The sequence below is a fragment of the uncultured Mobiluncus sp. genome, from assembly GCF_963511525.1.
In the GTDB taxonomy this organism is placed as follows: Bacteria; Actinomycetota; Actinomycetes; order Actinomycetales; family Actinomycetaceae; genus Mobiluncus.
Genome location: NZ_CAUPIY010000012.1, coordinates 1 through 54829, shown reverse-complemented (window position 1 = coordinate 54829; position 54829 = coordinate 1). Strand labels below are relative to the sequence as shown.

Genomic DNA, 54829 nt, shown 5'->3' with positions numbered 1-54829 from the left:
CTACCTGACCCCGCTGGAGAACCTGCGCCTGGTCAACTCGAAAGCCAGCACGGAGATGTTGGAAAAGCTGGGGTTGGACGCGAAAGAAGCGAAACGCAACGTCCTGCTGCTTTCCGGCGGCCAGCAACAGCGGGTCGCCATCGGGCGCGCCCTCGTGTCACAAGCGCCGGTCATTTTGGCTGATGAACCGACCGGCAACCTGGACGAGACGACCGCCGCGGGAGTGACGGAAATCCTCCAGAAGGCCGCTCACGAGGAAGGTAAGTGCGTCATCGTGGTGACTCACTCGAAAGAGCTGGCCCGCAACGCCGACGTGACCCTGCGGCTGCAGCGGCGCAAACTGGTGGAGCTGTAAAAGTTTTTGCCTCCGGTGAGCGACTCGCCGGAGGCAAAACTATATTTTAAAAGCTGATCACGCCAAACGTTTTCAACACGCTGGTGATAAAGATTGCCACCAGCAGGATGGGAGCGATGTATTTAATCATCACGATCCACAGTCCGGCGCTTTTGAACTCCCCGGACAGACGCACCTCGTCGATGAGGACTTTGGGCTGGCGTATCCAGCCAAAGAACAGGCACATCAGCAATCCGCCCAGAGGCATCATCACCGAGCTGGTCAGGAAGTCCAGGAGGTCCAGAATGGTCGACCCGGCACCGAGCGGTTGGATGAACGACAGGGAGCTGTAACCCAAGGTCACGATGATTCCCGTGGCGCTCAGCACGATGACGGTGACCAACAGCGCCTGGCGCCGTTTCCATTCCAAGGTGTCTTGCAAGATGGACACGCAGGCCTCGACCAGGGAAATCATGCTGGTCAGGGCCGCGAACATGACCAGCAGGAAAAACACGAAACCGATGACGGTAGCGATGCCACCAAACTTTTCAAACACCTTCGGAATAACCAGGAACATCAGGGACGGCCCCGAATTCTTGGCCACCTCGTCAGCGGAACCCAAGGTCGCGAACGTGGCGGGGATAATCATCAGCCCCGCCAACAGGCTAATCCCCAGCGTGGTGGCGGTCGTTTGGAAGGCCGAGGACGTAATCGAGACGTCCTTTTTCATGTAAGACCCGTAAGTGACCATCGTCGCCGCGGCCAGCGACAGACCAAAGAACGTCTGACCCAGGGCGGCGATGAGAAGCTCTAGTGAAAACTTGGAAAAATCGGGGACCACAAAGTATTTCAGGCCCTCCAGCGCGCCGGGCTGGGTCAAAGTAAAGATGCCAATCAACAGCGAAACCAGGATCAACGCCGGCATCATAATCAGGTTGGCCCGTTCCACCCCGCCGTTGACTCCCAGCGCCACGATGATGAACGTAATGGCCCCGAACAGCAACATGAACGCCACGGACTGCGGAGCGTCAGAGATGAACGCCCCGAAGTTTTCGCCCCCGTCAGCCAGCTCTTTCGTCATACCGGCTGCGTAAGCGAACATATAGCGGGTCACCCAGCCGCCGACCACGCCGTAAAACGAGGCGATGACGAAAGGAACCGCGGCAATAAACACGCCGATGAAACGATACTTTTTGCCGAAAGACGTGAACGCCACGATGATGGATTCACCCGTTTTCCGCCCTAGTGAAATCTCTAAGACCAGCAGCGATACGCCCAGGGTCAGCATAAAGATAAAGAACACAAAGATAAACGTGCCCCCGCCGTAGTGCGCCGCCAGGTACGGGAAACGCCAGATAGTGCCCAGTCCAACCGCCGAACCGGCTGCCGCGAGGACGAAACCTAGTTTTCCTGACCACGAAGCTCTTTGCTCGGGGACCACACTGACATCAACCAAAATAATCTTCCTTTTTGTTCTCTCGGTTTTTCGACGGGGACAGTCGGCGCCGTTTCGGGTCACGAAACCGGCCCGGAGCTATCTCCGCAGAAAATCTTACATTCCAAACCCGCAAAGACCGTATTTTGGGTTTCGCCAAGGTGTGGAGGGGGTTTAGTCGGGGGACGTGGGGTTTAGTCAGGGGGGGGCGGCACTATGGTCGCGGCGCGACTGGGCGCACCAGCCCGGTGGGTGGCGTGTCACGTATTGATACGCCAACTTGCAGGGAATATGCCCGATTTGTAGGATAATCGAAAAATTGTTATCTGAAAGTTAGGTAAATCAATGCAGCGCGTAGCAATTAACGGTTATGGAAATTTGGGACGCGGCGTCGAAAAGGCCTTGGAGCTGGCTCCGGACCTGGAGCTGGCGGTGGTGTTTACCCGCCGCGATCCCCAGTCGGTGAAAACTCTCGGCGCGCCGGTGGCCAGTGTGGATGAGATGCCCGATTACGTCGATGACATCGACGTTTGCATCAACTGCGGCGGTTCGGCTACGGACTTGATGGAACAGGGAGTCGCGACCAGCCAGTGGTTTCACACCGTGGATTCCTTTGACACCCACGCGCGCATTCCCGAATACTTTTCTCGCGTCGAGGCGGCGGCCCAGGCTGCGGGACACTGCGCCATCATCAGCTGCGGCTGGGATCCGGGGCTGTTTTCCATGTTGCGCGTGCTGGGGGATGCCGTTTTGCCACAAGGGCGCACCACTACGTTTTGGGGGCGTGGGGTGTCACAAGGGCACTCCGACGCGATTCGCCGACTGGATGGGGTAGTGGACGCTCGCCAATACACGGTTCCGGTTTCCGATACCGTGGCGGCGGTGCAGGCCGGGCATGACGGGGAACTCAGCGCTCGCCAGATGCACACCCGCGAGTGTTTTGTGGTGGCGGCGCCTGGGGCGGATACGGCCCGGATTGAAGCGGAAATCAAAGCCATGCCTAACTATTTCGCGGACTATGACACGACCGTGACTTTCATCACTGCGGCGGAAATGGCGCAAAATCACAGCGGAATGCCCCACGCCGGCCAGGTTATTCGCACCGGCACGACCTCGCCGCAGGTGCGCCAGTCCCTGACGTTCAACCTGGAACTTGACTCCAACCCCGAGTTCACCGGCTCCGTGCTGGTGGCGGCGGCGCGGGCGTGCGCCCGGAAAGCCGCGCGGGGTGAAACCGGGGCGTTCACCATGTTGGACGTGACCCTCAGCGACTTGTCCCCGCGTGACCCCGAGCAGTTGCGCCGCGAGATGCTGTAGGGGAAGTGCGCGGCGCCGACCCGCCCTTGTGCAGTGTGGTCGAGGCAAAAAACGTGGTACTTTTGTGACCGGTGTGAAATAAGTGAATTTGAAGCGGAAAAAACCGCGGAAAATTCGCGAATTGTTTGCTAACTCGCTGACAAATGCGCTAAATTTGCGTAGTCTCTAATGGAGGATTTCACCAAAGTGAAATCGACGATCTATCCGAAAGGAATCACATGTCTGTGAATCGTACTGAACTTGTTGCTGAGATTGCTAAGAAGGCCGGCCTGTCCAAGACCGAAGCTGACGGTGCTCTGTCCGCCTTCCAGGAAATCCTGATTGACTCCCTTAAGAAGGGCGAAACTGTCAAGGTAACCGGTCTGATGAACGTGGAGCGCGTGTCTCGTGCTGCCCGCACCGGTCGCAACCCCCGCACCGGCGAAGAAATCAAGATCCCCGCTGGCTACGGCGTTAAGATTTCTGCTGGCTCCACCCTTAAGAAGGCTGTGTCCAACAAGTAATCGACTCATCTCGTACAAAGCGGCCGCCCCAGTGGCGGCCGGCTTTGTTTTTTTAGCGCGGTGACTCGGGCCGGTCCGCTCCCCGCAACAGCTCAGGCTTGCCAGGGCGGTTACAATGGTCGTATGAGCGAAACAACTGCGGGCCAACCCCTGACTCAAGGTGGCACGGCGGTGCTGGAACGCACCGAAACCGAGCTGAAACGCAACCCTGGTGACAACGAACGTTACGCCCACTACGTGCGCAAAGACCGGATTACCGCCTCAGCGGTGACCGGCCAGGCCGTCATCGCCCTGTGCGGCAAAGTCTGGGTGCCGATGCGCGACCCCAAGAATTTCCCGATTTGCCCGGCGTGCAAAGAAATCATGAAATCCATGAACGGGGACCACAACGGTCAACCCGGCTGGCCTTTCTTTGGCGGCTCTGACAGTTAGAGATCTACGTATTCCGTGGGGATAGCCACTTCGCCCTCGCTCAGGCGCCACGCCTGATAAGGCAGCTCGTTACGGCTTTCGAGGTGGCGCTGCTGGGCGCGCTGCAGGGCCTCGGGACCCATCCAAGTTTTGTCAATAGTCCCGCCGACCACGAAGTCCTGTTGCAGCGGGCGGGCCTCGCGGCTCGCGAAGTATTCCGCGGCGGCTTCCCGGTTCGGGGCCGTGACCAGCAGTTCAGCCGTGGCGGTGTGATCCTCGATGACGCGTCCCGCCCACTTCAGTCCGCCCCGAGTCGATTTTTCAACCGAGCGTTTCGCCACCGGTTCCAAGTTTCCGTTCGCGTCCTCGCGGGCGACCAGCTTGTAAACCAGGGAGGCGGTCGGAATCCCCGAACCGGTCACCAGTCGCGTGCCCACCCCGTAGGAATCAACCGGCGCCGCCCCCAAACCGGCAATAGCGTATTCGTCAAGGTCGTTGGTCACCGTAATCTTGGTGGAAGTTGCTCCCAAGTCGTCCAGCTGCTGGCGCACCTTGAAAGCGCCTGCCACCAGGTCGCCTGAATCCAAACGGACCGCGCCCAGTTCCCCGCCAGCGGCTCGGGCAATCCGCACCGCTTTTTCAACCGCTGCGGACACGTCGTACGTGTCTACCAGCAGCGTTGTGTCCGGCCCCATCGATTCAATCTGAGCGGTGAAAGCGGCTTCTTCGTCCTCGAACAGCAGGGTAAAGGCGTGGGCGGCGGTGCCGATAGCGCGAATCCCGTAACGCTTGCCGGCCTCCAAAACAGAAGTACCTTGAAAACCACCGATTTGCGCGGCACGAGCCGCGGAAACAGCTGCCCGCTCATGCACCCGGCGCGCCCCCATATCCATACAGGGTCGGCCGTGAGCGGCGATGGTCATCCGGGACGCTGCTGACGCCACCGCGCAGTCGAAGTTCAAAATCGACAGCAGGTAGGTTTCCAACAGGCAGGCTTCGGCAAAAGTCCCGCGCACCGTCAAAATCGGCGAGTTCACCATGAAAACTTCGCCCTCGGGATAGCCGAAAATGTCGCCGGAAAACTCGTAATTCTCCAGGAACTTGATTGTATTCGGCCCGACGATTTTGTGATCCAACAGGTACTTTAGCTGGGATTCGTCGAAACGAAACCGCTTGAGCCCCTCCAAAATCCGCGCGACTCCGGCCATCACCAGGAACCGCCGGGAGGCGGGAAAACGCCGGGTGAAAATCTCGAACACGCATTGGCGCTGCCCCATCCCGTGTTCCAAAGCGGAGTCAACCATGGTCAGCTCATACATATCGGTCAGCAAGGAAGTCGTTTCGCGCGTATTCATAGGTATAACTATAGTCGCGCCCGCCGGCTTTTCCGTTTTCGCTCGAAGGCTCCCCGTCCCGCGCGCGTTTGCCTGCCGCACGAGCGGGGTTCAGCCAGATCTGGTTCATCTCGGCGCGGCGGCGCGGCGAGAGCCGGTAACATAAAGCTATGAGCAACGCTTCTCGTAAAAACGTAGTTCCCCGCGTGTCTAATGCGCACAAGCTCGGCAGCGGCCGGGTGACCAGGGTCGTCGTCGCCCTCCTGGTGGTGCTGCTCCTGGCCGGTCTGGTCGGTCTGCTGGTGCTCTAGGATAGACCCCGGCTTTTTGCTTCGAGGCGCGGTAATCCTGCGCGCCAGGTGGAAAACCTTTAACCTTAAAAGGTGAGTTTTGTCGAACCCGGTACCGAGTATGCTCCGTCTCCGGTCGCCCAGCTGGACCGGGTACTTCCCGGCCAGTGGAACACGGTGGTGTGGAACGACGCCGTGAACCTGATGAGCTATGTGACGTGGGTGTTTAAGACCTATTTCGGGTACTCTCACGAGCGTGCTGAGCGGCTGATGAAAGAAGTTCACTTTAATGGTCGGGCGGTAGTTAGCGCCGGAACTCGTGAACAGATGGAGGCCGACGTGTTGGCGATGAGCGAATACGGACTGTGGGCGACGCTCGAACAGGAAGCCGATTGAGGGGAGCCGGAAACGATGCATGCATTTGCAGCGCTGAGCGCGCCTTCAGAAGGGTGGTTCAGCAGGGTTGAACCGCATGAGGCGGTCTTGCTGGCGGGGATTTTTGAGGAACTGGCTGACGCCTTGGAGGCCGAAGAAAAACGAGACGTCCTGGACATGATGGGGGTGGACCTCGATCCGAACTCCCCGAAAGAACACACCCTCATGTTTGAGAAGCTGTTGGGGGTGGACACGGTTTCTTCCATCACTGCCCACCGTGAGATGCACAGCGAGGGCGAGGACTCGGAGGCGGAAACCGACCCTGAACAGCCCCGCGAACACACTTCTGAATCCGTCCAGCGGGGAAACACCGGCTCTGAGCCGAATTCGCGGGGCATGACCGACGATCAAACCTTGGCGGCGCTGGATTTTGACCCCCTGGGGCCACGTCCTAGCCCGGCGAACCCTTTCATCGCGGCTATCTTGCGACCGATGAGCCAAGACCCGGAAGAAGCGGCGGAACTGCGCGCCTTGACCACCCCGGACTTGGCGGCAAAGAAGGCCGCCTCGATGCGAGTGGTCGCCGAAAGCCTGCGGTGGGCCGCGAACGGTAACGGTGCCGTGGTGGTGAAACCGCAGACGTTGAAAGTGTGGGTCACTGCCATCAACGATGCGCGACTGGCGCTGGGGTGGTCCTTGGATATCGATAACGACACCAGGGCCGAAGAAGTCGAGATGATGGCTGAGTCCGACCCAGAGGCCGGGGTTTACACGGCTTACGAAATCACCATCGCCAGCATCTATAATGCTTTGTCATGGTGGCTAGAAACGCTGATGCTGGCTGTGGATGACTGAAACGCGAAGGATTTGAGAGTGAATAACGCACCCATTGGGATTTTTGATTCCGGGTTGGGCGGGCTGACCGTGGCTCGTTCCATCATCGACCAGTTACCCGGAGAATCTGTGATTTATATCGGGGATACCGCCAACAGCCCCTACGGCACCAAACCTGTCGAGAAAGTCAAGGAACTGTCCTTGAACGTAATGGACAAACTGGTGGAGCGCGGAGTAAAGATGCTGGTCATCGCCTGTAACACGGCGTCGGCGACGGCGGTGTTTGCGGCGCGTTCAAAGTATGACGCCCTGGGGATTCCCGTCCTGGAGGTTATCTCGCCCGCCGTGCATCGCGCCGTGTCCGCCACGCGAAACGGACACATCGGGGTCATCGCCACCCACACCACTATTGAAACCGAAACCTATCAGCGCGCCCTACATGCTTACCAACAAGTGCAGGTCAGCGCGAAAGCTTGTCCGGCATTCGTGGACTTTGTGGAAAGCGGTATCACCTCGGGGCCGGAGCTGTTGGCGGTGGCGCGGGAATACCTGGAACCGGTGCGTGCCGACGGGGTGGACACTCTGGTGTTGGGCTGCACCCACTATCCGCTTCTCTCCGGTGTCATCAGCTACGTTATGGGTCCGGAGGTGACCCTGGTTTCCTCGGCGGAAGAAACCGCCCACGATGTCTATCGTCAGTTGTTGGACAAAGACTGGTTACACACTGAGGACGGCGCGGGCACGCCGAACCCCCGCTACCAGTTCCTGGCAACGGGGGACACGCAAACCTTCACGCGGCTGGCTCGCAGATTCTTGGGACCGGAGGTCACTGCGGTCGAGCGCGTGTGAGAATCAAATTACTGGCCCTTTAGGCGTAAACGTCGAGACCGCCTTGCGGGTTCATGACCTTTAGCGCCGCGGCTGCCGTAGCAGCTTTCGTCGCGGTGGCTGTCTGTGCGGCGACCGCGTTTACCATCAGGGCTTTCATCGTTTCTGCGTCCATAATCGGCGCAGCACCTGAAATCGGGTTCATGGCTCCATCCTTTCCTTAGTAACTCGGATTAACCGTCACAGCATGACATCGAGGTGTGAATTCGATGACTTGTAGGTGTGGGGCAAATCCGCGTGGGTCGGTTGCGAGGGGCCAACAACGGGCTTGAACTCGGCAACATTGCCGTTCAACGCACCGTGAGTGCCAGTAGCCGCGGCCTCGGTTTTCGAGGTGTTCGAGATGGGCTCCGGCTTGTCTGCTTTCGCGCTCGGCTCCTGGGCAGGACGCGTGAAAGCCTCATTAGTCAATGCGGGGTTTAGAGCCCCGATTACATCAGTCGAAAGCATAATTTCCTCCTGAAACTCTGGCGAAGTTAAACGACTTCGCGAGGGCAATCCTTTGCCCTCACTATTTATTGTGCCATCTCGCCCTGCCAAAGACCAGACTTCGGGGGAAAATCAAAGGAAAATTCGTCATCCTTACAGGCGATTTACAGACTTTGTCAGGACAATTGGTGTGCTTTTCGATTATGACTTTCGTGCCGGGCGCCCATTCGAGCGGCGCTGTTACCGGGTGAGCCGGGTGCGAATCCCCAGTATGGCTTCAAGCTGCGGAGCTATCTGCATGAAAGCTTTGGCGCGGTGCGAAATCGCGTTCTTGGCGTCATTGCTGAGTTCACCATTGGTGACCTTTTGGCCGTCCGCGATAAAAATCGGGTCGTATCCGAAGCCGTTTTTACCCTTCGGCTTGCGCACCAGGCGTCCGCCCATAACCCCGTTTCCCAGGTATGTTCCGCCTCCCGGGACCAGCAGCACCGCGGCACAGATGAAAGCCGCCGTGCGGTAGGAATCGTCCATGTCCTGCAGCTGGTTCAACAAAAGTTCCAGGTTGGCCCGGTCATCCCCGTGATGTCCGCACCACCGAGCCGAGAAAATTCCGGGGGCGCCGCCCAAAATGTCTACGCTCAAACCGGAATCGTCAGCCAGAATCGGCACGTCCACCAAATTGGCCAGGGCACGCGCCTTAATCAGGGCGTTAGCGGAAAACGAGGTACCGTCTTCGCGCGGCTCGGGAGCCCCCAACGTGCCCGCGGCGATTATCCCTCCCGGGCGCAGGCTCGGCACCAAGGGACGCAAAATCTCTTCAACTTCCTGAATCTTGTGGGCATTGCCCGTCGCCATCACCACCTGAGCCTCCGGCGGCAGTTCCAGTTTCTGAGCGTCCTTATCACGCAAATCCGGTACAGAAGTCAAAATACTCACGCAATTACTCCATCTGTTAGTGTCAACACCGCTCCGGGCGCACTGTCTACCGCCGCACGTTGCAGCCGGGTCAAATCACGGCACCCGGCCTGGGCCAAGTCCAGCAAAGCGTCCAGCTCGGCGCGGCTAAACGGCGCGCCTTCCGCGGTTCCCTGCACCTCCACCAGACTTCCTGAGCCGGTCATCACCACGTTCATATCGGTTTCGGCACGAGAATCTTCCTCGTAGGGCAAATCCAGGCGGGGAGTGGAATCAATGATGCCTACCGAAATGGCACAAACCGAGTCGCGCGTGGGATTGCCAGGAATGAAACCGCTGTCCTTACCCACGGCGATAGCACGCTGTAGCGCAATCCAAGCCCCGGTAATCGAGGCGGTGCGAGTGCCCCCATCGGCCTGCAAAACGTCGCAGTCTATCGCGATCGTGTTTTCACCCAGCGCGGCGTAATCCACTGAGGCGCGCAGTGCCCGTCCAATGAGCCGGGAAATCTCTGAGGTACGCCCGCTGATTTTCCCTTTCACGGACTCGCGGGTATTGCGGGTATCGGTCGCACGGGGCAACATGGCGTACTCAGCCGTGACCCATCCCAAGCCGGAGTCCTTGCGCCACCGGGGAACCCCTTCCGTCAAGCTGGCCGAACACAGTACTCGGGTGTTCCCGCAAGACACCAACACGCAGCCTTCTGGGGCGCTGACCCAATCCATGTGCAAAGTCACTTCGCGGAGCTGGTCCGCCCGACGGCCGTCCGCTCGCTCAATCTTTTCTGTCATATCCTCAGTCTATTATTTCTGGGTCGGGAGGGCGCATTGGGGCAGGTCAGAGGTCTTTCCGTCGCGAATCTTTTGCACTGTGTCCAGCGCCTCGGAAAACGTCGCGATTTTCGCGACCCGCAACCCTTTCGGGATGTTGCCCACAACTTCGTTGCAGTTTTCTGACGGAGCTAGGAAAAACTTGGCTCCGTCAGCTTTCGCCCCCGCCATCTTTTGCTCAATTCCGCTGATGGGGCCGACTTTACCGGCCAGGTCAATAGTCCCGGTTCCGGCAATGACCGATTTGCCGGTCAAGTGTTCGGGCGTGAGCTGCTCCACTATCCCCAGGGCGAACATGGTGCCCGCGGAGGGTCCGCCCACGTCTTTAAGGTGAAAAGTGATGTCGAGGGGGACGTCCACGTCAGAAGCCAAATAGATGCTGAGTTGCGAGCCTTTCCCGATTTTGCCTTTCGCTAACCGTACCGGAGCCGTTTTCATACTCGCCGTCTGGGCTTCGCCGTTGCGGATGATACCGAGTTCAACAGTGTCGCCGCCCGGCACCTCCTTCAAGAATTTGCGCAAGTCCTCAACAGTGTGGATGCGCACCGGGGTTTGCCCGGGTCGGGCAATGGTTTGCACCACGTCTTTCTTGCGCAAAATGCCGGCAGCGGGCGAGCCTTTGGCGATTTCGGCGACAGACCAGGTGATGTTGACGTCATATCCCAAGGTTTCTAATGCCACCGCCTCAGCGGAGAGCTGGGATTGGTCCATCTGTTGTACGCCGAGTTTCTTAATGTCTTTGCTGGAGACGTTGCGAGGATAGACCATGTCCTCGGGCAAGATGGTGGTATTTGGGCTAAACGCCGCCACAATCAGGTCCCAACCGCTGACCATTGAGCCCGGTCCGCCCAGGGAAGACACCGTAGTCATGCGCAGCTGCCCGTTGTTGTCCGGATAGGTTTTCGCGCCTTTCACTTCGATGAGGGGGGTTTGCTTAGAGTCTTTACCCAGCACGTCAAAGGTCGGTCCCGGATAGTTGATGACCACGGGATAGGAATAGATGAACAGGAAATACACCCCCAGGATGATGAGGGCAAAGCTCAGAACCCAACGGCTCAAAGACCATCGGGAGCGGGTACGAGTGGGGGCATCAGCAGGGGTTTCTGGCGGTGTATCAGTTCCAGATTCGGGCGTCAGCGAAATTTCGGGTACAGGCGTATCCGTTCCCTTATCCAGCGCATCGGTGTTCATCACGGTTACTATAGTCTCATGGATGAAAGTGAGATGCCTGACTGGGCTGAGATGCTGCGCCAGGTCTTTGGCGAGGAAAAAGCCCGCGAGATGGAGGAAAAGCTCCGTTCTGGCACCCCGTTCTCGGCGTTTTCCGGCGGGGAGGGGGTTTTTGCTTTCCCGCTACAATCCCTGCTGTCCAGTTCCGACGAGCCTGTGAACTGGGACTTGGCCCGCATGACCGCTTTGGGGCGTCTGGGCGGGGCAACCCGGGTGGTGACCGCCGCGGATGCCGACCGGGTGCGTCAAGTTTTGTCTGAAGCAAACTTGCGCCTCGACCCGGTCACCTCGCTCACCCCGCCGCCAGCCAGCTATACCGCCCTATCTGCGTCAAAGTGGCTAGACGCCTCGTCTGAAGTCTGGAAAATCTTGGTTACCCCGGTGGCTGCCAAAACGTCTGAGTCAATGAAACAGGCGCTGTCTGAGCATATAGCGGACGGCGACCTGCATGTCGAGATTTCTTCCGGCCCTCCCGAACTGCAAAATCTGATGGGGTTGTTTTCCAAGGACGGCGACCCGGCGTCGCTGAACCTGGATTCCTTGCTGGGGGTTTTGAGTTCCAACCTGTTCGGGCTGCAGTTTGGCCAGGCTTGGGGGACCTTGGCAGCCGAGAGTTTCGGCTCGACCGACATCGGACTGCCGATTGGAGAGGTGAACCAAGCGGCGATAGTGCTGGAAAACGTGGAAAAGTTCGCTGCCGACATCAGCCTGGATGTCGAGCCGGTGCTGGCCTTCCTGGCGACTCGTGAGGCCGCCTACGTGCGGCTTTATCACGCCGTGCCGTGGCTGCGGATGCATGTCACCAAGGCGATTGAGGACTACGCTCGGGACATCAGCTTCGATTTGCAGGCGATGGAGTCGGCGCTGCAGGGCCTGAACCCGATGGATCAAGATGCCCTGCATAAACTCATCGCGCAAGGCGTGCTGACTCCCAGCCAGACCAATAACCAAACCGCCGCGAAACAAAGCCTGGAAACCCTGCTGGCGATTATGGAGGGCTGGGTCGACATGGTGACTACGCGCTGCTTGGCAGGGACATTACCCCAGATGGGAGCCTTGCGAGAGATGATGAATCGGCGCCGCGCCACCGGAGGGCCGGCCGAAAAAGCGTTCGCCGCCCTCATCGGCTTGGAACTGCGACCCAAGCGGTTGCGCGAAGCCAGCGCCTTGTGGTCCAAACTGGTGGCCAAGCTCGGGGAAGCCGGGGCGGAAGGCTTGTGGGATCACCCGGACTTGCTGCCGGAGGAAAGCGACTTCGACGCCCCCAACGAGTTCGTGGCCCGCCTAGCCGGAGAAGGTCCGAAAGACCAGCTGGAGGCCGATTTGGAGGCCATGCTGCAAGGGACTTTGGGATACGCCAAAGGGCTGGAGCCCGGTATCGATTCGGAGGGGGACGCGGAAGTGTCACAAGACCGTCCCGACACCGATTCGCCCGACGGTTCCGGGCACGGGACGGATCCGGACAGCCCAGAGAATCCCGCTCCTGAAGCCTAGTCAGGCGGCTGCCGCCGCGCGCGCCCGCTTCGCAAACGCCGGTTCTGGGGGTACGTCGAGATCGAACGGAAGATAGCTGCAGTCACATTCCGGGTGAGACTCAAAGTGCCTGGTCGTGATTGTTCCATCCACCGAGATACGCGTGACATCTCCGGGGTGTAGGGCGCGGCAATCCAGGAACGCCAAGGCTTGCGTCGCCGCCAGCGCCGCCCCCGCTCCTGCCAATGCCGTTTCCACTCGCGGGAACGCCGCCCAGTGCAGGTTTGCGGCGCGTTCTGCCAGGTGCGCCACTTCTGTGGCCTGGTGCAGGGCGATACAGGACGTGCACGGCGTCAGACCGGGCACGACCAGCGGCCCGACCTCGACAAAATCATGACCCGCCACCACCGCCAGGAACGGCTGAGTGGACTGCATCGCTTTTTGCGCCGCTACCGGGTCGGGAATACCCCAGCTGAACAGCACCGCCAAGTCCACCGAGATTCGCCGGGTCGTCACCGCGGCGTGTCGCAGACGTCGTTCCACCAGTTCTTTCATGGTGCGTCGGGGGTCAAGAGTGGTTTCCAAGTCCGGTTCGGTACTGCGGGTGGTGGCGGGGACTTGAATCTTGCCGATACCGGCGGCGCCCAGTTCCACGGCCAGCAGTTGAGCCATACGGTCGGCGCGATTGAGAGAAACGCACTTTTCCTGGCGATGTCGGTAGGCGCGGCGCATCTTGGCGCCCCCCACTCGTGACCAAAAACCGTCGTCGGGCCCGCCGTGCAGACGGGGACTGCGCAGCTGCAGCAACTCGGCGTCGACCAAGGTTCGCAGGATTTCCGAAACCTTGGTCAGGGGAATGCGGCAGGCTTTGGCGAAGTCAGACAAATCCGGGCGGGTACAGCCCACCACCAGGCGTTGCAGTAGCTGGAACTCCTTTTCGGAACATCGCGGAAAACAAAACATGGTTTCCAGCCCGGCGCACAGCTCGACTGAACCATCAGGCAGCCTAACCAAGTGAATACCCTCATTAAGTTTCATAACCTCTCACCTCTATTCAAAGCATCTCAAAAGATATATAATAAACTCAAATGACAATCCGGCACTTGTGGATAACTTCGTATCTGCGCTGGACAGACCTCCGGTTTCGTGCGGTGTCGCCCGGCGTGGGAAACTTGGGGAAGCAATGAAACGCGGAATCGAGAGGAGGTAAACGTGAACACCAAACCCCACGCTGCGCCGTCCGTCGCGGAACTCAGCGCCGCCGAACTGCTCGATGAACTGGACGAACAGCAGCGCGAAGTCGCCCAGCACCAGCGCGGGGCGCTGTGCGTGCTGGCGGGGGCGGGCACCGGGAAAACCCGCGCGATTACCTATCGCATCGCCTACGGCGTGCGCAGCGGACAGGTCAATCCCGAAAACGTGTTGGCGTTGACGTTTACCCAAAAAGCCGCGGCAGAGATGAAAACCCGGTTGGAAGGCTTGGGAGTGGGACAGGTCCGGGCGAGCACCTTCCATTCCGCAGCGTTGGCCCAGGTCAGGTACTTTTGGCCGCAGGTTATGGGGGGAACTATGCCCGACCTAACCGGTCTGAAAGCGACCCTGGTGACGGCGGCGGGGGTGCGCTTGGGGCTGGAACTCGGAAAAGTGCAGGTGCGGGCGTTGGCCGGGGAAATCGAGTGGGCAAAAGTCTCGCTGGTAGACCCGTCGCACTACGCCGCGGCTGCGCGGGCGGCAGGACGCGAAGCCGTAGCCGATGTGAGTACCGAGCGGGTTGCGCAGCTGCTGGACGCCTATGAGGACGTGAAAATAGAGGCCGGACAGCTGGATTTTGAAGATATTTTGCTGCTGTGCGCGGGCATGATGGATGAGCGCGAGGACGTGGCGCGGGCGATCCGCAACCAGTACCGCTACTTCGTGGTGGACGAATATCAGGACGTTTCGCCGCTACAAAATTACCTGTTAATGAGCTGGCTGGGACGCCGTCGCGACCTGGCGGTAGTGGGGGACGCGGCGCAAACCATTTACTCTTTTGCCGGCGCCACCCCGGAATATTTGACCGAGTTCACCCAAACCTATCCCGAAGCCAAAGTCGTGGAACTCATCCGGGACTATCGCTCCACCCCTCAGATTGTGGACTTGGCGAATCAGGTGTTGGCCCAGGCCAAAGGGGCGGAGGGAAAGCCCCTGGGGGGTACCGTCCGGCTGGTGTCCCAACGCGAAGCTGGCCCGGCGGTGTCTTGGTTCGCGGCGCCAGACGACGAAACTGAGGCCAAGGAAATTGCGCGTCGCATTCAAGGCCTGCTGACGGAGGGCCTGAAACCCAGCCAGATTGCGGTGCTGTTCCGCACCAACGCTCAAGCCGCGCTGTTCGGGGTGGCTCTGGGGGCGAAACGAATTCCTTTCGTAATCAAGGACCGGGTCACGAACCTCGCGGGAGGAACCGCGGAGGGCGGGACAGACACGGGGGAGGACGAACCAGGCGGAGTGACGTTAGCGTCTCTGCACTCGGCAAAAGGGCTCGAGTGGGAAGCCGTGTTTCTGGCGGGAGCCAGCGAAGGGCTGCTGCCTATTAGCCTGGCCAAAACCACCGCGGCCATCGAGGAAGAACGCCGCTTGTGCTACGTCGGGGTGACGCGGGCGCGCAGCCGCCTCATCGTATCTTTTGCCAAATCCCGTCGCGACGGAGCCGCCCAAGAGCGCGAGGCGTGCCGCTTCCTGGCACCGTTTTGGCCCCGTCGCAGTGCCACGCTGCGACGTTCCAGCAGGCACTAGACCGGGATTGGTCAGCGCTAGGGAAGGTCAAGAGGCAGGGCTGGGCTCGCCGTTGATGCCGTTGGTGATGAGTTGCAACAAATCCGCGACCAAGGCCGGGCCCTGCTCAATGTGCTCCGGGTCGGTGTCGAAGTGCGGGTGAACAATCGACCAAGCTTCGGTGCGGGTAGCGGCCACGACAAAACGGGACCGTTCCTGACCGGCAGTCTTTTTCTCCAGGTAGGCTTGCCGTTCCTGGGGGTCAGCGGGGGCATCAGCCAAGTCTGCGGCGGTCACCATCGCGTTTGTTTCATAGAGCACCGCCACGCCTTCGATTTCGTCGCTCCACACCACGCGTCCTAACTGGGCTAAGAAATCCAAACCATCATCGGGCAGCTGGAAAGGCAGTGCCGTCAACGATTCCGGGTAGGATTCGGCGGTGTGGCGCATCTCTGCGACCAGCTCATCCGGAGCCCGGCCCGTCAACATTTCGGCAGCCTCCCCGGTCTTGTGCAGAGTAAAGAGTTGACCGGTTTGCGGGCCTGTCAGTGGCTCGGCGTGGGCGTCAATCTCCCACACCACCCGCACAATCGCGGGAATCTCAGCCGGGACGGGAACCTGTTCAGAAGCCGACGGAGTGGGTTCATCCCCGGCAGGGCTCGGGTGGGCGTCCCCATCGGGGGTAAAGGACATGCCCATTACGGTCCCGGCGGGAAAGTTCGTCAAAGGGTTGCTTGGTTCACTCATGATTTCCATTATCCCATCGAAAGTTGAAACTTCGGGGAACTGGCTAGGCGAGCGGGAAGTGGGGGCGAAAAAACCTCCCGAATGGAAGAACACCGGGGTTTTGTGGAAAGATGGCACTTGAGTAACCGATTCGAAACTGAGGTGTTAAGTGAGTACAGGGCATCCCTCCAACGGTTCGTTCTTTGGCAATATTTTCGCCGGTCCTCCGGGGGGCGCCTCGCGCGGTCCGGGCGGAATGCAGCCGCCCCGTATGCCGCGTCCCGCCGCTGGTGGGGCGAATTCCGGTCCCCAGGGCGGAAACAAGACTTTGGGGATAGTCATCGCGATTATCGTGGTGCTTATCGCCGTGGTGGGCGTCATGTCGCGGATTTGGGCAGAACTGGCTTGGTATCAGCAGCTGGGGCGGATTTCCGTGGTGTTGACAGCCTGGGGTTGGCGCATTGGCCTGGTGGTTGTGGCGATGCTGCTGGCGGCCGTGGTGACCTGGGTGAACTTGATGATTGCGGGGCAGGCAAGCCCTGATGCTTTGCAGCGGGGCAAAGCTAAGAAACGCCGCAACGCGGAACGCAAGATGGACGCGGCGAAACGCAAGGCTCAGCGTGAGAGCGAAAAAACTTCCCCAGACGCCGGTAAACAGGAAAAACCGGATCAGCCGAGTGACGAAACGCTCTATCCCGGGGAAAAATCGGCGGACAGTAAAGGCGCCGATAAAGCCGATGGTTCGGAAAAAATCATCGACCTGGACGCCGAGTTCGACACCGTCTTTGACACCGCGGACTTGGAAGAAGAATTCCGGCGTGCCACCCGCCGCTCCGAGCGTCCCGCGGTGGCTGCCCTGCACGATACTTTGCAGCCGTGGCGCAGGTTTTTGATTGTGGTTTTGCCGCTGGTGGTGGGTCTGATGGTGGCCACCCCGTTGATTTCGCAGTGGGAGCTGTTCGCGGCGTGGTTCCACCGGAGTAACTTCGGGGTCAAAGATCCCATTTTCGCAAGGGATTCTTCATTCTTTGTGTTCTCGTTGCCGGTGTTTTCCGAGCTGACCACCCTGCTGTTCTATGTGGTGGTGGCCGCCGGGCTGTTTACCCTGGCCCGCTACTACCTGCAGGGCAACCTGTCCACAAGGATTGCTGAGATTCCCAACCGCACCCGGATTCATATCTCGGTTTTGCTGGCTATCCTGGCTGCTATCATCGGTCTGCGCTACTATCTGGATCGGTTCGTGTTGCTGCTGGGGGTGCACGATAAGTTTTCGGGAGCGTCCTACACCGATATTCATGCCGTCCTGCCCGCCAAGAACATTTTGGTGGGGATTTCCCTGGTCATCGCCGTGTTGTTCATCATCGGGGCATTTCGGAAGTCTTGGGTCATTCCCGCTACCGGGGTCGGCGTCATGGTGCTGTCCTCGCTGCTGGTGGGCGGGCTTTACCCGTGGCTGGTGCAGCGGTTCCAAGTCGATCCGTCCGCCCAGGAACTCGAAGCGCCCTACATCGCTCACAACATCAAAGCGACTCGAGACGCCTTCGGAATCGCTGACGTAAAGGAAGAGACCTACAAAGCGACCACGGAGGCGACCGCCGGCCAGCTCCGCTCGGACAGCGAGTCTACCGCCTCGATACGTCTGCTGGACCCCTCGGTCGTGTCCCGCACTTTTGGCCAGATGGAACAAAACCGGCAATACTACCGTTTCGCCTCCAACCTGGCGGTGGACCGCTACACCATTGACGGTAAGGCTCAAGACACCGTGATTGCGGTGCGAGAGCTCGATACGAACCAGTTGGGCGATTCTCAAAAGTCTTGGGTCAACCAGCACACCGTGTTCACCCACGGCTTCGGGGTCGTCACCGCTTACGGTTCCAAGGTCGAAGGGGACGGCTCCCCGGCCTTCTGGGAAAAAGGTATTCCCTCCCAGGGTGAGCTGGGCGAGTACGAGCCGCGGATTTACTTCGGCCAGTTCTCGCCGGATTATTCCATCGTGGGGGCGCCGAAGGGTGCGCCGAAACGGGAGTTTGATTACCCCTCTGATGTTACTCAGGACAAGGGCGTTAACAACACTTTCACGGGTAAAGGCGGACCGAGCGTGGGCAACTTGTGGGAGAGGCTGATGTATGCCCTCAAGTTCCGTTCTTCTGAGATTTTCTTTTCTCAACAGGTCAATAGCTCCTCACAAATCCTGTTCTACCGTTCCCCCGAACAGCGCGTGGCGAAAGTCGCTCCGTACCTGACCCTGGATTCGCGGGCTTATCCTGCGGTGGTGGACATGGACGGCGACCCGAAAACTCCGAAACGGGTGGTGTGGATCGTTGACGGTTACACGACCTCGAACTCTTACCCGTATTCAAACCACATGGATTTGAACACTTCCATCTCCGATTCGCGCAACATCGGCTACGGCTACCAAGTCATGAATAACGTGAACTACATGCGCAACTCCGTGAAAGCCGTGGTTGACGCCTATGACGGTTCGGTTCACCTGTACCAGTGGGACGCGAAAGACCCCATCGTCAACGCTTGGGGCAAAGTGTTCCCCGGCCAGATTGAGCCGCTGAGTTCGGTTTCCGGCGATTTGATGGCGCACTTTAAGTACCCTGAAGACCTGTTCAAGGTACAGCGAAACCTCATCGCGCGCTACCACACGACCGATCCGCGTTCGTTCTATTCCGGTTCGGATTTCTGGAAGCTGCCCGACGACCCGACTCACGAGGGTTCGCAAACCGTCCTGTCGGCGTTGCAGCCTCCCTACTACTTGACCATGAAAGCTCCCGGTCAGGAATCGACCGAGTTCTCGCTGTACTCTACCTACATTCCCTACGGCCAGTCAGACCGAAACGTGTTGACCGGGTATTTGACGGTGGATTCGGAAACGGGGTCAAAGCCCGGCAAGGTGCGTGACGGGTACGGAAAGCTGCGGCTGCTGTCCCTGCCTTCGGACCTGGCGGTTCCCGGTCCGGGCCAGGTGTCCAACAAGTTCAAGACCACCGATACGGTTTCGCAAACCCTGAACCTGCTGTCTCAGCAGTCCACCGAGGTCGTTCGTGGCAATCTGTTGACTTTGCCGGTCGGCGGCGGCCTGCTGTATGTCCAGCCGGTCTATGTCCAGGCCCAATCCGGTACCACGTATCCGTTGCTGCGCTTCGTGCTGACGTCTTTCGGGGACAAGATTGGATTCGCCCCGACTCTGCAGGCTTCCCTCGATCAGCTCTTTGGCGGAGACGCCGGGGTGCAGACTTCCGAAAATGAAGTGCCAGGAGCCGGTGCCCAGGGCAATGGCGAGAACCCCGCCGAACCGAGTTTGACGCCTCAGCAGCAGCTCCAGGCGGCTCTGCAGGGCGCACGCAAGGCGATGGATGACGCGGACGCGGCTATGAAAGCGGGCGATTGGGAAGCCTACGGCAAGGCGCAAACCGAGCTGAAGCAACAGCTGCAGCAGGCTTTGACCGTAGGCGGTGGGCTGCCCGGGGCTTCGGGTGCGACCCAGCCGGCGAATCCCGCCGACACGTCAGGTGCTCAGCCGAGTGTCCAGCCAACTACCCAGCCCAGCGGCGCAGCGACCCCGGCGGCCAGCCCCAAGGTGAAGGCTTACGCGGCTAGTCCCAAGGTGAAAGTCTTCGCGGCCGCCAGCGCCCGTCCATAACCCCGGAAATCCGTTAGCTGACGCGGTAAGGGCCGGCCGCGGAAAACCGCCAGCGGACCCGGGAAGTGCCGTAACGGGCTTGTGACCCCGACCCGTGTCGCCCTCCAAGTTGAGGTAAAACCTCAGAACTGGTAAAGTGTACGGGTCGCTTGACGCGGGGTGGAGCAGCTCGGTAGCTCGCCGGGCTCATAACCCGGAGGTCGTCGGTTCAAATCCGGCCCCCGCTACTGCTCCGAAGGGCTCCGGTGCTTTTGCACCGGGGCCCTTTTCATACCCTAAACCGCCTCTAGGTGGGGTTATTAGGTCGGTGACCGTCAGACCCAGGAGCGCGGCAACGTCATCAAGCTCATCGAGTTGCCAGTTAATTACGCCTTTCCAGCGCCGGGTTATCTGGTTTTGGCTTATGCCTAGTGCACGACCGAACTCAACTTGCGTGTAACCGAGGCGCGCCGCCTCAGCTCGGATGTTGGAAGCAACGATGTCGGCTGTGCTGTGCGTGGTAGGTGGAACTAAGGTCATTGTCATACGTTGATTCTAATCAATAATTGATTAGCTTTCAAGACTTTATGATTCAGGTCGTCGGAGTGTCGCTTGACTTACCTAATCTTAAAATGATTACGTAAGGGCATGAACTTAAATGCGATGGTCATAGATGCAGTGCAAGCCCACCTTGATAATCAAGGCATTTCGCAGGCTAACTTTGCACGTCAGCAGCACTTTAGACAATCTTGGCTAAACCGTCGGATGTTGGGAATTACGCCGTGGAAGCTGAACGAAATTGAGCGTTTGCAGGACGCTGGTGTGGAAATTCCTGGAATCGCGGTAGGGCATCATGCAGACAGCGTGGTCATTGATGACCCCGCTCTGCTTTGTGAGGAAGGCTAGACCGTGCTAAACCCAGTATTTGGCTACCCAGGTGCCCTCTTTTGGCCAAAAGGCGTACGTGGCTTTGGCAGTCCAGTTGTTTCCCTTGGGTGCTCGTGCTCGAATCGCGGCTTGACCTTCCTTCGGAATGTACCCGAATTGGATTCCCGAGGATATGCACGCAATCGCGCCGGAATCCTTGGGGTTCGTAGGCTCTGGCTTGATAATCCCTTGAAGGAAAAATGCTTGCCCGCGCTGTGGATCGCCCCTCATGCCCTCACTGGCAAGCAGGAGCTTAATTTGCTTTTGCCTGAAGGTAACGCCCGCGACATAGCGACCTTTGTCCCACGTATCCCAGTTAATCGGTTGCGCGCCGCGCTGGCGAGCTTTCGCTTTCGCGTCCTGTTCTACCTTTTCGCCCGCCTCAGCCCAGGCTTGGCGAAGTCCATCAAAAATTCCCATGAATTAAATCTACAAGGAGATTGCTATGAATAGTTTGGTAAAACGGAAAAATCTTGCCCTATCGAATTTGGAATCGGCACATATTGAGATAGAAGCAGCCCTATTTCAGCTGGTCCAAATACCCGGCGCTGGCCGTGCTCACGAACTAGCGGTGGGTGCCCTGGATGCGGTTCTGGATACGATTCTGGAGCTGAACAGCGGCGGAGATCCTCAAGCTGTGCTGGACGATGAGGTGGAATCATGCAATCAGTAACGCAAGATACCTTGGATCAGCTGGCAGTTACGTTGGCTGAAGTTCGCGAAAAAGTCGAGGCAATGACCGCTCTTGTTGAGCAGATGCCTACTACTGATTCAACTGCTTACCTTCACCGTCAGTTTAAAACTATGCTTCGGTTCATTTGGGCTTCACAGGCATACATGAAAGCGGTGGTTTGAATGTCGAAAATACCGTGGAGACAGCGCCCTTATGAACTCGATGCCCTTGCCGGGGTCGCTGTTTCGCTTGAAGGGCTCACTAAAACTAAGAAATCTCTGCATACAGTTATTACCGCTTTGGAAAAGCTCATACCTGATGAAACAGAAATTTTAGAAAGTCTGCATTTGGCTGAGTCTGACTTAGCAAATTACAACGGTCTGACCGAGCTTTGCCTAAAGAAGACGCAATGGAAGGGAGGCCGCAAATGAGCCTAACAGCTGAAACCCCTATACCCGTGCTATATCGTTCCCTTGCTCGTGGTGGCTGGGGTGCTCTGGCAGGTGCCGAATGGCAGGGAGTGCGCTCCACGCTCGGGGCGCTAGTAGCCCGGCATACCCGCAAAGGGCTGGATGTCACGGTCTGGCAGGTAGCGCAATCGGCGGGGCTATCGGAGAAATGGACAGCACGCTGCCTATACATCCTGGAAGAACTGGGGCTAATCCATTGGCAGCGTGGTCTCATCGAGCAAGGCAAGCCGAAACCTGGACACGTGCAGATAATGCGCCATGTCCTACTCGACCTAGTGCGCCAAGCATGGAAGCAAGGACAGGCGGCATGGGCCGCGCGCCGGGAGGCTACAGCCCGGCGGCTGGCTCTGCTGAAAAAGCAAGACGCTAATATCCGCAGGTCACGCCATACGGAACTGAGTGCTGACCTTTGTAGTGTCTCTCTCTCAGCGCCCAGCGCTGTGAGAGAGAGACACACCACGACACCCCCGCCCGCCTGGGCTGTAGGAAAGGAAGAACCAATGGAAGATGCTGACGCTCTGCTCTGTGACCATGGCTATCTAAAAGATGGGAATACATGCCCGCATTGCCATCAAATACAGGACAGTCGCAATGATGAACAAGCTCGTAAGCCTTGGAATAAGGAGCGGCGCAAAGCCTGGCGCAATGCTAGAGCAAGGCGTAACCAGCAAGAACTAGACAGGATCACCGCCGAGGAGCACCGCCGTACCAGTGAACTTTGGCAGTATGAACATCCTGGTATCAGCAGTCTCGACTGGCTGAAACAGCAGTGTGAGAAAGATAGAGCTGGAGTACGGTCATGAGCTGGGGAGGCAGAAAGGTTCGTGACCTGGCTAGATTGGCAGTCTCTGTGTACGGCCTACGCTGTACCTACTGTAAAGAGCCGATTGATTTGGCCTATTCCAATGAGCAGCTCTATGGGCACAACCACCCAAAACGGCTTACTGTCGAGCATCTCTTACCCCGCAGCCAGGGCGGTAGCGATGCTATTGAAAATCTCCGACCCTGCCACCTAGGCTGCAACTCTGCACGGGGCGCAAAGCGCCGACCGCGCCGACCCACCGTCTACGACCCGCAGCTGTTCCCAGCCGGTTTTTTCTGATTTACCCCTCCAGGCAGACCAGCCCCCCACTTTTATTTATCTTCGGAACTCTCCAAAAAAACGGCTAAATACCAACGAAACGATGGAAAAGGAAAAAGATATGAGCGAAAAGCAAGAGAATGAATGTTGGCAGCCAGAGTTACCTGGCCTAGGGGATCCTTTCATGGCCTCCAATGCCATGGTCAAGGCGGTAAAAGCCAAGATTGAAGCACTAAACCTTACAGATGAGCAAGAGCTGGGTATGGCTGCCGAGATTCAACTGCTGTATTCACTTGCTCATGAGCTAGATGTGGCTTTCGCGGCTCGGAAAAAGACCATTGCCCACGTCACCATGATTGGCCAATTCAAAGAGCTGCTGACGTGCTTACCGGAAACCTCCACCAGAGATGTAATCGATCCTTATGAGATTTTCTTGGAGCAGCTAAATGCGGAATCGGGTCAAAATGTCGAAGCCTAAATACGCTACTGCCAGGAATACGGCTAATCCCACCACCGGCGCACAGGTGGAACTGGTAGCGCAATTTCTCAATACGCCATTGATGCCTTGGCAAAAGCTCGTGGCTGAGGTTGCTGGAGAAAGGCAAGCAGAGCACCCTGAACGCGCCCGCTATCAGACAGTGGTCGTCACAGTGCCACGCCAATCTGGAAAGACCACGCTTATCAAGGCGCTTATGGCAGCCGTTGCGCAAGCTAACCCGGGTTGCCAGGTGTATTACACGGCTCAGACCCGCAAAGATGCGGTTGAAAAATGGGGTGAGCTCGCTAAGCAGCTCAGAAAAGAAATGGGCATGGCACCTGATGGTAAACCTCGCGTGAAAGTACTTGAAGGTACTGGAAACGAGCGTATTGTTTTCCGAGGAACGGAATCAATGATTATGCCTTTCGCCCCTACCGTGGAGGGGATTCACGGAAAAACCAGCCCTCTGGTAGTGGTAGATGAAGCCTGGGCTTTCGACCAGGCTCGCGGTGATGATCTCATGGCCGCGTTCAACCCGGTAGGGCTGACAATCCCGCATTCACAAGTATGGATTATCTCAACGGCCGGTGATACTCGCTCAGAATGGCTGCGTTCCCTGATCGATAAAGGCCGCAAAGCGGTAAATGATCCCGGAACCACCACCGCATTTTTCGAGTGGAGCGCGGATGAACAGTTAGCGGCTACCAATCTTCGCAGCGATGAGGCTCTAGCTTTCCATCCCGCCATCGGGTACACGCAAGAGCTTTGGAAGATTCGAGCCTTGGCTCAAAATGAGCCTGACCATCTTTATCGCCGCTCATATCTGAACCTTTGGCCGACAGCAGCCGAAACTTCGATCGTGGATTTGGAAGCCTGGGAAAAGCTGGCAGAGACAGCGCCCGAATCCATCCCGGCAGATATATCTATTGGCTTCGATATAGCTGCTGGACGTACCGGGGCAACCATTTATGCAGCCTGGCAAGAAGGCGAAAATGTGCGTGTTCATCGCCTAGTGTCAAAGGCAGGGGCGGCCTGGGTAGAAAAAGCCATAACCCATTTGCAAGAAACTCTCGCCCCTATGGCGGTAGTCGTGGATGATTCCGGCGATAACCGCCCCATTATCGAAGCGCTGAGCCGTTCAGGAAGGGAGATCTATGCCCTGCGCCCGCGTGAATACGCCTCCGCTAATAGTGAGTTTTTCGCCCGCATCAGCGATGGAAAAATTCATCATGACGGTACTAGCGAAATCGTTGATGCCTTTGCTAATGCTGTAATGAAACCGATCTCAGGTGGTCAGGCAATATCACCGAGGCACTGCGCCGGTCCCGTGGACGCGGCCAGGGCTGCCATAGCTGCTGCCTATGGTGCTCTCAATTTTGATTCCAGACCTCAAATCTTCCTATAAAAGCAGGTGAACTCGTGAGAAAAATTGTTTGGGTAGATTCCTCCTCTTGCAGTCATGTTGCAAAATGCCCTTGCGGCTGGGCGCAAATATTTCCCACGGCTGAGCAAGCCTATGAGGCCATAATGAGACATGAGGCCGCTTGGCATCCAGCCCGGAAAACCGCGCGCATCGCTGCCTACAAATACACATCACGCCGGAAAGACCAAAGACATCCCCGTGACACGCGGCCTGGCCAGCCGAAACGCAAATAGTCATTGCGAGACCAGGTCTCTCGCGTGACACGCGGCCTGGCCAGCCGAAACGCAAATAGTCATTAACTTTCGGAACATGGAAATATGAGATGGTTTCCATTCCGACGCGAAAATGTGATTACGAATCCGGCGGTGTTACCCCCGCCGCGTGAAGCGTTCCTTACCGTGTCTCCGCGCCAAGCTATGGGTTTGGAAGCCGTCTACCGGGCGTTATCTATTTTGGAAACAGCAGCCAAACAGCTCACTATCGATGCCTGGCGTGGAGATAAACTTATTGAGCCCCCGCCCGCTCTAGTGCGCCGCCCTAATATAGGCTCCACCCAGTCCCGGTTCATCGTGGAAACTGTAGCCTCGCTAGCGCAGCGCGGCAATGCTTATTGGCTGATTACGCGCGACCAAGTTGGTCAAGTACTCACCCTCGATGTTTTGCCGCCCTTGGAAGTGACACCGAAGCAAGACCCGCAAACCAAAATCATTGATTTCACTTATAGCGGGCGTATTTATTCATCACGCGAAATCTGCCATCTGAAACTGCTAACGGTCGCTGGTCAAGTGGAGGGACTTGGTCCTATTCAAGCAGCACGGCAAAGCCTAGCCGGTGCGCTCGATCTAGCTAAGTATTCTTCATCTTTGGTGAAAGGCGGGGGAATCCCGACCGGTATTCTGACCTCAGAGCAGCAGATTACCCAGGCGCAAGCAAAAGAAACCCGCGATGAATGGAACACCACCCAGGGCATCGGCAAGGGCATCGCGGTACTAGGTAAGGGCACCAAGTTTCAGGTGCTCTCGCTGAAGCCCGAAGAGATCCAATTTCTTGAAACCCAAAATTTCAATGTGACCCAAATCGCGCGCCTGTTCGGTATTCCCGCGCGGCTCATGCTCGCACCCTTAGATGGCAGCTCTACAACGTACGCTAACGCCCAGCAAGAGGATTTGCAGATGGTCAAATGGACGCTAATGGCCTATCTGCGAGAAATCGAGGTTGCGATTACTGACGTTCTACCGCGCGGAGTTACCGCCCGCTTCAATCTCGATGCGCTATTGCGTACCGATACGCTGAGCCGCTATCAAGCCCACCAAATCGGTATAAATGCAGGATTCCTCACCATTGATGAGGTCCGTGGAATCGAGGGTTTACCACCTTTAAATCAGCAAGAAAGCGAGAATCAAGATGAACAATGACCTGGAATACCGTGCAGCCACGCTGGGAGCGACCAATCTCGAAGCCCGTGAACTAACAGGCCTCGCCGTTCCATTCAATGAAGAAACCGAGATATGGGAAGGATTCTTTGAACGCGTAGCACCCGGCGCTATCACTGTTCCAAAAGCGGGGTGCAAGCTCCTTGCCGAACACCGCAAACCTATCGGAACACTAACCGGGCGCGACACAGAAAAAGGGTGGGAAATCACCGGGAAAATCGCAAAAACTACTGCCGGGGATGAAGCCCTAGAACTCGCCCGCGCCGGGGTGTACACCGGCCTATCAATCGGATTTAACGCCCTCGAATACGACGAAGTCGAAAAAGAAGATGGCTACCACAGAACCATCACAAAAGCCCTAGTCATGGAAGTATCCCTAACCCCATTCCCTGCTTACGAAAACGCCACTGTAGAAAAAGTCCGACAAAAACAAGAGAAAGAGATAATAATGCACAACGAAACCAAAGAATCCCAGGCCGCGCCCGTGGAAACCGATAACCTGCGCGAGCTGCGCGCTAGCGTCGAAGACCTCACGCGCAGCGTGGAAATCCTGAAAACTACGCCGCCCTGGCAAGAACCCACCAAGGCCGCGCCCGATACCCGTAGCGCTGCCGCATTCATCAAATCCGCGCTAGGCGGCAACGAGGATGATCAAGCCGCGCTGCGCTCCATCCAAGAACGCGCCTACAGCGGTGGCACCAGTGCCGATACCGTGCTGACCCCGCAATGGGTAGGAGACCTGACCCGCCTGGTAGACCAAGGCGCGGGAATCCGCACCCTATTCACCACCGGAAACCTACCGGCTGAGGGCTTTACCCTGGAATATGCCCAGCTCAAGAGCAATACCATCAAGGTTGCTAAGCAAGCCAAGGAAGGCGACAACTTAGTAATGGGCAATGTCAGCGTGGAGACGAAAACCACGGATATTTCTACCTTTGGCGGCGCTACCACGCTTTCCCGGCAAGAAATCGAGCGCGGCCACGTGCGCATTCTTGACCACCACCTGCGTGCTATGGCTATCGCAGCAGGTAAGACCGCCCGGCAAGAATTCCATTCTACCTATGACGGCGTTGTCGCGGCAGCACCGCAAAAGCTCACAGGCAAGGCTTTAGCCACTATGACTTGGAGCGATTGGGTCGATCAAGTAGTTGATGCAGCCTCTATCTTTGAAGAGCAAGGCCTGACCATCGATAACCTGATTGTGGATAAAACCGTTTTCAAGGCCTTAGCGAAACTGGAAGGTAAAGATGGCCGCCCGATGATGACCGAGAATGAAGGCGGCCAAAACACTATCGGTACTCTGACCGCTGCGGGTCTCAAGGGTGCGTTGCTAAATATTCCGGTAGTGCTTGATACTGATGCCACCAAGGCTTCGGCGGTATTCCAGAATAAACTGGCTATCCGCTCCTATATGAGCTCGCTGGTACGGCTACAAGATGAGAATATTCTCAACTTGTCTAAGGATTTCAGCGTGTATTTCTATGCAGCGTTCGCTGCTGAAATGCCCGGTTGCCTAGTACCAGTGAATGGACTGGTGGGTGCCTAAAGATGATTCCGAAGGTAGAGCCGGGGGAGCTTTCCGAGTATCTCGGTGGAACCAGCTCCAGCAGTCAAGCGCTGGAAGCGTGCATTAGCGAGGCTGAAAGCCTGGTTGGTGTGCTCTTGCAGGATTCCCGTGAGAGCACACCACCGCCCGAAGCTATCGTGAAACGCGCGGTTCTTGATACAGCTGCTGACCTGTATGCGCGGAAATCTGCGCCTAACGGGGTGAAGGCTTTTGCTGATTTGGATGGAACCAGCCCCATCCGGCTACGGCTTGATCCGCTTGCTCAAGCCCGCGCTACCCTGGCTCCATTCTTGAAGATGGTGGTCGCATGATTGCCCAAGCCCGCGCTGACCTGACAGAAGTCCTCGAATCCCAAGGCCTCAAAGTATACCCATACGTTCCTGAACGTCTTGAAGCACCGTGCGTAATCATCGACACAGCGCCCCGCATCGAATCCGGGGAAGTCTTCGGTGAATACGCCATCAGCTTCAAAGTGACCGCCGTTGTCGCCCCCGCCGGGGATTTCGGCATTCAGGTCGAGAGCCTTGACGCGCTCATGGATGAAGTACTGGAAGCCGTGGAAAACCTGGACGTGACCGCGCAAGGCCATTACGTGCTTCAAGCCCCTGATGGTCAGCAAATGCTGGCCTATGAAATCAATATTGAATCCGATTATCGAAAGGAAAACTAAAATGACCTACAAATCCAGCCCCCGTATTAAGGGAAACCAATTACTTCTCACAGTTGATGGTAAAGACTATTGGGCTGACTGCTCCGAGTGCTTTATCGAGACCGGCAAAGCCGATAAAGACACCGTGACTTTCGCGGACGCTGCTAATGGCTCCGGTGATGTGTCGTACACCTTGAAGTTCAAGGCAGTCCAGTCCACTGATCCGACGTCATTCTGGAGCTACATCTGGGATCATGCCGGGGAGACCGTGCCTTTCGTCTATGCGCCGCATGGCAACGCTACCCCAGCAGCGGACAAACCGCATTTTACCGGCAAGGTCACCATTGCCAGCAAGCCCAAGATTGGCGGCGCGGCTGGTGCCAACACCTATGATTTTGAGGGCGAATGGCAGATTGAAGGCACTCCTGAAAAGGTAACCACTGGCGCCAAAGTAGCGGGGGCCGGATGGGATACTGGAACCGGCGCATCCAGCTCAGGCAGTACTGGAACCGGCAAATAATGGCGAAATCGACCATTACCGAATCTGGGGTAAAAATCGAGGGTCTTTCTAAGGCCATGACCCAGATGAAGAAAACTGTAGGGTCCCTTGATGCCCTCAAGGGACCCCTACAGAGAATCGCAAACGAAGGCGCGCGAAACCTTCGGGAAGTCACACCAGTGTCCACAGGAGCGCTCAAAGGCACCATCAAGACCGCTAATACCGCGCGCAAAGCACGGGTAAAAATCGGTGGCCGCCGCCCGCTTCACTACGCCCCATTCGTGGAATATGGCACGAAAAAGCAAAAGCCACAACGATTTGTGCGGAAGGCGAAACTGGCTACTGAGTGGAACGCAAAGAGCATTTATGAGACAGAAATAAAAAAGATTCTGAGAAAGGAATTAGGAGCATGAGTACCGTTGAAAGCCTAACCATTGGAGAAATTGCTGCTATTGAGAAATATTCCGGCAAGAAAATGACCGATTTTCAAGATGAAACGGCTATGGACACTCGCACCCTGTGCGCGTTTGGGTATGTCATCGCCAAGCGTCTAGGTCTGCAAGTAGAGATTAGCGATATTGAGCAGTTGAGTATCGATGAGGTGACGCAGCTCATAAATCAAGACCTTCCTGGCTGGACTAATCGAGGGGAAAACGCCGAAAAAATTGCCGCATATCTCGAAGCTCACCCGACAGATATCGAGGCGGCGGGGGAATAGCCAGGGGATATAGCGATGACTGGGCGCAAATCGCCCTTTTCGTGCATATATCCCCACGCGAATACTACACCCTCACCATGATGGAGCGTACCGCGCTAATCGAAGCCATCCGAAGAGCCAATGATTGGAGGTGAAGGCCATGGGTCGCCCTACGATTACTATTGAAATTCTTGCTTCGGCTCGGAAAGCTAAAGCAGATATTGATTCCCTACAAAACCATATCGGTTCTCGCTTCGGAAGCATCAAAGCCAAGGCCGCCGTAGCTACCGCCGCTATTGCTGGTGTCGCGGTCGGCGCGGTAAGAGTAGGGAAATCCCTTATCGAGGCCGGTGAGACTGCTGGCACCTCAAATGCGCGTATTGGTCAAGTTGCTAAATCTATGGGCTTATTTGGCGGTGAAACCCAGCGCGTGACTGACCGCCTAGTGAAACTTGCCAACGTCACAGCAAGGCAAACGGGCGTAGATCAAAACCAAATCAAGCTCACGCAAGCAAAGCTTATGAGTTTTAAGGAGCTGGCCGTCACTGCTGGAAACGTTGGTGATCACTTTGACCGTGCCACCCGCGCCGCTGTTGATATGGGGGCTGCCGGTTTTGGCACCGCGGAACAAAATGCGGTGCAGTTAGGCAAAGCTCTTAATGATCCAATCAAAGGCATTACCGCTTTAGCTCGCTCAGGGGTCACGTTTACCGAAGCGGAAAAGGAAAAGATTAAAACCCTCGTGGAATCTAACAAAATGCACGAGGCACAAGCCCTAGTACTATCTGCTATTGAAAAGCAGGTTGGAGGCGTAGCAAAAGCCACCGCCAACGGTACGGACAAAATTAAGGTGGCATGGTCGCAGGTCAAAGAGAAACTAGGCACCTCTCTAGTTCCGATGGTCGATAAACTTGCGGATTTTATCAATGAAAAAGCCATGCCGGCGTTCGATCGATGGGCAGAAACCTCTGGCAAGAAGCTCGGTCCCGCTCTGGAAAAACTTGGCAACTTCATTACTACTGTGATTTTCCCCACCCTGGTCGCGGCAATCCCAGTTATTGGTCAAATCGGTAGAGCAACACTGCCTATTATCCAGCAAATCGCATCTATGCTCATTCCAGCCTTACAGCACCTCAGCGCGCTAATAGCCGCACACCCGGCATTATTCGGAGCCCTAGCGGCCGCGATTGCCGGTGTAGCTGGAGGATTCAAGCTATTCGCGGCGGGTGTGACCATTGCAAAAGTAGCAGCCAATGGGATGAAAATAGTCCAACTTGCTCTAAACGCAGCCTTCGCAGCTAACCCCATCGGCCTAGTAATAACCATCATTGCCGCCCTTGTAGCTGCACTGATTACTGCTTGGCAGACTAATGAAGGATTCCGCAACGCGGTCATTGGGGTATGGAATGCAATCAAGAGCGCGGTAACAAATATCTGGGGAGCTATTGTTAGCTTTTTCCAAGGAGCCTGGGGCGGTATCACCTCCGCTTTCCAAAATGGACTAGCATTCATAACCAATATCTGGAATACGTGCTGGAACGGAATAAAGAGTTTCTTTCAAAGCGTCTGGAACGGTATCAAGGCTTTCGCTACCGCCGTGTGGAACTTTATAAAAGCTTTCTTCACTGCGTGGATTAAGGGGTACATAGCCATTTGGACAACGGTCTGGAATGGTATCAAGGCCATCTTTCAAAGTGTTTGGAACGGTATCAAGGCTTTCGCCACTACCGTTTGGAACGCAATCAAGGCTTTCTTCACCGCATGGCTCACCGGGGCGAAAATAATGTGGAATGCTGTATGGACAGGCGCTAGAACCATTTTCGTAGCCGTTTTCAAAACGATTAAAACGGTAGCGACTAACGTGCTGAACGGTATAAAGATACTATTCAAAACCGTGTTTGTGACAATCCCGAAACTTATCAGAAATGCTTTCATGGCGATAGTGAACACGATTAGCAAGGCCTTTAAAAACCTGGTGACCGCCGTCAAGAACGGGATCGCCGGGGTCATGAAGTGGGTGCAGGGTCTGGGAAAGAAAATCCTCGCAGCAATCGGTAACCTCGCTGGGATTCTGACAGCACCGGGGCGCGCCATCATGGACGGCTTCCTAAACGGCATCAAAGCGGGATTCGGGGCTATCAAAGATTTTGTTGGCGGTATCGCGTCATGGATCGCGGAACACAAAGGGCCCAAGTCTAAAGACCTCAAACTGCTAGTCCCCGCGGGGAAATGGATTATGACCGGCCTCTTGGAAGGTCTTGATTCCCAGCGTGGCAAGCTGGGCAGTCTGCTGGATGACATCGCTGCTGATGTGACCGGCGCGAAATTTGGTGCTCCTATCATCCCGCAAGCTCAGCTGGCAGGAGCCGGAACTGGTGGCGGCCAAACAATCACCATCAATGTGTCCGCGCTCACACCCACCATGGAAGTTGGCCGGGTTGTTGCTGATGCCCTGCAACGCTTCACCGAGGCTAACGGGAGGGGCTACTGATGCGTCACACGATTTGGAAAAACGTTGATTTGCCGCCCCTTTCAGCTTGGAAAGGCATCGCACACCACAGCTATAGCCCTAGCGGTGAAATCTTGATTGACGTGGACGAAACCGGCACCCTAAGCGTGGACTTTTCACCAATGCGACCCGGTGTTTCCAACCTCCTGGTGGCAGTACTGGACGTGACACCCACGGCGGGGCAAACCGCTGGAATGGTATTTGCGGATAAAACCGCCGTGCTGAATACTGGCACGAATCAAGTAGAGCTGGAAAGCCTTTTGCCGCTTGACCCTGTATTGACTATTACCGGCGTGAAGCAAGTGAAAATCATCAGCCTTCAGGTCCAAATCCGGTTTCCTGACAAATCGAAGCCGGTTCCCTATGACCTCATTGGGTTCGACATGATGACATCGAACATGGTGCCATCATTCATTATTGGCAGATCGCGAATCGGCAAGGCTCCATTGGGTGGCATCCCGCCCATTTCCGGGGGATTCCGCATTGGTGCTTCCCACCTGGACCTGGACACGCTGCAACTCACCGTGCCTGAATACACCTGGAAAGACATTCTCGGCCAAGGTCTCTCCTTATCCTTCAGGATGGGAGCAAATCACGGCTCGACACTGTTGCCAGTGGCTCAGGTAGGCACCGCCACTATCGAAATCAAAGACTTTGACCCGCGCAAAGCACAATTGCGTGTAGGCCTGCAATGCCGAATCTATCACCGCATCACCCGCCGCATCCTTTACACCGGCACCCTGGCATCTTTCAGCCTGACCCCGGCGAAAGACCCAAAGGGTCACGATGTCGCCACCCTGGAATTCGTAGACACTGTGGGAAAACTCGCTGGCATTAAACGCTATGGTGTACGCAGTGCCACCCCTGAAACCCTTTCGCAACGTATCGAAAGGCTCTTGGACAACACCGGCCTGAAATGGAAAATCTTGGAAGGCACGCCGCCCGTAGAAAACGCCCTGGGCTCAACCGTTGCCGAAGCCAACCTGGCATCCTACATGGACGATACGTTGGCAACCGTTGCCGGTGCCTGGTGGGTAAACCCAGACGGCACCATAATCATTAACCCAAACAACGAAATTACGGTATTCAAAAAAGTACCCTGGTTCATCGTTGGAGAAACACCACTAGACGGCGGGAAATTGCCACCAGCCGGGGTTACCTGGCTACGCGATGCGACTAAAGAACCGCGGCAAGTCGAAAATCCGTTTGTCATCGGGGAATCCCGCCTGGACGAAGCAAATGTGGCATCAGCCATGATCCGCACCGGGTTTATTATTGGCCAATCCCAGCTAGACCACGCAACCCTACAAAACTACCAGGCAAACATGGCATGGGCTGAAGAAGGCGTGAGCCCAGTCCCATTGTTTACCGACCGGTACAACAGTGAACGTGAAAGCTACTACTACACGGACATAAACCCCGGATTCAACTCTGCTGAAACATTGACCGAGGTAGCAATAGAAAACCACACGGCAAAACAAGAAAACGGGTCCTGGCAGGACGCAACCAAAACTTTTACCGCAACTAACCCTGACTATGCAAACCTTTACGGTCAATCCAGGAAAACCGCCCGCGCCTACTGCGCCACAGAAGCCCAAGCGCAAACCCTCGCGGATTACTACTTGGCGCGCCCGCCCGGTCAAGAATCAGCCCTTAAGGTCAGTTCCATTCAGATGAACGCCCTTACCGATTCCGACCGGCTAACTCGCTTAAATCTATTCGACTATTGCCAGCTGGAATACCGAGGCAATCAGATAGAAAACCTGATTTATGCGTTTGAAAACCGGCTGACACCATACACGTGGAAACAAAGGCTATACCTAACAGACGCTAAAGAAAGGACTGTGATGACATGACCAAACCAATTGTGTTCCAACCTGGCGATGTGCTGACCGCCGAACAAATCAATAACTACCTATTGGAAAACGATGAAGCCAAACTAGCCGCGCTAAACTCGCAACTCTCACCGATTTGGGGCGAAATAAAAACCAGCCTCTCAAAACTCGATAAAGCGTTGAAAGCCTACGAAATCTACACAACCGGAGGAAGGCCAATCTATGACTACGAAAATCTTTAAAGAGGGTGAAGTTCTCACCGCCGCCGATGTAAATCAGTTCCTGGTAAATGATGACGAAGCAGACACTCAGACACAAGCCATCATTGACGAAGCAAACCGAATGAAAGAGCAACTGCAAACTCTGACGGCTTCCGCGCCCCCAACGCAACCCACTGGGCGGCTTTACCGGTTCGATTTCACCGACTACGACGAGACGAAACACGCATCTTCATCAAAGCGCGATTGGACGGCCATATTCCCCGATTCCGTCGAGATTGTTTACTTGGCTGTTCAACACAGCGCGATTGATTCGACCAACACGCGCATTGAAGGGAACAAGGTCATGTTGCCGCGCATCAGTGGGAAGATTGCACGCACATCGGTGTATTTCAGGATTAAGGAGCAAAACAATGCAGTTTAGAGACGGCCAACTACTCACAGCCGAAGATATCAATAAGTACTTGGTGAACCGGGAAGGCTCACTCGACACCAGCGCACAAACCGCAAAAAACACCGAATACGCCAACGAAATTCAAACCGCACAAACACGGCTTAATAACATTAGTGGAACAGTGATTAACTTTCCCGGCTATTCCACCAACATTATTGAGATTCCCCTGACTTACTACCAGTCACCAACTCACGCCGGTAACGCTACTGGAACAGAAGGATGGAAAGAAATTCATGACGCTATAAAAGCAAGCACACAATATTTCTGGCACGAGAATGACGATTTGGACATAGTTAAGTTTCGCATTGATAAATCAACCACCAAACGCTTAGAAAGTTTGGCGGTTGGCGCCTCAAAGGTCTGCCAAAGTAAACTTATGCAGCTTGATTCAATTACCCCCCCAGGAAACAGTTCAGGATGGAAAGTTTACGAATCACCTAATTATGTTTACTACAAATATAAAGATTATTCATATGAGTTCCCTATAGGTGCGAAAAATGTTTTTTACACGCCAATCCCCTTGTCTACTAACGCAACTGTCTTCGATTTTTACGCGTTTGGAACCTATGCCCAAGACAATTTGCCATTACTCCTTGCGGAGGTAAACGCATGAAACCCCAAGACATTCTTACCATTGCCGCCCGCGAAATCGGCTACAGCCGTTGGAACGACCCTAAGCCTGGAACCAAGTACGGGCGGGATTACGCTTCCCGTCACGGTAAATACTACGGAAAGAGTGGCGTGCCATTCTGTGCAATGTTCGTGACCTGGGTATTTCGGCAAGCCGGGATAATCCCGCCCGGCGGCGACTTCGCCTATTGCCCTACCGGTATAAAGGCCATGAAAAAGCTCGGCCTGGAAGTCGATAAGTACAACGCCCAACCGGGGGATATCGTGTTTTTCGACTGGGATGGCGGCGAATCCGACCATGTGGGCATCGTGGAAGCAAACAACGGCTCGCATCTCATCACGATTGAGGGAAATACCACTTACGCCTACAGACGCGGCGGGGTAGGCCGTCGTACCCGCTCTTTCAATGTCGTTTGTAATGTGTTTCGCCCCCGCTACGACAGCGCCCCACCCGCCACGCCCAAGCGAGCCAGCAAAACTATAGCCGTAGACGGATATTTCGGAACCGAATCAATCCGCGCCCTGCAAACCAAGCTAGGAACCCCTGCTGATGGGGTGATTTCCTCACAACCAGCCGTGAACAAACAGTACTTGCCTAATGCGGGATCTGGTTGGGAATGGGTCGCCCGCGGGGCGAAAGGCTCAACCTGTATCAAGGCTTGGCAGCGCAAGACCGGCGCGACTGTAGACGGGCTCTTTGGCCAAGCATCTGTGAAATCCACCCAAAAGTTTCTAGGCGTACCAGTAGATGGCTATATGGGCGCTGTAACCGTAAAAGCCTGGCAGACCTGGCTAACCAACCACTAGAAAGGAAAAAATCATGGGAGAACATGAAAATGACTACAACCCCGTAACCGACCTGATACCCCCCGCCATCAGAACGTGGCTTTACGGTATCGCTACCGCCGTTATCCCGCTTTTGAGCGCCTACGGAATCATCAGCGAGCAAAATGCCCCGCTATGGATCGCTTTGGCCGGAGCATTGCTGGCAACATCTACAGCCCTCGCTTACAGACCCACGCGCACACCTAAGGAGAACGTGTAATGCCCGCCTGGATACCTGACTTGCAGGGCATCGGCGCTATTTTGAGCGGTATCGCCGCCATCATCGCCGCGATATACGCTCGCTCTGCCTCAAAAGAAATGAAACCAGACCATGGAACTTCCTTGCGTGACATCGTGAACATGATGGACGATCGAGTGAAGAGTTTGGGGCATAGGCAGGGCGAACTGCACGATGACATTCAGAGCCTTATGACAGACGCGCGCGACACCCACGCCCGCCTATGGAAAGAACTGGAAAAAATCCAACGCTAACTTATTTCAGGTCAGTACGCGCCCGCGCCTTGCCTTTCATGATGCGGATTCCATGACCCGCCGCATTTCAGCAGCATCCACCTGGACATACCGTTGTGTCGTAGCGAGATCCTCGTGACCGAGCAGCATTTGTACAGCGCGAATATCTCCAGTTCGCTGGTAGCATACCGTGGCAAAGCGATGCCTGAGCGAGTGGAGTGTAAACCCTTTTGGCAGGTATGGTTTCACGATTTTCGCTAGCCATTCTGAATTAATGTGGCTTCCAGTTTGCTGGCTGGTGAACGCCCACCCCGCTCGACCTGCATTGATCTGGATTTTCACTGCAAGCCTATCAGTCAGGGGAACAAGCCTCTCCTTGTTCCCCTTGCCGTGTACAACCAGCGAAAGCCCTAGGAGATCTTCCACTAAATCGCAAGTGCTTACTAGGGGGATTTCGGAGCGGCGTAGCCCAGCAAATCCTGCCAACTCTAGTGCAAGACGGGGTTTTGGCGGGGCGGAATCAAGCGCTTTGGCGTACAGGCTTTCAGGGATTGGCCGGGGCGCGGGTGGATTGCGTTTGATGGTTGGCAGGATTCCCCCCGGATTATCATTGCGCCGCCCGGTCATGAATAGGTAACGGAAAAAGCCCCTTAGCGTTGCATAGCAAGAATGGCGGGTTTCGGCTTTCCAATCGAATGTGGCCGCCCATTCCAGCAGGGCTTCACCGCTGATTTCGCCGGGGCTTCCAAGGTGTGTGATCCGGTTTAGGTAGTTCAGTCGGGTTTCAATGGTGCGTTTCGTGCATCCCTTCGGGTTTAAAGGACATTAAGTGTTGATTTAGTCGGGGTTTTTGTTGCCATTTTGCGGGAAAGTCGGGTTGAAACTCGTTTAGATTCGACTTTTTGGTTGGACAGAAAGTGTTGATTTAATCCGAGGTTTTCCGCGTTGCCGCAAGGACTTTTCGGCATTAAAGTCGGTTTCATACTGGGGTGTATGAAAAGGAACCAGAAATCTTGCCCGCGATGCGGCACTCCAATGTTGAAAAACGGTCACGACAGCAACGGTAAACAGCGTTGGCGTTGCCGGGAGTGTGGGAAGACCGGGCGTTGGATCAATGACACTACTGCCCGTGATTTAGGGTTTTTCCTGGACTATCTGCTGGGGAAAACCTCGCAACGAGACCTTCCCGGCAAGGGTCGTACTTTCCGCCGCAAGGCCGAGAAACTCTGGGAGTTATGGCCGATATGGTTCCCAGACGGGACAGTGCACCGTGTCGTGCATATTGATGGCATCTATCTGCGGCGTATCGCGGTCGTGCTGATTGCCTACGCGGACGGGCATGTCGTGGGCTGGCACGTGGCGCGTAGCGAGTCCAGGCAGGCATATAAAGCCCTGATGGGCAAGATACCAGCCCCGGAAATGGTGGTGTGTGACGGCGGCACCGGATTCGCTTCCGCACGCAGAGAATGCTGGCTCGAAACACGAGTACAACGCTGCGTGTTCCACGTGTTCAACCAGGCCAAACGCTACACTTCCATGCATCCGAAAACCCTGGCCGGGATGGAACTGTATCAGCTCGCGAAACAGCTTTTCGCCGTGAAAACCCCGGACCAACGCGACAAATGGGTCACAGATTTCTTCATATGGACCAAACGCTACGAAGGATTCCTGGCAGAGAAAACCTTGAACGAGCGAGGGCGCTGGGTCAACGCTCACGACCGGCTCGTGAAAGCCAGAAACACCCTGAAAACACTAACGAAAAGCGGGGAAATGTTCACGTTCCTGGAAGCGGACATGTACCGTGACGGAGAAGTCATCGGAAGTCTCCCATCCACGAACAATGCCATAGAAGGCGGGGTAAACCGCCAGCTCAGAACCATGCTCGGCGAGCACAGAGGCTGGAGAATAAACCGGCAACTCCGAGCTATCGGCTGGTGGTGCCACCACCACACAGAGACCCCGCTCCCACCAGCACAACTGCTACGAATCATACCGAGAGACCCTGAAATAACCGCAGCCTACGAAGCAATCTCCGCCCTATACGCAAACCCCAACGGAACACCCGTCTGGGGCACCACCATCCAATGGCAAGACCTCCACCACCAAACCCCATACCGACAGGACTACTAGAAATCAAAAATCAACAATTTTTGTCCTATAACCCTCCCTTCGCGATTAGAAACGCCGTGTAATCAGTAAGGGCATCTTGCCAAGTTAGAGTTTTCATGATTGCAACTATGCACCTAAAACCCATAACCCGGAGGTCGTCGGTTCAAATCCGGCCCCCGCTACTAAATAAATACCCCCTGAACTGCCTCTATGCTCGGTTCAGGGGGTTTCTTTTTTGCTGAAAATACGGGGGATTTCTTGTGCCCGCTGTCGGGCGTGTCGGGCGTTACGGGTGGCGGTGTGAGAAATTGGGGATTAAATCGGGGTAGGTGATTATATAGGCCAGCAACCCCGATTTAATCGCGAATTACGATCACCTGCCCGGTGAGTCGAGCCTCGCTGTACAAATCCTCGTCCGCTCTGGTCGGCGGGAAAGGACAGTTGTATACTTGTTTACATGAGTGAAGTGTTGAGCCTGCGTTTGCCACAGGAAACCAAGCAACGCCTGGATGCTTTGAGCGAACAGACGCGCCGGCCAGCATCTTTTTATATCCGTCAGGCCCTGGAAGAGTATCTGGATGACCTGGAGGATTATTATCTTGCGGTTGACCTGGTGGACAAAGTGGAATCAGGCGATTTGGGTTTGGTCAGCGCGGAACAGGTGAAGCGTGAGCTTGGATTCTGACTCTGGCTGGTCGCTATATTTCACCATCGTTGCTCAAAAACAGCTTGAGAAACTTGATAAGTCGGTCGGACGGCGGATATGGAACTTCTTGGATGACGTGGTGAGCAAAGGCGACCCGCGTGCGAGTGGGAAGAGCCTGACCGGAAATATGCGAGGACTGTGGAGGTATCGCGTCGGCCAGTACCGAGTCATCTGCAAAATCTATGATGAAAAGCTCGTAGTGGTAGCCCTAACCATTGAGAACCGTGCAAAAGTCTACAAACGTCCCCCCAACATTCCGCAGGACGAAATCGGAAACCTCTTTCACTGAGCGGATACGGCAGTTTTGTACAGAAACCTCAACGTAACCGCTAATTTCGTTAGGTACTCTTTTTAGAGCCTGTCAAGAGATTCTTTCGGGTCGGGTGCACAAGGTCGGTCGGGGTCGTTAGGCGGGGGCGTGAGAAATCGGGGATTAAATCGGGGTAGGTGGTTATATAGGCCACCAACCCCGATTTAATCGCGAATTTCATTCACTGGCTCGGTGGGCTTGCGTACCGCCAGTGTGGCGATAGCGGTGGTGATGGGGACGCTGGCGATGAGGGCGGAGCCGGAAGCCAATATTTGCAAGGCTTGGGCGGCGAGGGCCTCCGTCGTGAAGAGGTCGCTGAGTGAGCGTTCAAAGAACAAAACGATGAGCATCACCGTAGAGAGCGCCGCACCAGTGTAGGCAAAAACAATGGTGTAAATCGTCGAAGCGATGTGGTCTCGGCCGATACGCATGGCACTTTGATAGATTTCGCGGCGGGTGTAGGTCGGGGCGGCCAGTCTCAGTTCCCACACCGCCGAGGCTTGGGTGATGGTCACGTCGTTGAGCACCCCCAGCCCCGCCAGGATAGTGGCAGCGACGAACAGCTGGCTCATGTTGAGGTGCGGAATGGCGGCGGCCAGGTCAAAGGAGGTTTCGTCGATGTAACCCGAAATGTGCGCGCTTTTCACCGCGATGGCGCCCAGCAAGGCCGAAAGTACCAAACCACACACGGTGCCCAGCAGTGCGGATGCGGTCCGCATGGATATGCCGTGGGCGACGTGAATGACGATGAGCATGATGGCACATGATCCGACCACTCCGACCCAGATGCCGGGCCGTCCGCTGGCCAGGGAAGGCAGCATGAAGTACACAATCACCACGGTCGCGAAAGCCAGTCCCACCAGCGAAAGTGCTCCTTTTGTGCGGGCGACCGCCAGAACTACCACGGCGAACAGGATGGCAAAGAGGATAATCGGCAGGTCGTGGGGGACGCCGGTGAAAGTATAGGTGGAAGTGCCGGGTTTTTCCCCTGGTGAGCGCATGACTTGGATGGTGTCGCCGGGCGCTAGGTTCGAATGTGCGCCGGGTCCGACCGTTTCCAGGGTGGTGACTTGGTTGGAATCCGGTCCGCTGGTCAGGCGCACCGTCAGGCGAACGCAGTCGTCTAGGTGGCTTTGTACGTCAGAAGGGGCGATGTCGGTGTCTCGACACTTCGGTTCGAGTTTCACGATGTTGGCCCGTTCGTAGGAAACTCCCGGAGTAGTCGCAAAACTGAAGTTCATCTGGCGGACTTCCTGTAGATGGTGCCAATCGGGCCAGAGCCAAACCACTCCTGCCAAGGTCAAGACCGTAATCAAGCCTAGGGCAACCATCATCGCCAGGCGCGAGGCGGGCGAAGTCGTCGAAGCCTCTTGAGTCCGAGAAATCCGAGAAATCGAGTGAGAATGAGACACAAACAGCAAGTATATCCGTGCCAGTCACAGCCGCGCTGAGTGAAATGACCTGCCTTTTACGATGATTCACGGCTGTTGAAGGCTCGGTCCTGGTGAAAACGGTGGCCTAGTGCGGGTCGGACTCTAAGACTGCGGAAAATCGTCTGCCAGACTGTAACAGAGGGCGTTTTGGCTATGCTAATCTAAACATACCGTCATGCAGAAAGCAGGAAGTTATGTCTGACCCGATGCCACCCGCACCGGTTCCGTCTGAATCCAACCCCACGCCGCCCCCACGTCCAGAGGCGTATCCGGTCGCAAAGAACCCCAATGTGCCGTTGATTGGCATCATAGTTGCGTTGGCACTGTTAGTGGTTGCCGGGATGATTTTGTTGGTGGCGTTGCTCGGGAAGGGATCCGCCGGCGGTGAGGGGGCTGCCGGGACGTCCTCGGCCGCAGGAAATACCGCGACAGTCCAGAAGGGAGCCCCGCAGGATCCACAGGCTCAGAAACTGCAAACGGCCTTTGACCAGTACACCGAAATACTGGATGCCCCTGCCAAGTATCTGACTGCGTTAGATCTGAATAATTCAAGTGGAGCGTATAAATATGCCCTGACTGAGATGAATGGGGACGGTGTTCCTGAACTGTTATTCGGTGCAGACGATGGCTATGGCCTGCTCAATGTGCAAGTTTTCTCCGCGGACGGGTCGGGAAATCCGTTTGTAGCGCCGTCGAAGGTCCTCCTGGATGGGGTTGCCTCGGGTGGAGGCACGCGGGCCTTCATTATGGGGAGTAAAGCTGGGAATGGGATTATCCAAGTTCTTGGCAGCGCCTTGAATCCCCAGTGGTACTGCAATCGTATGGTGTTGCAAGGCTCCGAACTGGTAGAGAGCGAAAATTGTGACTTCACGTTTGGTGAGTCCACTCCAATTTTGAACACAGATAGAGCCGAACTGCAGTGGTTGGATGTCTCGGACCGTTCCGCCTTGCAGAAGCTGGCGGGGCCGGCCGGTGCTGCGGGGGCTAAGCAGCCCTCGGGTGGTAAGGCTGCGGATCAGAAAGCCAAGGCTATTGCAGCGGCCAAAGCCCAAGGCAAGCAGGTGTTTGAAGGTACCATCCGGATTATGAGCCACGCGGAGTTGCTCGGTTTTCAAGGTGCCCCAGAGCCAAATCCCGACTATAGCGGGACTTTTAAGTATGAAAAGTACGCGATTCTGGTCTTTGATAGGACACAAACAGTGACTGGCACGAGCGGGGATGGAACCGGTATGCAAACCGATTCCGCGAAGCTGCTCTGTGTGGGCGCATATTATGCGGGCGTAGATAGCGTTGATACCACCCCAGAGTGGGTCCCTTACAACGGTAAAAGAGTCGTTGTCGCGGGAACTGCAGAAGAAGTGGGGTGGCCTTCGGATACAAGCCTGCCGCTGGGGGAGCCCAGAGGTGGTGGAGACGTGATTTTTTCGGAGTGATTCGGGGCGGTCGGTTCGCAACTTGCCGTGGCAAATGTTATTCTCAATAGTCTTGTGTTGGCGTTTCGCGCCAACCGTTAGGACCTATAGCTCAGTTGGCTAGAGCGCCACGTTTACACCGTGGATGTCGGGGGTTCGAGTCCCTCTGGGTCCACAAATATTTTCGGGCGGGTTTATCCCGTCCGAAAATGTTTAAGGGGGTTGGGGACTCGAACCCGTGAGGGGCAGCGCCGGGGAAAATGCTGTTTTGCTCAATATACGTCAGGGGTACCGCACCAGCGACAAAGCCAGAGGGGGCTGGTAAAATGTCAGTAAAAGGAAGGGGACGTGGCGATGGTAAGCAATGAATATGAGGACTATTCCGATTCGGTTCTCTATGACGTGTTCTATGAAGCCGGGACCATGCTGGGAGGTTGGCTTTCGTCCCGGCAGGTTGCGGCTCTCAAAGAAGGTAACCATGCTTTAGCTGACCGCTACGAGCAAGAACGATTTGAGTTAGATGAGGAACGCTCGCGGGTCGGCGCTCATGACCGCGCCGCCCAAATTGCCATGATTAAAAAATGGCACGCACGCCGTGAGGAACTTGATTCTTCCGAATTGTTAGTAGCTATGTGATGACGCCAGATGAATTGCAAGCGTTATGGGAACTGTTAGTTAAACCCGATGTATTCAGGAAAATTGAATCTGTTGAAAACCCGGTGACGATTTTTCTGGGTGGTCAGCCGGGTGCTGGGAAAACCCAAGGTAAGAATTATGCCCTGGCGCAGTATCCCCCTGACACTGTTGCTGAAATCATCGGTGATGACTTTCGCCGCCACCACCCAGATTACGAGTATCTCATTACCCACGAGCCTTTGAAGATGCCCCACGCCACCGCCCCAGTGTCCGGCGCGTGGGTCGGGATGTGTGTGGAATATGCAGAAGCGAACCGGATTTCGTTTCTCGTTGAGGGCACGTGGCGCAATGCCGCAACTGTTCTCGACACTGCGCGCCGCGCCAAAGAGTTGGGGCGTCAAACTCATGCTGTGGTGCTTGCGGTTCCTCCCTTGGCTTCGTTGGCGGGTATCGCGGAGCGTTTCTATCGGGATATGCTGCGGGGGTTTCCGGCTCGGTGGACACCGCCTACCGCGCACGATGTGACCGTGGATAGCCTGGTGCAAAATGTTGGCGAGATTGTGAACGCCACTTATCTAGGCGACCCGATGATTGACCGTTTCACGGTTAAGAATCGCAGCGGGGAAATTCTCTATGACGGTGCCGCCTGCGCGGATGCGGTGGATATCTTTCAGGAACACTTTGAACGTCCCCTGACCTTGTCGGAGCAAAAGGTTGTTCGGGATACGTTGGCGATTTGTGAACAGGGTCATGTGCGGTTTACTGCTGACGATGCATCCGCTGCTGACGTGATTAATCGGCTGCGACAAGGCATTTAATAGGCATCGTCAACCGTAAATCGTTCTGGATTAGAACGAACGATTGGTAGGTCTAGATAGTCTCGGTATAGCTCATTGCCTGATGGGAAATAATCGTAGTCTTTGGTTTCGCTGCCTAAATCCTCATCAGTATTAATATCTGATAGTTCAAAAATACAGTGAAATGTCCCGTCAGGTTGAACAACGAATAAAGCGTCGGTGTTAACTACATTGGTCTGTTCCACATAGCCGGAAATTGTATAAGCAGATATAACTATCTTGCCTGGATACTCGGGGTAATCGTTATAATCGCACATTATATCAGTGCCGTAATTGTGTAGCTCCTTAACCCACAACGTAACCGCATCACAAACCGTCAAAGGATCATTTTTAATTAATTCCTCTGGGGTATCAACGCCTAGTGCTAAAGACGGTTTAGCAAACTCCATGATATCATCCCAAGTCAACGGGTCTTCTTTTCTAAATTCTAGCCCATAACGAGTGGCTGCGTCGTCCCCACCATCTGCCTTATCTTTATCAGGGGTGTCATAAGGAAATGGGTCGTTGTCTGATGGTAGAATTGACTCGCTAGCATCAGGTGTTTTATCTAGTTCGTTCGAAAGTGACTCCCTTGCCTTGAGGTCTTCGGCTTTGTTGTGCTGGTAAACCGCAACTGCCGCCACCCCGCCGACGAGCACCACAGCCACCGATATACCAATTGCGCCAACGGTATAGGCGAGTTTGTGGTGTTGACTAGCCACCTCGGCGCTGTCTGGGGGCGGTGGTAGCGGAGTTGTCTCAGTGGCTGGAGTGTTATTCTGTGCCGGCACATTCTCAAGCGGATTATCGTTGACCATGAACTGCGTCCTTCCCGAACAGTTTGAGACAATCACCGGCGCCCTTGCCTGATGATTGGGATTTTCCGCATATATTTTATCAACAATGTCCCGCCAGATTGTGGGCAAAACCCTGCCCAGATTGTCCGATTCGCGCTCGAACGCGCCCGACGCGATAGAGTAAACCCCGTGCGAGTGGAAAATTTGCTGCCCAGAGGGCTGGTGTCTTACCAGGAAGCGGACCGGATTCAGCGCGAGACTTGGGCGCGGGTGCGGGACGGGGAACTTGACCACACCCTCATCTTGGGACAGTTCGAACCGACCTATACCGCCGGACGCAACACCCACGACAGTGACCTCATCAACAAAGACTTGCCGGTCATTCGCACCGACAGGGCCGGGTCGCTCACCTGGCACGGGCCGGGTCAGCTGGTGGTCTATCCGGTGGTGAGGCTGCGCGAGCCGGTGGACCTGATTGCCTACATTCGCGCGGTGGAAGGCGCAGTCATCGACGCGGTTCGCGACACTTGGGGCTTGGACGTTGAGATCGTGAAGGGTCGTGCGGGAGTGTGGCTGCGCTACCGTGATGCCGCGGGGTGCACCGCCGCCGAGCGGGGGACGGGACGCGACCGCAAACTGTGCGCCATCGGTTTGAAAGTCGTACAAAACGCAACCCTGCACGGGCTGGCGCTCAACATTCACCCGGATTTCAACCGCGCTTTCACGGGCATCATTCCCTGTGGGCTCAACGATGCCGGGGTCACCTCCCTCTTCGAGGAGGGAATCGAAACGGACTTCGACACCGCCGCAAAAGTCCTGGTGGACCAGCTCACCGCGAAACTCACCCCTCTGCTGGCTCCGTTTTCAAAAATTTAGGGACTGAAGACCCTGACGCGAGCCGTCGAAGTGGTCTAGCATTTAGCTTATGAACACAAAGAAGTCTTCAGCTCGTAAACCCTTTGGCCGTCCCAGCAAAGATACCTATGACGTCATCGTCGTTGGTTCCGGAGCTGCCGGCCTGTCCGCTTCTCTGACCGCCGCGAGGCGTGGTCTGAAAGTATTGATGGTCGAAAAAAGCGACCAGTGGGGAGGTTCGACCTCCAAATCCGCCGGCATGGTGTGGGTACCCGGAAACAATGTTTTCGCCCGACTCGGAGGCTCGGATTCTACTGACCTGGGCCGCCAATACATGAAAGCAACGGTGGGGGACTGCACCAGCGATGAAATGATTGACACCTTCCTGGAGGAAGGCAAGAAGTGCATGGACTTCCTCACCGCTTCGTGCCCCTACCTGGAGTTTAGGCGGATGGAAGGCTACCCCGACTATTGGCTGGACGCCCCGGGCGCGGCCAAGACCGGGCGCGGCGTCGAAGCGGGCGCTTTCGATACCCGCCTGTTGGGACCGTGGGAGAAAACGCACGTCAAAGCGTACTTCCGTCCGATGTCTCCGGTGGATATGAACTCCTATGATTCGGCCGATTTGCTGCTGGCCATGACCGACCTGCGCCCCTGGGTGCGAGGCATGAAACTGTTGTGGCGCAACCTGAAACACTTTGCCAAAGGCGAGCGCCCGCTCACTATGGGCGCGGGCTTGACCGCTGCCATTATGTACTCCGTCCTGCGTGAGGGAGTGGAAGTGAAACTGCAAAACGCCCTGGTCGACTTCCTCACCGAGGGCGGCGAAGCAGGCAAGAAAGGCAAAGGGGAGGAGCGCGTGACCGGCGTCGTGCTGGAACACAACGGCACCCGGTACCAAATCAACGCGACCCACGGCGTCATCCTGGCTTGTGGCGGCTTTGAACGCAACGAAGCGATGCGGCAAAAGTACCAGCGCCACCCCATCACCGGCACCTGGACCGTAGGCGTGGAAGGCAACACGGGCGACGGAATCGAACTGGGCATGAAACATGGCGCGGCCATCGACAACATGGCTGACGCCATCTGGTCGCCGGTCATCAAGCTGCCGCGCACCGAAGGGTTCCAGCCCATCGTGATTGAGGACGAGGAACGCTTCATCATTCCCGACCGTTCCCTGCCGCACACCCTCATGGTCAACGGCAAGGGCAAGCGGTTCATGAACGAAGCCCTGCCCTATTGCGCGGCCGGTCAAGGCCTGTACGGCGGCATCTTTGGGAAAGGCGAGGGCGACGCTGAAAACATGCCGGCATGGCTGATTTTCGATCAGCAGTTCCGTGACAAATACTTCTTTGCCTACGGTCATATGCCCCGCGTGGAACTGCCCGACGTTTATTACGAATCGGGCGCCCTGGTGCGCCGCGACACCCTGGATGAGCTGGCCGAAGCCATCGACGTGCCGCCAACAGCCCTGGCCGAGACGATTGAGAGGTTCAACGGTTTCGCTGACCGCGGCATCGACGAGGACTTCCACCGTGGCGAAAACGAACACGACAAGTTCTATGCCAACCGTTACCATCAGCCGAACCCCTCGCTGGGACGCTTGGAGAAAGGTCCGTTCTATGCCACCCAGGTGTATCCCGGCGACATCGGCACGGCCGGCGGTCTGGTCATCGACACCAAAGCCCGCGTCACTCGTGAGGACGGCAGCGTTATCCCCGGTCTGATGGCGGCCGGCAACACGACCAAGTCGGTCATCGGCCACACCTATACGGCAGGAGGCACCTCCATCGGGGCCGCGCTGGTCTTTGGTTACATCGCCGCCAACACCGCTGCTGACGAGGCTTTCGCCGACAATCCGGTGTTCGTAGCGCGCTAGCCCGACCGGGCCAACAGACTTTCCGGGAACTTCACCACGTGGTGAGGTTCCCGGATTGTTTTGTCGCGTGTGTACTGTCGCGGGAACGGTGGTGAGGCCGGAGGGAAACGTGAGTAAAATGGACAGAGAATGTCCCCAAACCGACTGAGAGAGAGCCGCCATGTCCACGTTGGAGTCCGCGCAGCACCGAAAACCGTTGCGCCTGGAAGTGGCCAACGCGCGCCAACCTCGTGAGGACCATCCGCGCTGGCTGCGGGTGGTGGCAAAAGCCGGGCCGGAATACCAGGAAATGCGTTCCCTCATGCAGGGGGCGGGGCTGCACACGGTTTGCGCCGAAGCGGGGTGCCCCAACATTTTTGAATGTTGGGAAGACCGGGAGGCGACTTTCCTGATTGGTGGGGCCTTGTGTACCCGCCGGTGCGGGTTTTGTGATGTGGCTTCGGGCAAGCCGGAGGGCTACGACCGTGATGAGCCGCGTCGCCTCGCCGAAACGGTCAAACATCTGGGGCTGAAGTACGTGACGGTCACCGGGGTGTCTCGCGACGACCTGGAAAACGGGGCGTCGTGGCTATACGCCGAGTCGGTCCGCCAGATTCGCGCGCTCTGTCCCGAAACCGGAGTGGAACTGCTGGTCGATGATTTTCAAGGCAAATCCGTGGCCCTGGAGGAAGTCTTTGCCAGCGAGCCCCAGGTCTTTGGCCACAACTTGGAAACGGTGGCACGCCTGATGCACACGGTGCGTCCCGCGTTCACCTACGCGCGTTCCTTGGACGTCATCACCCAAGCCAAACAGTTCGGGCTAATCACGAAGTCGAACCTGATGCTGGGACTGGGCGAAGAACCCGAGGAAATCGAAGCGACGATGCGCGATATGCTCGACGCGGGGGTAGATATCTTAACCCTGACCCAATACTTGCGTCCCTCCGAGCGGTACCTGCCGGTGGTGCGCTGGGTCAAGCCCGAAGAATTTGTGCAGCTCAAGGAGCTGGCGTTGGATATGGGGTTCGCCGCGTGCATGTCGGGGCCGCTGGTGCGCTCTTCGTATCGTGCCGGCAAGCTGTGGGCGCAGGCGATGCGGCACTACGAACGTTTCATTCCGCCCCAGTTTGCGCATCTGGAGCAGGATCGCCCCCCGGCTCGTCAAGAAGCCGAAGCGGTCGTGGAACGGGAAAAACAGCGGTAATCGCGTGCCTGAATGTGTGGGCGGGCGATTCGGGGGTTATTGGAACAGCGCCAAAAGCCCTTGCCGGTCAGGTTTGCCGTTCGAGTTTAGCGGGATGCGGCTCACGAGGCGCATGGCTCGGGGGAGTTCCGCTTTCGTCAGGTGCGGGCGGGCGAAGTCTTGGAGTTGTTCCAAGCTGAGTGGTTCCGTGTTTTCGGGTATGTCTGGGGTTTGCACCACCACCGCGGCCACGATTTCACCCCAAGTCGGGTCGGGAACCCCGACGACCCGCGCTTCTGATACCCCCGGATGACGCGAGAGCACCGCGGCGACCCGCTGCGAAAACACCTTTTCCCCGCCGGAGTTGATCGTGTCGGTCAGGCGTCCCACTAGGTGAAGGAAACCGTCAGCATCAAAAAATCCCAAGTCCCCGGTCCGTAACCAGCCCGTATGCGGGTCAATGAGGGCGGCGTTCAGTTCCGGATTACGGAAGTATTCCCGCGTCACGCTGGGACCGCGGCATTCCAACTGGCCAATCACTCCAGGTTCGACCGGTTTTTCAGCTCCGTCAACGATACGCAGCTCGGTATGCGGAAATGCCCGGCCTACCGCCAGTTCGCGCCCCGCCATGACGTCCGTGGTCAGGGCGGCTCCTGAAGCGCTTTGCTCGGTCATGCCCCAAATGTTGATGGGGTTCCACCCCAAGCCAATCATGTCAGCGGCCAGCTGTTCATCCCACGGTGCGCCGCCCACCAGGGCTTTTGTGAATCGAGACGTGTCTACCGGCCGCCCGGATTGTGCCGCCTGCCGGACCTCGCGCACCAGCATCCGGTACATGGTCGGCACCGCGAACATCATCTCGACCCGATACTTCTCGATAGCGGCGAGGACAGCGGCCGAATCGAACTTCTCAAAAATGATGACCGTGCCGCCGTGGGAAAAAATGTCCGTCGTCGTGCCGTTGAACCCGCCGATATGTGACAGGGGAGCCGTTACCGCCTCGACGGTGGCCGGAGAATACTCAAACACTTCGCGGAAATTCGTGCAGCCCCACCACATATTTTTGTACGTCAGCAGCGTGCCTTTCGGGTGAGCGGCGGTGCCGGAAGTATAGATAATCGCGCCGGGTACATCGTCCCCGCATTCGGGTAGTTCGCCCAGCATTTTGGTGGCAGCGAGCGCCAACGTCACGGGCGGGGTCGAGTCGTCGCGCGGCTCTAGGCAATCCTCCAGGTCAGAGTACGTCACGAGGCGGGGGCGGGGGTTCGCGGTGGGGCCGCAGTCCGCAAGTTTTTCGTGCTGGGCAATATCGCAAATGATGATTTTCGGGTCGCAATGCGCCAGGATTTTTGCCAACTCCGGTGCTGGCAGGTTTTGATCCAACGGTACTGTAATCGCCGGAATGGCCGCGGCGGCCACGAAAGTCAGTAGGTGCCACGGGGAGTTTTTCCCAATCACGACCACGCGCTCGCCGGGCGCAACGCCCCAAGACCGAAACTGGAGTGCCAGCTTGGTGGCGCGCGCCAGTGTCTGGGCCACATTCCAAGTTGGCGGGGCAAAACTGGACGCAGCGATGGTTTCAGCGCTGACTCCCTGGGCAATCCAAATCATCGAAGTGCGCCCAGGGTGGCGTAAAGCGGCTGCTTGCAGGAATCTCATCGGGGAATAATCGACCACTGTTCTAGGTTATCAACAGGGGCAAATCGAAGTTCGCTAGGATGAGAGTATGCGAAATACCGGATTGACCGTAGGTGAAATTTGTGAGTGGATGGACGCGCGTTTTGCGCCCGAGCTGCAGGAAGATTGGGATCGGGTCGGGTTGATTTGCGGGGATCGGGGCGACCCGGTGACCCGGATTCTGCTCGCTGTGGACCCGGTCGAGCCGGTCGTGGACGAGGCCCTCGAGTGGGGGGCGCAGCTGGTCATTACGCACCACCCTCTGTTCCTGCGCGGCACTTCTTTTGTGTCTACTGATACTGCCAAAGGTCGGGTGGTACATCGCCTGATTCGCGGCGGGGCAGCCCTGTTTAACGCCCACACCAACGCGGACTCGGCACGTGATGGGGTGGCGGAATCCCTGGCCCAAGCAGCGGGACTCAACCCGCAGACCTGGCGGCCGCTGCAGCCCGCCCCCGCCGACACGTCCTTGGGCATCGGACGAGTCGGCCCGGTCACGCCCACCACGGTGGGGGAGGTCGCCAGCCGTCTGGCGAACCTATTGCCCGATTCACCAGCAGGTTTGCTGGTGGCGGGTGACTTTGACCGTGCCGTCAAGACGGTGGCGGTCAGTGGCGGGTCGGGTCAATCCCTGCTGCCCGCAGCCTTAGATGCCGGCGCGGATGTGTTCGTGACCGCCGATTTGCGTCACCACCCGGCGCTGGATTTCCTGGAGATGGACGGGGCTCCCGCCCTCATTATGCCGTCGCATTGGGCCAGTGAATGGATGTGGCTGCCCCGCTTAGAAACCGCGTTGAACCTGTGGGCCGGTGAAATCGGGAAACCCCTGGAAACGAAAATCAGCACGGTCATTTCCGAGCCCTGGGACGCCTATATCCCCACCGTCACCGAGGACGAAACTGAGCCGGACGATGCCGGCTGCGGTTCGATAAACTAATACCTGAAATCAAGCTACGATTTAGAAAACGACCCCGAGAATCTGCAAGGAAGAAGTCAATGAAAGCTGCGCCCGAAGACCAAGAAAAACTTTTGGACCTGCAGGTCCTAGATCGAAAGATTGCCGGGTTGAAACACTCTCTGGCCAGCATTCCGGCCGCGGCGCGTCTGGAACAAATCAAAGTTGAGCAGGACAAGCTGCGCTCCGCGCTGGCTTTGGCGACTTCCGCTCGCAACGACTTGAACCGGGCTTTGAAACAAGCCGAAGGGGAAGTCAGTAAAGTTCAGGAGCGGGCGAAGACTCAACGTGAACGCTTGGATTCGGGCCAGTTGAGCCCCAAAGAGATGGAACGCATCCAAGCTGAACTCGCTCAGCTGGCGACGCGTCAGGGCGAACTGGAAGACAGTGCCCTGGACGCGTTGGACGCGCTGGAACGCGCTAGTGAAAAAGTGAAGCAGGTGGAAAACCGCCGCGCGGAACTGGCTGTTGAGTTCGACGAAGCACAAGCCGAAGCGGGCAGCGCTGCCGGCGAACTGCAGCAGGAACTGACCGGCCAGCAAACCCAGCGAGACGAACTGGCCGCCACCCTACCCGCCGATTTGCTGCAGGAATACGAAACTTGCAAACGGGCGACCGGGGGAATCGGGGTAGTGGCGGTCAGCGGGAACCAGTCAGTCGGGATGGATTTGGAATTTTCGATGGCTGAAATCTCGCGTTTAAACATCGCGGCTCCCGATGATGTCATCGTCAGCGAGGACCACGAAGTCATTTTGGTGCGTAAGTAGTACAATAATCGGGCGGAAAAGCCGGGCAGGTAGCCGCGGGCGAGTCATTCGATGAGCCCGAGGAAAGTCCGGACTCCACAGGGCAGGGTGATGGCTAACGGCCACCCGGGGTGACCCGCGGGACAGTGCCACAGAAAGCGAAACCGCCCCACCGGGCTTATGCACGGTGAGGTAAGGGTGAAAAGGCGAGGTAAGAGCTCACCGCGCGGCTGGCGACAGTCGTGGCAGGGTAAACCCCACCCGGAGCAAGGCCAAGCAGCAGGCTGAGCGGCCCGTTCAAAGCCTGCGGGTAGGCTGCTAGAGAGGTCGGGTAACCGGCCTTCCAGAGAAATGGCTACCGGCGCGCGGCGGCAACAAAGCGCGTTACAGAATCCGGCTTACGCCCGGCTTTTCCGCTCCTTGATTCAGGAGCACTCGACCGGGTGCGACGTGACGCACGGAGTACGGGAAACGGTAATCAGAGACGGTTATGTAAATCTGGTGACCAGTAGGCGTAGCTTTGGGTTATCGAAAACAATTTGTTTTTCCGATGTTCTGCGATTGGTATAACATAATCAGTTTTGCTCCAAGACACCAAAAAACAATCGCTTGTATTCATACATTTCTCGCTGTTGGTCGAAGCAAAACCGGCATAGGAATCTGGCACGATATAATAATTGTTAGAGTTTAGGTCATATAAAAATGTATCAACTGAAGAGTAATTAGAGTCTGCGCAGGTAAAATAGAAGTAACTGGTGCCTACTTCGTTTATATTTGGAATGTTCTTGCAAGGCGTGTCTCTAAAAGTGATTTTGTGATGATTTTGTAGGTTCTCTATAATTAAATCATTTTGTGAAGTTGTCTCAGTGGACCGATATATAAAGTAATCATGAGCAAAACCGTAGAGGTTGCTAATGTTGCTATGTAAAATAATAGAATTGATTTTTGATTTTCCGTGAAAAAGGTCGATTTTAGGTGAGGTTCGGGAATTTTTTGCCGTATCTTGCTGGTAGTATATGGCTAAATCACATTGTTTACTAAGCTTAAAGGACGTAACATTTTTCGCAACAATTTGAGGACTGGACTTGCTGTTGACTGGAGTTGTATAGATGTACGCAGAGTTCTTTGGACGGTTATCTGCTTGCAGCATATCAAAGGTAGCCCAATAGGCCTTTCCATCGCACAGTCCAATGTGCCAGGGCTCCGCAGCCATCTTGATTGGTTTATCAGTGTAGTCTTTGCTTGACACAACGGTTCGGGTGGTTTGACCATCAAAAAAGGCGAGTTGCCAGTTGCTTTCAGCAGTTTCATCATAAGCTCCTGAAATAATGAATAGAAGCTGGTTACCAAGCCTGGAAATGTATGAAATCTGTTGACCTTTTGGTGGAACGTTTGGTGGGAATGGTATTTGGGATAATTGCTTTAATCCTCCCTCTGTAGCTTGGCACCACCAAAATTCGCCGTTGGGTTCGTTATTGGTAAATGGCGAAGTTTCTTGGGCTTTACGGTAACAGGGGAATATACCATTACTATCCATAAGTTCGTATGCATCTTGTATTGCTTCGGAATCGGGTGTGTAATTAATACGCTGGTCAAAAAAATAAGTGCCTTCACTAAGGATATTTGTCGCCTTATCCTTAGAAAGAATTTTATTTTCTGCTTGGTCTGTACCGGTTTTAGGTGCCGTGGTTACAGCACTCGTAGATGCACAACCCGTCAGTGACAACAGCAAAAAGCTCGCTAAAAAAAGTACTGCAGTTCGTTGGGTAAGCATGGTTTATAATTTTTAAAAAACGATACCGTTGCTTTGCAAAAATTGATACATAAAATTACTGTCTGCAAAAAAGGTTGTGTTAACGCCATTAGAGCCATGGCTATTGAGATATGCTGCTCCCGGATCGTACCAGAATCCTGAACTTCCATTATTGCGGTAGCCATAGCCTACTATCCAATGACCACGAGGATTGTTCGTAGGTTGTGCGTGGTTGTTATAAGTTATGCCACCTTTGAATTCTACTGTGTCGGCTGCGATAGGATGCTTATAGTGTCCAACAGTTGTTTGAAATGCGGTAGTTATCGAAATAGCGCTAGGACTATTATGCTGCGAATAAAAGCTCTTTCCCAAAGCGAGACTTAATCCACGTACGAATTGCCCCCTGCTCCAGTCCGTCATTTGGTATTTATCGGTTTGCATATAATTAGCCATGGTCCCAATCGAGATGGGTTTACCCCATTGGCGTGCTATCATTGTTCCACTTGCGGGGCCGCAATATTTTCCATTTTGCCCCTGACTTACATAAGGCGTATTTGATAGGGTCTCAGAATTAGGGAAATCAGGATTAGCTCTTAGAGGATGACTATGAAATACTAAGCTTTCTTTCAAGGCTTCTTGCTGAGCCTCTTCTAAGCTCATTGTCCCACCTGCTACTGCGAGATTTAACTTATTTAGGAATGAATGCGACTCCTGCTCTGTCATTACAGAATCCAGGCTGTAATCCTCAGTTACAGGTAGTTGATCTATCATTCCAATACTTTGACTACTGTCATTAGTATTGATTTTATCTGAGTCATTGGTTGCACCTGAAGCTATACTCGTTCCTGTGCAAAGCAAGGCCATTAGAGTCAAAGTTGACATAGAAAAGATCATTGATTTCATGATTCCTCCTCGATACCATGATGGCTCTTTTTATCACAGATTGGTCTCCTTGTCAACCCTCCGGCGTACCTTATGTATTTTGAGCGCGTAGGTGATGTGGTGCCTCATATAGTTT

The 54829-nt window shown here is 56.0% G+C and carries 62 protein-coding genes, 2 tRNA genes and 1 other RNA gene (1 of these 65 cut by a window edge); 48 read left to right on the top strand and 17 right to left on the bottom strand.

Features of this window, described 5'->3' with window-relative positions:
• Positions 1–355 carry the 3' portion of an ABC transporter ATP-binding protein gene (locus RQ935_RS08670; protein ID WP_311498021.1) on the top strand. The gene continues 278 nt to the left of window position 1, outside the view, so only the last 355 of its 633 coding nucleotides appear in the window; its start codon lies beyond the left edge, outside the window; it ends in the stop codon at positions 353–355.
• A 46-nt stretch (positions 356–401) separates the two neighbouring features.
• Here the strand turns inward: RQ935_RS08670 and RQ935_RS08665 are convergent, their stop codons facing one another.
• A complete protein-coding gene (locus RQ935_RS08665) occupies positions 402–1790 on the bottom strand; it encodes a sodium-dependent transporter (RefSeq protein ID WP_311498020.1) in 1389 nt (462 codons plus the stop codon).
• 324 nt (positions 1791–2114) lie between these two features.
• On the opposite strand from RQ935_RS08665, the gene RQ935_RS08660 reads away from it, so the two are divergent.
• The 3 genes from RQ935_RS08660 to RQ935_RS08650 all read left to right on the top strand — a co-directional run bounded on the left by RQ935_RS08660 (position 2115) and on the right by RQ935_RS08650 (position 4021).
• A complete protein-coding gene (locus tag RQ935_RS08660) occupies positions 2115–3086 on the top strand; it encodes a diaminopimelate dehydrogenase (protein ID WP_311498019.1) in 972 nt (323 codons plus the stop codon).
• A gap of 218 nt (positions 3087–3304) precedes the next feature.
• Positions 3305–3589 carry an HU family DNA-binding protein gene (locus RQ935_RS08655; RefSeq protein ID WP_004008105.1) on the top strand — a complete coding sequence of 95 codons (285 nt, stop codon included), beginning with the start codon at positions 3305–3307 and terminating at the stop codon, positions 3587–3589.
• A gap of 123 nt (positions 3590–3712) precedes the next feature.
• Positions 3713–4021 carry a DUF3039 domain-containing protein gene (locus RQ935_RS08650; RefSeq protein ID WP_282921877.1) on the top strand — a complete coding sequence of 103 codons (309 nt, stop codon included), beginning with the start codon at positions 3713–3715 and terminating at the stop codon, positions 4019–4021.
• Here the strand turns inward: RQ935_RS08650 and RQ935_RS08645 are convergent.
• Positions 4018–5355, bottom strand: a complete 1338-nt coding sequence (locus RQ935_RS08645) for a nicotinate phosphoribosyltransferase (RefSeq protein ID WP_311498018.1) — start codon at positions 5353–5355, stop codon at positions 4018–4020. The genes RQ935_RS08650 and RQ935_RS08645 overlap by 4 nt on opposite strands.
• A gap of 149 nt (positions 5356–5504) precedes the next feature.
• Between RQ935_RS08645 and RQ935_RS08640 the strand changes: the two genes are divergently transcribed.
• From RQ935_RS08640 to murI, 4 genes are all read left to right on the top strand, one after another.
• On the top strand, positions 5505–5645 hold the full coding sequence (locus RQ935_RS08640) for a hypothetical protein (protein WP_297721924.1): 141 nt from the start codon (positions 5505–5507) through the stop codon (positions 5643–5645).
• Positions 5646–5717: 72 nt separating this feature from the next.
• Positions 5718–6020: an ATP-dependent Clp protease adapter ClpS gene (clpS, locus tag RQ935_RS08635; protein ID WP_297721922.1), complete on the top strand. Its 303-nt coding sequence runs from the start codon at positions 5718–5720 to the stop codon at positions 6018–6020.
• Between the two features lie 15 nt (positions 6021–6035).
• Positions 6036–6854 (top strand): DUF2017 family protein, encoded by an 819-nt coding sequence (locus tag RQ935_RS08630; protein ID WP_311498017.1) that lies wholly within the window; start codon positions 6036–6038, stop codon positions 6852–6854.
• 18 nt (positions 6855–6872) lie between these two features.
• Complete coding sequence (gene murI / locus RQ935_RS08625; RefSeq protein WP_311498016.1) at positions 6873–7682, top strand: glutamate racemase; 810 nt, start codon at positions 6873–6875, stop codon at positions 7680–7682.
• Positions 7683–7701: 19 nt separating this feature from the next.
• Here murI and RQ935_RS08620 read toward each other — a convergent pair whose 3' ends face one another.
• The 5 genes from RQ935_RS08620 to RQ935_RS08600 form a co-directional block, all read right to left on the bottom strand.
• Positions 7702–7866, bottom strand: coding sequence for a hypothetical protein (locus tag RQ935_RS08620; RefSeq protein ID WP_299296614.1), 165 nt, complete (start codon positions 7864–7866; stop codon positions 7702–7704).
• A 35-nt stretch (positions 7867–7901) separates the two neighbouring features.
• Complete coding sequence (locus RQ935_RS08615) at positions 7902–8171, bottom strand: hypothetical protein (RefSeq protein ID WP_311498015.1); 270 nt, start codon at positions 8169–8171, stop codon at positions 7902–7904.
• A 219-nt stretch (positions 8172–8390) separates the two neighbouring features.
• Positions 8391–9086 carry an RdgB/HAM1 family non-canonical purine NTP pyrophosphatase gene (rdgB, locus tag RQ935_RS08610; protein WP_311498014.1) on the bottom strand — a complete coding sequence of 232 codons (696 nt, stop codon included), beginning with the start codon at positions 9084–9086 and terminating at the stop codon, positions 8391–8393.
• Positions 9083–9856 (bottom strand): ribonuclease PH, encoded by a 774-nt coding sequence (gene rph / locus RQ935_RS08605; RefSeq protein ID WP_311498013.1) that lies wholly within the window; start codon positions 9854–9856, stop codon positions 9083–9085. The genes rdgB and rph overlap by 4 nt, the downstream gene beginning before the upstream one ends.
• Before the next feature lie 12 nt (positions 9857–9868).
• A complete protein-coding gene (locus RQ935_RS08600; protein ID WP_311498012.1) occupies positions 9869–11086 on the bottom strand; it encodes a S16 family serine protease in 1218 nt (405 codons plus the stop codon).
• An 18-nt stretch (positions 11087–11104) separates the two neighbouring features.
• Here RQ935_RS08600 and RQ935_RS08595 point away from each other — a divergent pair, with 18 nt between their 5' ends.
• Complete coding sequence (locus RQ935_RS08595) at positions 11105–12619, top strand: zinc-dependent metalloprotease (RefSeq protein WP_311498011.1); 1515 nt, start codon at positions 11105–11107, stop codon at positions 12617–12619.
• Here RQ935_RS08595 and RQ935_RS08590 read toward each other — a convergent pair whose 3' ends face one another.
• Positions 12620–13636 carry a hypothetical protein gene (locus RQ935_RS08590; protein ID WP_311498010.1) on the bottom strand — a complete coding sequence of 339 codons (1017 nt, stop codon included), beginning with the start codon at positions 13634–13636 and terminating at the stop codon, positions 12620–12622.
• 174 nt (positions 13637–13810) lie between these two features.
• Between RQ935_RS08590 and RQ935_RS08585 the strand changes: the two genes are divergently transcribed.
• Positions 13811–15370: an ATP-dependent helicase gene (locus tag RQ935_RS08585; protein ID WP_311498009.1), complete on the top strand. Its 1560-nt coding sequence runs from the start codon at positions 13811–13813 to the stop codon at positions 15368–15370.
• Positions 15371–15397: 27 nt separating this feature from the next.
• On the opposite strand, the gene RQ935_RS08580 is transcribed toward RQ935_RS08585, so the two are convergent.
• Entirely contained in the window at positions 15398–16096 is a 699-nt protein-coding gene (locus tag RQ935_RS08580) for a hypothetical protein (protein WP_311498008.1), read from the bottom strand.
• Between the two features lie 250 nt (positions 16097–16346).
• On the opposite strand from RQ935_RS08580, the gene RQ935_RS08575 reads away from it, so the two are divergent.
• Both RQ935_RS08575 and RQ935_RS08570 read left to right on the top strand, forming a co-directional pair.
• A complete protein-coding gene (locus RQ935_RS08575) occupies positions 16347–19727 on the top strand; it encodes a UPF0182 family protein (protein WP_311498027.1) in 3381 nt (1126 codons plus the stop codon).
• Positions 19728–19880: 153 nt separating this feature from the next.
• Positions 19881–19954: transfer RNA gene (locus tag RQ935_RS08570), tRNA-Met, on the top strand.
• Here the strand turns inward: RQ935_RS08570 and RQ935_RS08565 are convergent.
• The gene (locus RQ935_RS08565) at positions 19914–20246 is read right to left on the bottom strand and encodes a helix-turn-helix transcriptional regulator (protein ID WP_311498026.1); all 333 of its coding nucleotides are present in this window, start codon (positions 20244–20246) and stop codon (positions 19914–19916) included. The genes RQ935_RS08570 and RQ935_RS08565 overlap by 41 nt on opposite strands.
• Before the next feature lie 108 nt (positions 20247–20354).
• Here RQ935_RS08565 and RQ935_RS08560 point away from each other — a divergent pair, with 108 nt between their 5' ends.
• On the top strand, positions 20355–20612 hold the full coding sequence (locus tag RQ935_RS08560; protein ID WP_299295911.1) for a hypothetical protein: 258 nt from the start codon (positions 20355–20357) through the stop codon (positions 20610–20612).
• A 6-nt stretch (positions 20613–20618) separates the two neighbouring features.
• Here RQ935_RS08560 and RQ935_RS08555 read toward each other — a convergent pair whose 3' ends face one another.
• The gene (locus RQ935_RS08555; protein WP_311498007.1) at positions 20619–21053 is read right to left on the bottom strand and encodes a hypothetical protein; all 435 of its coding nucleotides are present in this window, start codon (positions 21051–21053) and stop codon (positions 20619–20621) included.
• A 25-nt stretch (positions 21054–21078) separates the two neighbouring features.
• Between RQ935_RS08555 and RQ935_RS08550 the strand changes: the two genes are divergently transcribed.
• The 22 genes from RQ935_RS08550 to RQ935_RS08450 all read left to right on the top strand — a co-directional run bounded on the left by RQ935_RS08550 (position 21079) and on the right by RQ935_RS08450 (position 36566).
• Positions 21079–21306 carry a hypothetical protein gene (locus tag RQ935_RS08550; protein ID WP_311498006.1) on the top strand — a complete coding sequence of 76 codons (228 nt, stop codon included), beginning with the start codon at positions 21079–21081 and terminating at the stop codon, positions 21304–21306.
• Complete coding sequence (locus RQ935_RS08545; RefSeq protein ID WP_311498005.1) at positions 21294–21488, top strand: hypothetical protein; 195 nt, start codon at positions 21294–21296, stop codon at positions 21486–21488. Before RQ935_RS08550 ends, RQ935_RS08545 begins: the two co-directional genes overlap by 13 nt.
• On the top strand, positions 21489–21737 hold the full coding sequence (locus RQ935_RS08540) for a hypothetical protein (RefSeq protein WP_311498004.1): 249 nt from the start codon (positions 21489–21491) through the stop codon (positions 21735–21737).
• A 539-nt stretch (positions 21738–22276) separates the two neighbouring features.
• The gene (locus tag RQ935_RS08535) at positions 22277–22579 is read left to right on the top strand and encodes a hypothetical protein (RefSeq protein WP_311498003.1); all 303 of its coding nucleotides are present in this window, start codon (positions 22277–22279) and stop codon (positions 22577–22579) included.
• Positions 22576–22878, top strand: a complete 303-nt coding sequence (locus RQ935_RS09825) for an HNH endonuclease (RefSeq protein WP_399532329.1) — start codon at positions 22576–22578, stop codon at positions 22876–22878. Before RQ935_RS08535 ends, RQ935_RS09825 begins: the two co-directional genes overlap by 4 nt.
• Positions 22879–22978: 100 nt before the next feature.
• Positions 22979–23335 (top strand): hypothetical protein, encoded by a 357-nt coding sequence (locus RQ935_RS08530; RefSeq protein ID WP_311498002.1) that lies wholly within the window; start codon positions 22979–22981, stop codon positions 23333–23335.
• A complete protein-coding gene (locus RQ935_RS08525) occupies positions 23322–24740 on the top strand; it encodes a phage terminase large subunit family protein (protein WP_311498001.1) in 1419 nt (472 codons plus the stop codon). Before RQ935_RS08530 ends, RQ935_RS08525 begins: the two co-directional genes overlap by 14 nt.
• Before the next feature lie 335 nt (positions 24741–25075).
• Entirely contained in the window at positions 25076–26173 is a 1098-nt protein-coding gene (locus RQ935_RS08520) for a phage portal protein (protein WP_311498000.1), read from the top strand.
• Positions 26163–27737: an HK97 family phage prohead protease gene (locus tag RQ935_RS08515; RefSeq protein ID WP_311497999.1), complete on the top strand. Its 1575-nt coding sequence runs from the start codon at positions 26163–26165 to the stop codon at positions 27735–27737. The genes RQ935_RS08520 and RQ935_RS08515 overlap by 11 nt, the downstream gene beginning before the upstream one ends.
• A 2-nt stretch (positions 27738–27739) precedes the next feature.
• Positions 27740–28069 carry a hypothetical protein gene (locus RQ935_RS08510; protein WP_311497998.1) on the top strand — a complete coding sequence of 110 codons (330 nt, stop codon included), beginning with the start codon at positions 27740–27742 and terminating at the stop codon, positions 28067–28069.
• Positions 28066–28428 carry a hypothetical protein gene (locus RQ935_RS08505; protein ID WP_311497997.1) on the top strand — a complete coding sequence of 121 codons (363 nt, stop codon included), beginning with the start codon at positions 28066–28068 and terminating at the stop codon, positions 28426–28428. The genes RQ935_RS08510 and RQ935_RS08505 overlap by 4 nt, the downstream gene beginning before the upstream one ends.
• Position 28429: 1 nt before the next feature.
• Positions 28430–28927 (top strand): hypothetical protein, encoded by a 498-nt coding sequence (locus tag RQ935_RS08500; protein WP_311497996.1) that lies wholly within the window; start codon positions 28430–28432, stop codon positions 28925–28927.
• On the top strand, positions 28927–29319 hold the full coding sequence (locus RQ935_RS08495; RefSeq protein ID WP_311497995.1) for an HK97-gp10 family putative phage morphogenesis protein: 393 nt from the start codon (positions 28927–28929) through the stop codon (positions 29317–29319). The genes RQ935_RS08500 and RQ935_RS08495 overlap by 1 nt, the downstream gene beginning before the upstream one ends.
• Positions 29316–29624: a hypothetical protein gene (locus tag RQ935_RS08490; RefSeq protein ID WP_311497994.1), complete on the top strand. Its 309-nt coding sequence runs from the start codon at positions 29316–29318 to the stop codon at positions 29622–29624. The genes RQ935_RS08495 and RQ935_RS08490 overlap by 4 nt, the downstream gene beginning before the upstream one ends.
• Positions 29625–29763: 139 nt before the next feature.
• Positions 29764–32094 carry a hypothetical protein gene (locus tag RQ935_RS08485; RefSeq protein ID WP_311497993.1) on the top strand — a complete coding sequence of 777 codons (2331 nt, stop codon included), beginning with the start codon at positions 29764–29766 and terminating at the stop codon, positions 32092–32094.
• Positions 32094–33968, top strand: coding sequence for a hypothetical protein (locus RQ935_RS08480; protein WP_311497992.1), 1875 nt, complete (start codon positions 32094–32096; stop codon positions 33966–33968). The genes RQ935_RS08485 and RQ935_RS08480 overlap by 1 nt, the downstream gene beginning before the upstream one ends.
• Complete coding sequence (locus RQ935_RS08475) at positions 33965–34189, top strand: hypothetical protein (protein WP_311497991.1); 225 nt, start codon at positions 33965–33967, stop codon at positions 34187–34189. Before RQ935_RS08480 ends, RQ935_RS08475 begins: the two co-directional genes overlap by 4 nt.
• The gene (locus tag RQ935_RS08470) at positions 34170–34589 is read left to right on the top strand and encodes a hypothetical protein (protein ID WP_311497990.1); all 420 of its coding nucleotides are present in this window, start codon (positions 34170–34172) and stop codon (positions 34587–34589) included. Before RQ935_RS08475 ends, RQ935_RS08470 begins: the two co-directional genes overlap by 20 nt.
• Positions 34579–35232 (top strand): hypothetical protein, encoded by a 654-nt coding sequence (locus RQ935_RS08465; protein ID WP_311497989.1) that lies wholly within the window; start codon positions 34579–34581, stop codon positions 35230–35232. Before RQ935_RS08470 ends, RQ935_RS08465 begins: the two co-directional genes overlap by 11 nt.
• Positions 35229–36056, top strand: coding sequence for a CHAP domain-containing protein (locus tag RQ935_RS08460; RefSeq protein ID WP_311497988.1), 828 nt, complete (start codon positions 35229–35231; stop codon positions 36054–36056). Before RQ935_RS08465 ends, RQ935_RS08460 begins: the two co-directional genes overlap by 4 nt.
• 13 nt (positions 36057–36069) lie before the next feature.
• Positions 36070–36294 (top strand): hypothetical protein, encoded by a 225-nt coding sequence (locus RQ935_RS08455; RefSeq protein ID WP_311497987.1) that lies wholly within the window; start codon positions 36070–36072, stop codon positions 36292–36294.
• Complete coding sequence (locus RQ935_RS08450) at positions 36294–36566, top strand: flagellar motor protein (protein WP_311497986.1); 273 nt, start codon at positions 36294–36296, stop codon at positions 36564–36566. Before RQ935_RS08455 ends, RQ935_RS08450 begins: the two co-directional genes overlap by 1 nt.
• A 36-nt stretch (positions 36567–36602) precedes the next feature.
• On the opposite strand, the gene RQ935_RS08445 is transcribed toward RQ935_RS08450, so the two are convergent.
• Positions 36603–37172, bottom strand: coding sequence for a tyrosine-type recombinase/integrase (locus RQ935_RS08445; RefSeq protein ID WP_311497985.1), 570 nt, complete (start codon positions 37170–37172; stop codon positions 36603–36605).
• Positions 37173–37538: 366 nt separating this feature from the next.
• Here RQ935_RS08445 and RQ935_RS08440 point away from each other — a divergent pair, with 366 nt between their 5' ends.
• From RQ935_RS08440 to RQ935_RS08430, 3 genes are all read left to right on the top strand, one after another.
• Complete coding sequence (locus RQ935_RS08440; protein ID WP_311497984.1) at positions 37539–38675, top strand: IS1249 family transposase; 1137 nt, start codon at positions 37539–37541, stop codon at positions 38673–38675.
• Between the two features lie 436 nt (positions 38676–39111).
• Entirely contained in the window at positions 39112–39339 is a 228-nt protein-coding gene (locus RQ935_RS08435) for a DUF6290 family protein (RefSeq protein ID WP_296183459.1), read from the top strand.
• Positions 39323–39649 carry a type II toxin-antitoxin system RelE/ParE family toxin gene (locus RQ935_RS08430; protein ID WP_311497983.1) on the top strand — a complete coding sequence of 109 codons (327 nt, stop codon included), beginning with the start codon at positions 39323–39325 and terminating at the stop codon, positions 39647–39649. Before RQ935_RS08435 ends, RQ935_RS08430 begins: the two co-directional genes overlap by 17 nt.
• A 185-nt stretch (positions 39650–39834) precedes the next feature.
• Here RQ935_RS08430 and RQ935_RS08425 read toward each other — a convergent pair whose 3' ends face one another.
• Entirely contained in the window at positions 39835–41082 is a 1248-nt protein-coding gene (locus RQ935_RS08425; RefSeq protein ID WP_311497982.1) for a YibE/F family protein, read from the bottom strand.
• Positions 41083–41297: 215 nt separating this feature from the next.
• Between RQ935_RS08425 and RQ935_RS08420 the strand changes: the two genes are divergently transcribed.
• The 4 genes from RQ935_RS08420 to RQ935_RS08405 all read left to right on the top strand — a co-directional run bounded on the left by RQ935_RS08420 (position 41298) and on the right by RQ935_RS08405 (position 43969).
• Entirely contained in the window at positions 41298–42536 is a 1239-nt protein-coding gene (locus RQ935_RS08420; protein WP_311497981.1) for a hypothetical protein, read from the top strand.
• An 80-nt stretch (positions 42537–42616) separates the two neighbouring features.
• Positions 42617–42690 (top strand) — tRNA-Val (locus tag RQ935_RS08415).
• 179 nt (positions 42691–42869) lie between these two features.
• A complete protein-coding gene (locus RQ935_RS08410) occupies positions 42870–43151 on the top strand; it encodes a hypothetical protein (protein WP_311498025.1) in 282 nt (93 codons plus the stop codon).
• A complete protein-coding gene (locus RQ935_RS08405; protein ID WP_311497980.1) occupies positions 43151–43969 on the top strand; it encodes a zeta toxin family protein in 819 nt (272 codons plus the stop codon). Before RQ935_RS08410 ends, RQ935_RS08405 begins: the two co-directional genes overlap by 1 nt.
• On the opposite strand, the gene RQ935_RS08400 is transcribed toward RQ935_RS08405, so the two are convergent.
• Positions 43966–44805, bottom strand: a complete 840-nt coding sequence (locus RQ935_RS08400) for a hypothetical protein (RefSeq protein ID WP_311497979.1) — start codon at positions 44803–44805, stop codon at positions 43966–43968. The genes RQ935_RS08405 and RQ935_RS08400 overlap by 4 nt on opposite strands.
• Before the next feature lie 168 nt (positions 44806–44973).
• On the opposite strand from RQ935_RS08400, the gene lipB reads away from it, so the two are divergent.
• From lipB to lipA, 3 genes are all read left to right on the top strand, one after another.
• A complete protein-coding gene (gene lipB, locus RQ935_RS08395; protein ID WP_311497978.1) occupies positions 44974–45660 on the top strand; it encodes a lipoyl(octanoyl) transferase LipB in 687 nt (228 codons plus the stop codon).
• A gap of 49 nt (positions 45661–45709) precedes the next feature.
• Positions 45710–47518 (top strand): FAD-dependent oxidoreductase, encoded by a 1809-nt coding sequence (locus tag RQ935_RS08390; protein WP_311497977.1) that lies wholly within the window; start codon positions 45710–45712, stop codon positions 47516–47518.
• A gap of 160 nt (positions 47519–47678) precedes the next feature.
• Positions 47679–48701 carry a lipoyl synthase gene (lipA, locus tag RQ935_RS08385; protein ID WP_311497976.1) on the top strand — a complete coding sequence of 341 codons (1023 nt, stop codon included), beginning with the start codon at positions 47679–47681 and terminating at the stop codon, positions 48699–48701.
• A gap of 36 nt (positions 48702–48737) precedes the next feature.
• Here the strand turns inward: lipA and RQ935_RS08380 are convergent, their stop codons facing one another.
• Positions 48738–50357, bottom strand: coding sequence for a class I adenylate-forming enzyme family protein (locus tag RQ935_RS08380; RefSeq protein ID WP_311497975.1), 1620 nt, complete (start codon positions 50355–50357; stop codon positions 48738–48740).
• A gap of 49 nt (positions 50358–50406) precedes the next feature.
• Here RQ935_RS08380 and RQ935_RS08375 point away from each other — a divergent pair, with 49 nt between their 5' ends.
• The 3 genes from RQ935_RS08375 (at position 50407) to rnpB (ending at position 52474) form a co-directional block, all read left to right on the top strand.
• Positions 50407–51294: a Nif3-like dinuclear metal center hexameric protein gene (locus tag RQ935_RS08375; RefSeq protein ID WP_311497974.1), complete on the top strand. Its 888-nt coding sequence runs from the start codon at positions 50407–50409 to the stop codon at positions 51292–51294.
• A gap of 59 nt (positions 51295–51353) precedes the next feature.
• Complete coding sequence (locus tag RQ935_RS08370) at positions 51354–52079, top strand: hypothetical protein (RefSeq protein WP_311497973.1); 726 nt, start codon at positions 51354–51356, stop codon at positions 52077–52079.
• A 17-nt stretch (positions 52080–52096) separates the two neighbouring features.
• An RNA gene (rnpB, locus tag RQ935_RS08365) (RNase P RNA component class A) lies at positions 52097–52474 on the top strand.
• 62 nt (positions 52475–52536) lie between these two features.
• On the opposite strand, the gene RQ935_RS08360 is transcribed toward rnpB, so the two are convergent.
• The gene (locus tag RQ935_RS08360; RefSeq protein WP_311497972.1) at positions 52537–53832 is read right to left on the bottom strand and encodes a hypothetical protein; all 1296 of its coding nucleotides are present in this window, start codon (positions 53830–53832) and stop codon (positions 52537–52539) included.
• A 12-nt stretch (positions 53833–53844) separates the two neighbouring features.
• Positions 53845–54714, bottom strand: a complete 870-nt coding sequence (locus RQ935_RS08355; protein ID WP_311497971.1) for a C39 family peptidase — start codon at positions 54712–54714, stop codon at positions 53845–53847.
• Positions 54715–54829 lie beyond the last annotated feature (115 nt).

Excerpts from the sequence above, each read along its gene's own strand:
- RQ935_RS08355 (WP_311497971.1), bottom strand. The coding sequence starts at position 54,714 with ATGAAATCAATGATCTTTTCTATGTCAACTTTGACTCTAATGGCCTTG.
- RQ935_RS08490 (WP_311497994.1), top strand. The coding sequence starts at position 29,316 with ATGAGTACCGTTGAAAGCCTAACCATTGGAGAAATTGCTGCTATTGAG.
- RQ935_RS08640 (WP_297721924.1), top strand. The coding sequence starts at position 5,505 with ATGAGCAACGCTTCTCGTAAAAACGTAGTTCCCCGCGTGTCTAATGCG.
- RQ935_RS08520 (WP_311498000.1), top strand. The coding sequence starts at position 25,076 with ATGAGATGGTTTCCATTCCGACGCGAAAATGTGATTACGAATCCGGCG.
- RQ935_RS08575 (WP_311498027.1), top strand. The coding sequence starts at position 16,347 with ATGCCGCGTCCCGCCGCTGGTGGGGCGAATTCCGGTCCCCAGGGCGGA.
- RQ935_RS08495 (WP_311497995.1), top strand. The coding sequence starts at position 28,927 with ATGGCGAAATCGACCATTACCGAATCTGGGGTAAAAATCGAGGGTCTT.
- RQ935_RS08555 (WP_311498007.1), bottom strand. The coding sequence starts at position 21,053 with ATGGGAATTTTTGATGGACTTCGCCAAGCCTGGGCTGAGGCGGGCGAA.
- rph (WP_311498013.1), bottom strand. The coding sequence starts at position 9,856 with ATGACAGAAAAGATTGAGCGAGCGGACGGCCGTCGGGCGGACCAGCTC.
- RQ935_RS08580 (WP_311498008.1), bottom strand. The coding sequence starts at position 16,096 with ATGAGTGAACCAAGCAACCCTTTGACGAACTTTCCCGCCGGGACCGTA.
- RQ935_RS08465 (WP_311497989.1), top strand. The coding sequence starts at position 34,579 with ATGCAGTTTAGAGACGGCCAACTACTCACAGCCGAAGATATCAATAAG.
- RQ935_RS08500 (WP_311497996.1), top strand. The coding sequence starts at position 28,430 with ATGACCTACAAATCCAGCCCCCGTATTAAGGGAAACCAATTACTTCTC.
- RQ935_RS08620 (WP_299296614.1), bottom strand. The coding sequence starts at position 7,866 with ATGAACCCGATTTCAGGTGCTGCGCCGATTATGGACGCAGAAACGATG.
- RQ935_RS08615 (WP_311498015.1), bottom strand. The coding sequence starts at position 8,171 with ATGCTTTCGACTGATGTAATCGGGGCTCTAAACCCCGCATTGACTAAT.
- RQ935_RS08595 (WP_311498011.1), top strand. The coding sequence starts at position 11,105 with ATGGATGAAAGTGAGATGCCTGACTGGGCTGAGATGCTGCGCCAGGTC.
- RQ935_RS08470 (WP_311497990.1), top strand. The coding sequence starts at position 34,170 with ATGACTACGAAAATCTTTAAAGAGGGTGAAGTTCTCACCGCCGCCGAT.
- RQ935_RS08540 (WP_311498004.1), top strand. The coding sequence starts at position 21,489 with ATGTCGAAAATACCGTGGAGACAGCGCCCTTATGAACTCGATGCCCTT.
- RQ935_RS08655 (WP_004008105.1), top strand. The coding sequence starts at position 3,305 with ATGTCTGTGAATCGTACTGAACTTGTTGCTGAGATTGCTAAGAAGGCC.
- RQ935_RS08440 (WP_311497984.1), top strand. The coding sequence starts at position 37,539 with ATGAAAAGGAACCAGAAATCTTGCCCGCGATGCGGCACTCCAATGTTG.
- RQ935_RS08600 (WP_311498012.1), bottom strand. The coding sequence starts at position 11,086 with ATGAACACCGATGCGCTGGATAAGGGAACGGATACGCCTGTACCCGAA.
- RQ935_RS08525 (WP_311498001.1), top strand. The coding sequence starts at position 23,322 with ATGTCGAAGCCTAAATACGCTACTGCCAGGAATACGGCTAATCCCACC.
- RQ935_RS08360 (WP_311497972.1), bottom strand. The coding sequence starts at position 53,832 with ATGCTTACCCAACGAACTGCAGTACTTTTTTTAGCGAGCTTTTTGCTG.
- RQ935_RS08400 (WP_311497979.1), bottom strand. The coding sequence starts at position 44,805 with ATGGTCAACGATAATCCGCTTGAGAATGTGCCGGCACAGAATAACACT.
- RQ935_RS08450 (WP_311497986.1), top strand. The coding sequence starts at position 36,294 with ATGCCCGCCTGGATACCTGACTTGCAGGGCATCGGCGCTATTTTGAGC.
- RQ935_RS08445 (WP_311497985.1), bottom strand. The coding sequence starts at position 37,172 with ATGACCGGGCGGCGCAATGATAATCCGGGGGGAATCCTGCCAACCATC.
- RQ935_RS08660 (WP_311498019.1), top strand. The coding sequence starts at position 2,115 with ATGCAGCGCGTAGCAATTAACGGTTATGGAAATTTGGGACGCGGCGTC.
- RQ935_RS08530 (WP_311498002.1), top strand. The coding sequence starts at position 22,979 with ATGAGCGAAAAGCAAGAGAATGAATGTTGGCAGCCAGAGTTACCTGGC.
- RQ935_RS08545 (WP_311498005.1), top strand. The coding sequence starts at position 21,294 with ATGCAATCAGTAACGCAAGATACCTTGGATCAGCTGGCAGTTACGTTG.
- RQ935_RS08420 (WP_311497981.1), top strand. The coding sequence starts at position 41,298 with ATGTCTGACCCGATGCCACCCGCACCGGTTCCGTCTGAATCCAACCCC.
- RQ935_RS08480 (WP_311497992.1), top strand. The coding sequence starts at position 32,094 with ATGCGTCACACGATTTGGAAAAACGTTGATTTGCCGCCCCTTTCAGCT.
- RQ935_RS08410 (WP_311498025.1), top strand. The coding sequence starts at position 42,870 with ATGGTAAGCAATGAATATGAGGACTATTCCGATTCGGTTCTCTATGAC.
- RQ935_RS08435 (WP_296183459.1), top strand. The coding sequence starts at position 39,112 with ATGAGTGAAGTGTTGAGCCTGCGTTTGCCACAGGAAACCAAGCAACGC.
- RQ935_RS08630 (WP_311498017.1), top strand. The coding sequence starts at position 6,036 with ATGCATGCATTTGCAGCGCTGAGCGCGCCTTCAGAAGGGTGGTTCAGC.
- lipA (WP_311497976.1), top strand. The coding sequence starts at position 47,679 with ATGTCCACGTTGGAGTCCGCGCAGCACCGAAAACCGTTGCGCCTGGAA.
- RQ935_RS08515 (WP_311497999.1), top strand. The coding sequence starts at position 26,163 with ATGAACAATGACCTGGAATACCGTGCAGCCACGCTGGGAGCGACCAAT.
- RQ935_RS08565 (WP_311498026.1), bottom strand. The coding sequence starts at position 20,246 with ATGACCTTAGTTCCACCTACCACGCACAGCACAGCCGACATCGTTGCT.
- RQ935_RS08405 (WP_311497980.1), top strand. The coding sequence starts at position 43,151 with ATGACGCCAGATGAATTGCAAGCGTTATGGGAACTGTTAGTTAAACCC.
- RQ935_RS08505 (WP_311497997.1), top strand. The coding sequence starts at position 28,066 with ATGATTGCCCAAGCCCGCGCTGACCTGACAGAAGTCCTCGAATCCCAA.
- RQ935_RS08475 (WP_311497991.1), top strand. The coding sequence starts at position 33,965 with ATGACCAAACCAATTGTGTTCCAACCTGGCGATGTGCTGACCGCCGAA.
- RQ935_RS08460 (WP_311497988.1), top strand. The coding sequence starts at position 35,229 with ATGAAACCCCAAGACATTCTTACCATTGCCGCCCGCGAAATCGGCTAC.
- RQ935_RS08650 (WP_282921877.1), top strand. The coding sequence starts at position 3,713 with ATGAGCGAAACAACTGCGGGCCAACCCCTGACTCAAGGTGGCACGGCG.
- RQ935_RS08485 (WP_311497993.1), top strand. The coding sequence starts at position 29,764 with ATGGGTCGCCCTACGATTACTATTGAAATTCTTGCTTCGGCTCGGAAA.
- RQ935_RS08455 (WP_311497987.1), top strand. The coding sequence starts at position 36,070 with ATGGGAGAACATGAAAATGACTACAACCCCGTAACCGACCTGATACCC.
- RQ935_RS08375 (WP_311497974.1), top strand. The coding sequence starts at position 50,407 with ATGCGAAATACCGGATTGACCGTAGGTGAAATTTGTGAGTGGATGGAC.
- RQ935_RS08550 (WP_311498006.1), top strand. The coding sequence starts at position 21,079 with ATGAATAGTTTGGTAAAACGGAAAAATCTTGCCCTATCGAATTTGGAA.
- RQ935_RS08510 (WP_311497998.1), top strand. The coding sequence starts at position 27,740 with ATGATTCCGAAGGTAGAGCCGGGGGAGCTTTCCGAGTATCTCGGTGGA.
- RQ935_RS09825 (WP_399532329.1), top strand. The coding sequence starts at position 22,576 with ATGAGCTGGGGAGGCAGAAAGGTTCGTGACCTGGCTAGATTGGCAGTC.
- RQ935_RS08370 (WP_311497973.1), top strand. The coding sequence starts at position 51,354 with ATGAAAGCTGCGCCCGAAGACCAAGAAAAACTTTTGGACCTGCAGGTC.
- RQ935_RS08560 (WP_299295911.1), top strand. The coding sequence starts at position 20,355 with ATGAACTTAAATGCGATGGTCATAGATGCAGTGCAAGCCCACCTTGAT.
- RQ935_RS08590 (WP_311498010.1), bottom strand. The coding sequence starts at position 13,636 with ATGAAACTTAATGAGGGTATTCACTTGGTTAGGCTGCCTGATGGTTCA.
- RQ935_RS08390 (WP_311497977.1), top strand. The coding sequence starts at position 45,710 with ATGAACACAAAGAAGTCTTCAGCTCGTAAACCCTTTGGCCGTCCCAGC.
- RQ935_RS08645 (WP_311498018.1), bottom strand. The coding sequence starts at position 5,355 with ATGAATACGCGCGAAACGACTTCCTTGCTGACCGATATGTATGAGCTG.
- RQ935_RS08535 (WP_311498003.1), top strand. The coding sequence starts at position 22,277 with ATGGAAGATGCTGACGCTCTGCTCTGTGACCATGGCTATCTAAAAGAT.